The sequence below is a fragment of the Candidatus Limimorpha sp. genome, assembly GCF_056203535.1.
Genome location: NZ_JBADWU010000063.1, coordinates 1 through 47,930 on the forward strand (window position 1 = coordinate 1; position 47,930 = coordinate 47,930).

Here is a 47,930-nt window from a genome sequence, read left to right on the forward strand (position 1 = left end):
ATGATGCTGAAATCGATGGTGATGAATACCATATCAACATGGCCCAGTTCAACGCTGGCGTGTACATGGTCCGCATCGCTACTGAAAACGGCGTTAGCACACAGCGCGTTACTGTCGTTAAATAAATGAAATGATTTGGGACACGTGTAGAGACGTGACATGTCGCGTCTCTACCGCCCCAAACCAAATCATATACGGCAAAACGAAACGGAAGGGCGACCCTGAATAAGGGCCGCCCTTCTTGTTTTTTTCAAACACGAATTACCATCAAATTCCACGAATTATTCATTAATTATTCTTGCTTCCGACGTTCCTCGTTTTCTGGCCATTCACACCGCGAAGGCCGTCACTCCCGCGAAGGCGGGAGTCTCCTTCGCTTATCGGAACGTTCAAAAGAGGAGACCCGAACCGAAACCATTCCACAAAACATGCCTTTTGGTCGGATTTTTTGGAACGTAAAGACGCACGGCCGTGCGTCTCTACATGCCAACAGGTTGTGATAAGTAGGTGAGCAAAGTTAGTTTACATAAAAGGCACAATGCTTCGACCCTTCGACAAGCTCATGGAGCAAGGCTCAGTAAGCTTATTGTCCGCTCATTGAGCCTGTCGAAATGAGTGAATTAATTCCGACCACTTACTTATTAAACCGTGATCCCCAATTGTAGGAAAGGAAGAACGTGAGGAAAAAACGCCTGTCGCGTTGTGAGTCGATGATGGAAACGCCCATTGGATAGCATTCTGCCACTACACCGAAATTGATGGCTTGATACCGGGTGCGTGATGTGCCGATGTCGAAACTGAGTCCGCCTTTCACATGGATTCCGGGAGAAAGGCGTATTTCGTTGAATCCTTTGGTTATAGGAGCTTTCCCCACAATGTCAAGCCATTGGCTTTGATCGTCGAAAGTCCTTTCCTCGATGACTTCACTGTATTCGATGTTGGGATTGCCTTTGTAGACCAGAACATAGTAATAATAAGGCTTTTGCAAAGCCAACGACACGCCGCCTTCGTAAATCCACCGCAATTCGATGCCGCCCCAGTATGGTTTCCCGTAAATGCGTTTTTCTTGGCCGTAGCCGAAACGGAATCCAAACACGGTGTTTAGTTTGCCGTAAACGAATGGACGTGCCAATGTGCTTGCATAGCCCGAAAGCAGCCTGACTTCTTTCAGTGAATTGAGCGTAAAAAACTCTGTCTCCCAATTACTTGTTGTATAGATGTTCTTGATTTTTCCAATCTTGAACCCCAAACCGAAGCCTTGCGAATGAATGCCTATGTTGAAGGAATTCTGATGATTGTAAATGAGTTTCTCCTCTATGGGAGTGTCGTTTTGCGAATCAATGGCAATCTCCTGGCCATGCAATAAAATAGGGCACGCTGCCAGCAGCGCGAACAATAAAACTCTAAAAACCGGTTTTTTCATGGCATTATCGTTTTAGTGCCTCCGGCGAGCCTGATCAGTAGCGAGTCTCTTTTTGATATTTTTGAGATTCTCCGTAGGCAGGGCAGCCTGAATTCGATCTGCAAGCTGTCATAAGAATACCCGATACAAATGCTACTAATAAAGCTATGGCTATTTTTTTCTTCATGGAATTGAAATTTGATTTGCAAATTAACGACTTTTTATCGGAATTATTTCCATCTTTGCAGATTATTTTATCGGATAATTTGACAAATGGATGCTTTTGCGTTTTGAAATGTTCTTGGCATGATGGCTTGAAATGCTTTTGCTTTTTGAAACAAGAACTGAAAAAATAAAATGAATTGAGTTTATATATCACTAAATCAATATATTATGGAAATTCGAAAACCTGACATAGACGAAAGTTGGTACAAAGTGTTGCGTGAACAATTCGAAGCACCTTATTTCGCCGATTTGAAGTCGTTTCTGGTCGAGGAAAAACAGCATTATGCCGTTTATCCTCCCGGAAGACTGATTTTCAATGCTTTTAACCTGACGCCTTTCGATAAGGTGAAGGTCGTCATTTTGGGACAAGACCCTTATCATGGTCCGGGGCAGGCGCATGGACTTTCTTTCTCAGTGCCCGATGGCGTGCAGTTTCCGCCGAGTCTGCTGAACATTTTCAAGGAACTGAACAATGATTTGGGCATTCCGATGGCACATTCGGGGAATTTGGAAAAGTGGGCGAGGGAAGGTGTGCTGCTCCTGAACGCGTCTTTGACTGTCCGAGCCGGACAAGCGGCCTCACATTCGCGTCATGGCTGGGAGACTTTCACTGATGCTGCTATTCGTGCCTTGTCGGAAGAACGTGAGCATCTCGTGTTTATCCTTTGGGGAAATTATGCCATTGCAAAACGTGCATTGATAGACCCATTCAAGCATTTGATTCTTACTTCCGTGCATCCTTCGCCACTCTCGGCAAGCCGTGGTTTCTTTGGTTGCCACCATTTTTCGAAGACGAATAATTATTTGATAGAACATAACATAGAACCTATTGATTGGAAATTGGATTGATTTTTGGGCTGTCAGTTGTCGGTTATCAGTTGTCAGTAACTGAAAACCGTGAACCGATAACTGAAAGCCATTGATTCTTTAATTCGTCATTTCGACAAGCTCAATGAGCGGTGTGAATCTTTGAATCTTTAAATTTTTGAATCTTAAATCTTTAAATCTTAAATCTTTAAATCTTAAATCTTTAAATCTTTGAAATTAAATCTTTAAATTACTCCCTTATGCGCGAAATCGTATTTGCAACAAACAATAAGAACAAGCTGGCAGAAATGCGTCAGATAATGGATGGCCTTTACCATGTCATGAGCCTTGAGGAATTGGGCTGCCATGAAGAAATCATCGAAGATGCCGACACAATTCAAGGCAATGCCAAAATCAAGGCGGATTATATCACGAATAACTATCATGTGGATTGTTTCGCTGATGACACTGGCCTTGAAGTGGAAGCCTTGAATGGCGCTCCCGGCGTGTATTCGGCGCGTTATGCGGGCGAGCATTGCAGTTATCAGGACAATGTGAAAAAAATGTTGAATGCCATGAAAGGCTGCGAAAACCGAAAGGCTGCATTCCGCACGGTGATTGCCTTGAACCTGAATGGCGAGACTTATTATTTTGAAGGCCGTTGCGATGGCCAAATCACCAGGGAACAACGCGGTTCGGAAGGCTTCGGCTACGACCCGATTTTCCAGCCTGATGGCTTCGACAAGACTTTTGCCGAATTGGGTAGCGAAGTCAAGAATAGCATCAGTCATCGTGGACGGGCAACACGGAAATTGATTGAGTTTTTAAAAACACATGTTATTTCGGAAAAATGATTACTTTTGCAAAAAATATTAGAGATGAAATTAGGTCAGCAAATTAGAATTAGTCCTTATTTGACTCATTTGAGCAAGTGGATAGTTGGAGAAATCATTGAGATTGAAGATAATCCGTTTAGAGGAACGGTCGTGGCTGCAAAAGATGATCTTGGACGTATCTTTTGGGGCGAGGTAGATTATTTTGAACCCGTAAACGAAGAGTTATGTTTGCAATAGCATTCGATCTGGTGGTTGCCGAGTTGAACAAAAACTATGGAGAACCGTACAATAATGCTTATTATGAGATAAAGCAAGTGCTGGCTGAATACGATTTTGTCAACTTGCAGGGAAGTGTTTATTTAACCACGAATCCAAGTCTTGCAAATCTTTATAATGCTATACAGGCCTTGAGTAGCATAGATTGGTTCAGGGATTCAGTCCGTGACATTCGGGGTTTTAAAGTCGAAGATTGGTCTGATTTTACGGAATCGGTGAAACATCCTGAAAGAAATATTCCAAAACAAAGGAGAAGGAAGTGATTTGCCAATCGGATTTAAATCAGAAAAGCCGTGACTGCTCACGGCTTTTCTATTTGTAGAGACGCGATTTGTCGCGTCTCAATTCATAAAGGTGGAATTATATTTTCTCTCGAATCATCTGCATGGCTTTCGGCAGTCCGTCGGCATTGCGGCCACCTGCCACGCACAAGGTCTTCTGACCGCCACCACCGCCTTGGATTTCCTTGGCGACTTCGCGGATTGTTTTTGTAGCATCCAAGCCTTTGGCATCGGCAAAGGCTTCTGGTAACAGCAGGCACAGCGAAGGCTTGCCTTCGTTGATGGAACCGAGAATGGCAATGGTGTTCTCGTTCATTTGCTTCAGTATCAGGGCAATGTTGCGGAGCTGGTCGCCGGTGCAGTTCAGCGTGTCGATAATCAGTTTGCAGCCTTCGTAGTCGGTGGCTTTCGCCATCAGTTTTTCGGCCATGTTTTGAGCCTTTTCCTGCATCAGGTGTTCCACTTCTTTCTTCAAGGCTTGGTTCTGTTCGGCCAGCGATTCGACGGCTTTCACCACATCGTTGCCTTTCACGATTTCCTTGATGCGTCCCAATTGGTCGAGGTTATCATTCAGATATTGCTCGACGGCTTCGCCCGTGATGGCTTCGATACGGCGCACACCGGCAGCAATGGCGCTTTCAGCAACGGTTTTGAATGTGCCGATATTGCCCGTGGCCGAGGTGTGTGTGCCGCCGCAAAGTTCCATGGAGTAGTTCTTGTCAAACATCACGACGCGGACTTTGTCGCCGTATTTTTCACCGAATAATGCAGTTGCGCCCAAGGCTTTGGCTTCGTCAACCGGAATGTCAACGAGGGTCTCGTTTTTGATGTTTTCCCTGATTTTGCGGTTGACAATGTCTTCCACCTGACGGATTTCTTCAGGTGTCATCTTGGCAAAGTGACTGAAATCGAAGCGCAGACGCTGGTCATCGACCAAAGAGCCTTTTTGTTCGACGTGTGTGCCGAGGACTTGACGCAATGCAGCGTGCATTAAGTGCGTGGCACTGTGGTTGTTGGCAATGCGTTGGCGACGTTCTGTGTCAATTGTTGCCGTGAATTCCATTTCAGGATTCTGAGGCAGTTGCTCAGTGATATGAATAGCCAGATTGTTTTCCTTGATGGTGTTCAAGATCTTTATGGTCTCGTTTTCGGAAACCAAAACACCAGTGTCGCCGACTTGTCCGCCCATTTCGGCATAGAAAGGCGTGCGGTCGAGGACGATTTCGAAATGAGTCTTCTTCTTTTCCGTCACTTCGCGGAAACGGAGAATGTTGCAAGTAGCCGAAGTCTCGGTGTAACCGATGAATTGCGTTGGTTGTTCGGTTTCTTTCACCACGACCCAGTCGCCATTGGCTTTTTCGGCGGCCTTGCGTGAACGGTTCTTTTGTTCGTCGAGGTTGGCCTTGAAGCCTTCCATGTCGACTTCCAGACCTTTTTCCTGAGCCATGAGGTTGGTGAGGTCGATAGGGAATCCGTAGGTGTCGAACAACTCAAATGCAAATTTGCCGTCGATGTTTTGACCTTTGTTTTGTTCGCAATAGCCTTCAAAACGCTTGATGCCTTGTGCCAAAGTGCGGAGGAAAGAGGCTTCTTCTTCGCGGATGACCTTGGTGACAAGTTCCTGCTGTGTCTTGATTTCCGGGAAGTTATGCTCCATTTGGCCGACAAGGATAGGCAGAAGTTTGTAAACGAAAGGCTCGTCGAAGTTAAGGAAAGTGAAGCCGTAACGCACGGCACGGCGCAACACGCGGCGGATGACATAACCGGCGCCGTTGTTGGACGGCAGTTGTCCATCGGCGATGGCGAAGTTGACGGCACGCAAGTGGTCGGCGATGACACGCATGGCGACATCAATCTTCTCTTCCTTGCCGTAAGCGAAACCTGACATCTTAGCCAGTTCCTGAATGAGCGGCTGGAAAATGTCGGTGTCGTAGTTCGAGGTCTTGCCTTGCAGCACGCGGACCAGACGCTCGAAGCCCATGCCGGTATCGACATGTTTTGCTGGCAGTTCCACGAGCTGGCCGTTAGCCAAACGGTTGTATTGCATAAACACAAGGTTCCAGATTTCAATCACTTGCGGGTCGTCCATGTTGACGAGGTCGCGGCCAGGAACCTGAGCGCGGGCGGCATCGTCGCGGAGGTCGACGTGGATTTCGGAGCAAGGACCGCAAGGACCGGTTTCGCCCATTTCCCAGAAGTTATCGTGCTTGTTGCCGTAGATGATGCGGCTTTCATCGACATGTTCAAGCCAGTAGTTATAGGCTTCCATATCAGGGCCTTGGCCGTCTTTTTCATCGCCGCCAAAAACGGTGACATACAATTTGTCTTTGTCAATTTTCACGATTTCGGTCAGGTATTCCCAAGCGTAGGCAATGGCTTCCTTTTTGAAATAGTCGCCAAACGACCAGTTGCCGAGCATCTCGAACATGGTGTGGTGATAGGTGTCGTGGCCAACTTCTTCCAAATCATTATGTTTGCCTGAAACGCGAAGGCATTTCTGCGTATCGCTGGCACGCTTGAATTTGGCAGGTTGGTTGCCCAAAAAGATGTCCTTAAACTGGTTCATGCCAGCATTGGTGAACATCAGGGTTGGGTCGTTTTTCACTACGATAGGTGACGAAGGAACAATGGTATGTTCCTTGGAACGGAAAAATTCCAAAAAGCTGTTTCTGATTTCAAATGCGTTCATTTATGTAGGTATTATTATTTGTCATTAAAAAAGCGTGCAAATTTAGGTTAATTTTTTCTATTTTTGCACGCATGAAACGCCAGAAATACATATTCAATCATAAGACATTGAGTTTTGAGAAGTACAAATTGCCTGCAAAGGCAGTCATTGGGCGTGTTCTTTTGGCAGTGTTAATGTTTGGTGGCTTCGCTTTTCTGTTTGCGTTCCTTTTGTATACGTTCTTCAGTTCGCCGAAGGAAAAAATGCAGGCACGCGAATTGGAATACATGAAGCTGCAATACGAAATCCTGAACGACAAACTCAACAACATGGAGACTTTGCTGGCCGATATGGAAGACCGCGACGATAACGTGTATCGTGTTGTGCTTGAGGCAGAACCGATTCCGCGCTCGGTGCGTCGCGCAGGTTATGGCGGTCCTCATCGCTACGACCACCTTTATGGATATTCCAATTCCGATATTGTGGCGAGTGCCTCAAAAAAACTTGATATTATCGCAAGCCGCATGTTTGCCCAGTCGGAGTCGTATGACGAGGTTTTCGAAATGGCACGCAACAAGTCGGAAATGTTGAGCAGCATTCCGGCCATTATGCCCATGAAAACCAAGGACTTGAAGTATATTTCCTCATATTTTGGCTATCGTCCCGACCCGATTGACAACGTGGTCAAGTTTCACAGTGGCATCGATTTTTCTGCCAATGAAGGTGTCAGCGTTTATGCTTCGGGCAATGGCAAAGTCGTTGAAGTGGAAACGACGCGATGGGGCTATGGAAAAATGATAACTATCGATCATGGTTATGGCTACAAGACGCGATACGCGCATTTGAAGAATTTTGCAGTGCGTAAGGGACAGAAAGTGACGCGCGGACAAGTGATTGGCCGTGTGGGAAAAACAGGCAAGTCGACAGGCTCGCACCTGCATTACGAAGTGCTAAAAAATGATGCCCCAATTGACCCGATGCACTTCTTTTTCAACGACTTGACGCCTGACCAATACGAAAAGATTCTGGAACGGTCGACGATTCCGACAAAAACAATGGACTAATTATGGAAGAGAACAAATCAGGAAAATATTATTACAGCATCGGTGAAGTGGCCGATATGTTTGGTGTCAACACCTCGATGATTCGTTATTGGGAGAAGGAATTTGATGTGTTGCGTCCGCGCAAGAACAAGAAAGGCAACCGCCTTTTTACGGAACGCGATGTGCGCTATGTGCATGTCATTTACCATCTTACGAAGGTGAAAGGCTATACTTTGGCAGGTGCAAAACAAGCCTTGAAAGACAAATTCAGCGATTACGAAGAGCGCATGATTTTGCTTGAGACCCTTGACAAAACGCGCAATTTTCTCTTGTCGTTGGATAAAAGCCTTGCTGAAAAACAGAAGGAACTGAAACAACAGCTGTAATCGGATTTGCGATTTAGTTTTTCATTTCATTTTATTCCACCAAAATCTTCTTCACCGTTGTCTGTTTGCCTGAAACGAGACGGATGAAATAAAGCCCTTTGGTAAGGCCGTCAATTTCAATCTGCTGGCCGCCGATGGCACTTCCTGAATCAATCAGTTGTCCTAATCTGTTGAAAATGGCGTAGTTGAACGAAGCGCAGTTTGTCTTGACATTCAGCACTCCATGTGTCGGATTCGGATAAATGCTGAATTTGATTTCCATGTCATCGACGCAAAGCACCCCGACTTCAACGACAGCGTAACTCGGTTCGGAATAATGGCCTTGGTTGTCGGTGGCAATGACGCTGTAGGTATAAATGCCGTCGGCTAAGGTCTCGGTGAATTGAGTGTTGCTTTGACGCGTTATTTCGAATCCGTTGCGCTCAATGATATAGGTGTAGTTTGATGAAAGGGCGTCCCATGACAAGGAGACCGTGTTGCAGTTGACGGCAGTCATGAGGTTCTCAACGGGTGGCATGTTGTAAATGACCGAGGTGGGCGGGAATTGTATGTCGTCAACCCAAGCGCAGTCTTCGCCTTGTGCCGAGGAAGCGTCTTTCGAATAGACCCAGCGCAAGAGGTGAGTGCCGGCGGAAATAGGGAAGATGGCTTTTTTCCATTCATGGTCTTGATAACCTGACCACGCGCCCATTTCGGTATTGTCGATGTAGAAAAGCAGTTTGTCGCAGTTGGTTTCTGATGATGTCTTTTTCCAGAAACTGATTTCGCCTTCGTTGGCAACTTGCAGCGTCAGAATCATGTCGGATGTGTGGTTGTTGGTTGTGGCACCCGAACGTGCGGCGTAGCTCCCACTATGGACTTCATCACTGACGATTGTCCAAGCGTTGCCGCTGAACATCCAGTTGTATTTTTCAAAATCGCCGGTTTCAAAGTCTTCCTTGTCTGCACCAATGATGATTAAGGTGCTGCCATTCAGTGAATAAAGTCCTGTTGAAGCAACGAAATCAATTTCGTAGGCGGTGCCGTTGGTAGCGTTTCCACTAATGCTGAATGGCATTTCGATAGTGGCGAGGCCATTGGCCGGAATACTTGAAAAACTATAGGATGTGTGGTTGAAAACAATGTCGCTGGTGCTGCTGAAAGGAATCAAAACGCCATTTGGTGATGTGCTGCTGCCTTCATTTTTGATTTTGATGATTAAAGTTCCGTTTTGCCCAGGCGTGTTGCTGCCTGTGGTGGCGGCATCAGCCAAAGCCAATGATGGTGCGTGAAGAACGGCATTGAAACTGCTCGTCCACGAACCTTGCGCACAGGAACAGACCAAGGTGAAAGTGGCTGTCGTTTCGTCAATTATGTTGTTGGCGGTTTGCAGAGTGAACAAATTGTTGATGGCAAAATGTTCGCCGACGGCAAGTGTTGCAACGTGTGCCACACTGTCGATGACTTCCACGAAATCGGAATTTGAATATAATGTAACCGTGATGTCGCTTGCGTTTTCAACGCCAGCGTTTTTGATGGTGATGTTGAGTCCAGTGGTTTCATCAAAGTCGATTTGTCCGTTTTCATCGTTGACGGAATAAGTGTCGAGCATGACGAATGGTCCTTCCAATGGCACGATTTCCATGTCGTGCATGTAAGTCACTTTGTTGTAACCGATGATGGTCAATGTGGCTGTGCCGACGTTTTGCAATGAGTTGAAATTGAGTTCCGCAGCACCGTTTTGAATGTAGCTTGAGGCAAGCACTTCGCCATCGATGCTAAGCGTTGCAATGCCGAAATCGATATCAGCGGTGAGGTTGAGTTTGTCCAAACCGATCATCAGCACGTCGGGTGTGCAGGTCACGTTCATTTCGGTTGGATTGGTGGTGCGCAACAGCAGCGATGGGTCGCCGAAGAGCAGCCAAGTGTCGTGCGTGATGCCGTAGTCGCTGGGTGCGGCATCAAGGATGTACTCGTTGCCGTTGAGCATGGTTCCGCCCATGGTGTGGTTGTAAAGGTCGGCATCGCGCCATTCGGTGAGGATGGCGTTCATTTCGTCTTGGCCGTATTGCGGGGGTGCCCACGATTGATTGATGCAGGAGAAAATGCCGCCGATGGCACCGGTTGGTGCGCCCGTGGTGTTGTCTTTGGCACGCATCCAGGTCTCGGCAAAGCAAGGCTGATAATAGTTGAATTTACCATTCAGGCAAGCCACGGAAATGATGAAAGGCCATTTGTAATCGTTGGTCAGGTTATTGACACGGCTGTTGTTGTAACTGCAAACAAACCAACTGGTTTCGGAGCCGTGATTGCAGTAATTGCAGATGCCGACACCAGCGTTGAAATCCTGGTCTAATTGGGTGGCGGTCGGGTTGTTGTAACGGTCGTAGCGTTGCGAAATCTCGGTGTAGGTGTAGTGCATCAGGGTGTCGCGGATGAAATCAATGTGCTGCCAATCCAATTCTCCGTGGTGGCCCATGCCTTGACCGTCGGTTGAGCCGATGCCTACGCCTTTGTCCAGCCAATCCAAACCTGCCGGAATATCGCGCTCGTAATAAATCACTTTGTTGACATGGTTTTCGACATCGGCAACGCTTTCGACTGAAAATCTGCCCACAAACACCTCAATATAGTGGTCGTTGCCTTCCAGTTGGCCGAACCAGCTGTCTGTGTATCCCGTTGAAATCGGGGATGGCGTAATGTCGTTGTAATCGCCGACAAGCAGCACAAATTCGAGGTTGTCGTTCTGATATTTGTTTCTGATATAGGACTTTATGTTTTCGGCATTGTTGCCGCCAGCCTCGGTCACGCTGACCATTTCGGTTGGCCTGCCGGAAATGTTTTTCCATTCGACGAAAGGCTGCATGGCTTCCTGGTATTGCTCAGGACAAATGACCAGCATGGTGCCGCGGTCTTCAATGAAAGTGTATTTTTCGCCTGTCTTTCCGAAATTGATGAAGCGTCTTTGATAGTAATGCTGTATTTCGGCATCACTTTTTATGCTGTTTGATTTTCTTTCAATCTTCTGATTTTCACCATTATCGCTCACTTTTTCCATGACGATGGTCATTTTTGTGAAGACGCGCAAGATTTTTGTGATTGGATTATAGGCAAAAGGCGTGACCAAAATGTTTTGTCCACGGAAATCGCGGCTGATGTAGGGTGCATCGAGTATGGCGGTTTTTTCAGGATAGAAAGCATTTTGCTGATAGACTTCACCGTAGGTGTAAGGCACATCTTCAGGATTGACTTGACGGCTGAGGTTGCCTTTTGATGGAGCAATCTCAATATTTTCAAAATCAGTGTATTCGCAATTGGAAACCGAAACCTTCATCTCGGCTTTGTCGCCAATGATGACGGGAATAGGGTAGTGCGGCAAATCGGGGCAACCTGCTTCAAGGCGTGAAACCATTTCGGGCACTGAAACGATGTTTTGGACACCTTGCGGCGTTGCAACGTTTGTCGTGTGAAATCCGTCTAATTTGAATTGTATAATGATTTGCTTTTCACTGCTTGAAATCAATTCCGTTTTCGGGGCTGTGGCTTTTCCGCTGCCTGTATTGTGCCATTCTTGTGCAATGCAATTGATTGTCAATAAGATGGCTATGAGTGTTATAATGTGCTTTCTCATTTTTGCTAATGGTTTTTTTTGTTTTGGGTATTACTCAATTACACAATCTTCAATTCTGCATTGGTGCTCCTTGGTGTCGGGGTCGTAGTTTATTCCCACAAAAAGCAAATCGCCACGGTAGTGTTCCAAAAGGTCATCGTATTTCTTTTCCTTAATCTGATTAATGGCCGATTCGGCTGACTTGTTGTTTTTCAGCTCGATAATCATGGCAGGAATGTTCGGAACGTAAGGAATCAAAGCTAAATCTGCGTAACCCTTTCCCGTCGGCAGTTCCTTGATGACGGTGTATTTGAGGTTGGCGTAGAAATAGGCTAATCCGATGGCACTTTGGAATAAGGCTTCGTTGTTGTAAGTCAGCGGATTGGTGGCGCGGATGTGAGCCTCTGTCAAAGCTTCGGCTACAGCTTTTTCGTCCTTGTTAATCGTGGCTTCGAGAAGCCGTTTGGAGTCTTCCACAATCTTGATTATGGGTTTGTATTCTTGTTCGTATTGCACGGAAATTTTCCACTGCTTGCGGATTTCCTCATTCGGTATATAACAGAGCTGTGTTTCCCTGTCGTAGGCCAGATAGCCTAAATGTATCAGATAGGTGAATACATCGTCCTTTGAACGGAAATCCGTCATCGTGTTCAGATACGACTCCACTTCAACATGCACTTTCCCGCCGCCAATCATAGTGACGATATCGTCTTTCATGCCGTTGAAATTCATAAGGATGTAGAGCTTCAAGGCCTCGTAAGAACCTGTTTGTGTCCAGTAGCTGCCAAATTCATGGTTCATCATGGCACTCACCACCGAACGGGGACTGAAAACCTCCTTCACGGTCTTTAAATCATAGCCGTCATACCAGCGTTTACATTCTTCGTAGTCCATGCCGTATTGTTCACAAAGGCCTTTTGTCTCCTCAGCCGTGAAACCCACGAATTCGGCAAGATTCATTGGATTTGTCATTGAATACTCGTTGAAAAGATTGAGTTTCGATTGGATTTTGTCGCGGACAATAGGCAGAATGCCAGTTAGATAGGCAAGTGAAATGGCAGGGCTTAGTATCGAATTCTTGAAAAGTGAGTTAAGGAATCTAAGATATTCGTTAAATAGAGTGTCGGGCACTTTTTCGCGAACAAGAACATCGTATTCATCGATGATGATGACGAAAGACTCTCCTGTTTCTGAATATGTTTTCAGCAAGGCGCTGGCAAGTGAATCGTTGAGTGAAAACTGAAGTCCGAATTGTTTTTCCAGTTCCTTTTTCACAGATTCACTCATAGCGTCAATCAATAGTGAAGGATCTTTTAGCATCATGTATTCGGCATTCAAATCCAACTTAATCACATTCAGTTTGTTGAGATAGGTCTTGTAGCTTTCATCTTGTGCGATTTTCAAATCCTTGAAAAGCTCCCTTGAATCGCAACCCTTTGAATAATAGGCTGCAATCATGTTGCCCGCCATGCTTTTCCCAAAGCGGCGAGGACGGGAAACACACACGAATTTTTCTCTTGAATTGACAAGAGTGTTTAGATTCGCAATTATCATCGACTTATCAATGAAAACCTTTGCATTGCGGTCTTGCCGAAGCATTTCGTTGTTTGGATTTAAATATATGCCCATGACTTTCAAGTTTTTGAAACTGCAAAAATAGAAAAAGATGAAGAAAAAAGGAAGAAGGGACATGGAAAAAGATGATAAAACCAGAAAAGCCCGCCCGAAGGCAGGCTTTTCATTCAGTATGGAAAAACGTGTTATTCAACCACAATCTTTTCAACGCTGGTCTTTGAACCTGCGGTGAGGCGGATGAAGTAGATGCCCTTAGCCATGCCGCTGACGCTGATTTGCTGTGCGCCTTGAGCTGTTCCGTTGGCAACCTGCTGTCCCATGCCGTTATACATCACATAGCTGTATTTGGCATCGCCACCATTAATATTTAAGGTGTTGTTGACAGGGTTAGGATAGATGCTGAACTCGGCTTCGTTTTCATCGACATCCAAATCTACGGTAACCAAAATGTTTTCCGGCAGTGATTCTCCGTTGGAATAAATGGCCGTAACGCTGTAGTTGGTTTGCTCGTAAGGAATTTCATCGGTGAAGCTGGTGTCTTCGGTTTCGGCTATGACAATACCGCAGCGAGCAATGCGATATCTCTGGGAGGCAAAATTGCCATGCCATGTCAAAGTGACATTGGTGCCTTCAACAGAAGCTGCAAGATCTGTGACAGGGCTGAAAGGGTCGTTGGCCGAACCGGCGCAGTCAACGTCAAATTCATAGTTCTGCTGGTTGTCTTCCTGATGGATGATGCCTCCATTTTCATATTTGATGGTATATGAACATTCGTATGGCCATGTGTCTGGATGGAAATAGACGTTGACGTGAACGCCCTTGCCAATAGTGCGTACAAATGTCGCGGTGTAACCATTGACGATTGTCATGTATTCAGCTGGTGTTCCGTCGCTGTAGGTCACATGGAGTTTGTTGCCGTTCCAACCATCTCCGTATTGGTCGTAGAGGATGAATTCAACATTGCAGGCGTTCCTCACAGTGCAAGTGCCTCTGTCAAGGACATTGTTGTCGGATTCCATAATGAATGAGAATGGAAGCGGTTCAGTATCAGGGAAGTTGGGCTGGGTAGTCGCTGTGAAAACACCTGTTACTTCGCCTCCGACCTCAACGGTGCCTAAATCCACTTGAGCGTCTGCAATAAACGCATGTATGCTTTCCGAATAGGCCCATAAGCTGGCATTCGTTGCCTTGTAATGACCGACATTCTTGAATGTGGGAGCCAAAGTTATATTTGCGCCGGGAATGTATCCTTGTGGGTAAGAGCATCCAATTAATTCGAATGCGGCTTCACCGGCAGTGAAGGTGATTTCCCCATGCCAGGCCTTATCGCCACAGGTCATCTTGACTTTGACGGTCCATGCTTCGCTATCTTCAGCGTACTCCCAGGTTTTGACAGAGAATGCATTTTCGAGGGTGATGGTCTCGTTGGGCTGTATGACGCCCAAAGTGGCTGTGCTGTCGATGACTTCAAAAAAGTTCCAGCCACCATCTTGGAAGGAAAGGGTGATTTGGGTTTCGCCTTCCGTTGGATTGTAGCCAATATTCTTGAAACTTATGCTCACAGGGGTTAACTGATTGACACGAACGATTTCCGGTGTGTAGCCGACTACCTTAAGGAAAGGGCTTTCGGCAGGAGCGATTTCAACTTCCGCTTGGTAGGTCACCTTGTTGAAGCCGATGATGAGGAGTTCGGCGGTGCCGGTATGGGTCAATGGGTCGAAATGCATGACTCCGTTGCCGTCAATGATTTCTTGCGTAGCGATTATTTCTCCATCCATTGAGAGAATGGCGAGGGCGTAATTCTGATAAAAGTACCAATCGTCATCTTCAGTAATCGTGATTTCAAGTTCGTCCATGCCAATCATCGGTGAGCTTGGGTATAATGTCACGTTCATATCCTGAGGTATGGTGGTGCGGATCATCAGCGACGGATCACCGAACATAATCCAAGTGTTGTGGACTTCGCCATTGTCTTCAGGGCATGCATCGAGGATGTATTCATTACCATTGTGGAAACAGCTTCCCATGGTGTGGTTGAAGTGGTCCGATTCTCTGTATTCGCAGAGGATGTTATTCATCTCGTCCTGACCATATTGTGCAACATTCCATGACTGAAACAGCCATGGGAACATGCCGCCGATGGCACCGGTTGGAGCATTTGTGGTGCTGTTCGTGGCACGCATCCAGGTTTCGGCGAAGCAAGGCTCACCATAGCTAAAATTGCCGCTATAGTTGGAAACGGTGATAATCATAGGCCACATGTAGTCGTTGGTCAATGCGTTGACGCGTGCGTTGTTGAAGTCGCAAATGCCCCATCCGGTTTCAGAGCCCTTAGGGTTGCAGTAGTTGCAGATGCTGGCACCGTTGTTGAAGTCATTGGAGATGTCGTCAGCTGTCGGGTTGTCGTAATGCTCGTAGCGTTGTGAAACATTCCAGTAGGTGTAGTGCATGAGTGTATCGCGGATGTACTCGATGTGGCGCCAGTCGGATTCGCCGTAATGGCCGGTACCTTGGCCGTCGGTCGAGCCGATGCCAACACCATTTTCTAACCATTCCAAACCTGCAGGCATGTCGCGCTCGTAATAAAGCACCTTGTTGACGTGGGTTTCGACGTCAGCAACACTTTCAACCGAGAAACGGCCTACGAAAGCTTCAATGTAGTAGTCGTCGCCTTCCAATTGGCCAAACCAGTTGTCGGAATAATAATTGTAATCTATCATGTGAGGGGTAATGTCGTCGTAATCGCCAACGAGCAGGACAAACACAAGGTCCCTGTCATCATAATAGTTACGGATGTAAGCCTTGATGTTGTTGTCGTAGTTGCCACCGGCTTCATCAAGGCTGACCATTGTGGTGGGACGTCCCGACTTGTTTTTCCAATCAACGAATGGCTGCATGGCTTCCATATACTGTTCAGGGCAGATGACGAGCATTTCGCCTTGGTCTTCGATGAAAGAATACTTGGCTGTCTGCATCCCGAAGTTGATGAAACGGCGGTTGTAGGTGTTCTTCATTTCAGGATTGACCTTGATGGTGTTCGACTTGCGGGCGAGTTTCGGGTTATCGCCGTTGTCGCTCAGCTTGGTCATGGTGATGGTCATGCTGGTGAACACGCGTAAGGTCTTTGTCACAGGGTTGTAGGCGAAAGGCGTAACCATGATGTTCTGGCCACGGAAATCGCGGATGATGTAAGGAGCTTCCAAGTGAGCCTGCCCGGTTGGATAGAAAGCGTCCTGGCTGTACATTTCACCGAAGGTGTAAGGCACTTCGTCAGGGTTGACGTCACCTTTGATGATGCCTTTTGAAGGAGCGACTTCAATGTTGAAATCGGTGAATTGTGCATTGGATACCTTGACGCCCATTTCGGCCATGTCGCCGATGAGCACAGGGATAGGGAAGTGCGGCAGGTCGGGTTCTCCGGCAATCAGCGTGGAAGCCATCTTCGGAACGGAAATGATGTTTTGGGTTCCGTTAGGGGTCTCAACTCTTATGGTGTTGAAGCCTCCCAATGAGAAGTTGACAACAATCTGTTCCTCGCTGCTCGAAATCAGCTTGACTTGCGGCTGGACAGGCTTGTCGCTGCTCAGTGCAGTCCATTTTTGTCCGAATGTCACGAATGACATTACGGCAAGAATGAGTGTTAAGAAAGTTTTTTTCATTGTAAGATTAGTTTATAAAAAAACGGGAGACGACATGCGCCGTCTCCCGAATCGGTTATCATTCCTTATTCAACCACAACCTTTTCAACGCTGGTCTTTGAACCTGCGGTGAGGCGGATGAAGTAGATGCCCTTGGCCATGCCGCTGACGCTGATTTGCTGTGCGCCTTGTGCGGTGCCGTTGGCAACCTGCTGACCCATGCCGTTATACATCACATAGCTGTATTCGGCATTGCCACCATTAATATATAAGGTGTTGTTGACAGGGTTAGGATAGATGCTGAATTCGGCTTCGCTTTCTTCAACGCCGAGGTCGATGACAACCAAAACGCTTTCAGGCAGTGATTCGCCTTCGTCGTAAACGGCTGTAACACCATAGTTGTTTGTCATTTCAGCATCGACTTCGTCTTGGTATGTCGTTTCAGCGATTTCTTCAGCAATCATAATGCCGTTGCGATAGATGTTGTAGCTGATGGCATTTTCAGGAGCATCCCAAGTGAGGGTGACGACGTTGCCTTCAAGGTTTGCAACGAGGTTTTCGACAGGATTGAGGTCTTCGCCGATAGGGCCGCCGGCGCAGTTGACGTCAAATTCGTAGTCGTCTTGCTGACCATTGTGGATGATTGTGCCGTCTTCGTATTTGATGACGTATGAACATTCTTCTGACCAACTCCAACTTCCGCCGTCAATGAAAGTCACGTTGACGTGAACGCCATTGCCGATTTCTCGTTCAAATGTTACGGTAGAACCGCTGTTGAGTGTCATTTCTTCGTCTGGAGTTCCGTCGCTGTAGCGGACGCGGAGCTTGTTGCCGCTCCAGCCGTCGCCGTAGCTGTCGTTAAGGACGAAGAGTACCTTGCAGGCATTCTTCAAGGTGCCGGTGCCTTCAGCTGAAAGTTCGCCGTCGGCGGTCATATTGAATGTGAATGGAAGCTGCTCTGTTTCAGGGCAAGCAGCATCAACGGTGACATTGAAAACGCAGGTAGCAGTGCCGTCTGGTTCGATGGTGCCGACTTCAACGCTTTCATTTTCAAATGTCACGTATTCGCTTGTTGAAGCAATTGTGGCGAAAGCTGTGGTAGCCATGTAGTGACCGACATTCTTGAATGTGGCAGCCAAAGTGACGGTTTCGCCAGGAACAAAACCGGCAGGAGCAAAGAACTGACCGAATTCGAGAATGGCTTGAGCGGCAGTGATGATGGCTTTGCCGTTCCACACTTCGTTGCCACAAGTCATAGTGACATCGATGGTGAATCTGGTGCCGTCTTCAACGCCTTCGGCAACGATGAATGAGAAAGCGTTTTCGAGGTCGACGATTTCATTGCCTTGCATGACATCCAAAGTGGCCGTGCCGTTGATGATTTGCATACGTTCGTCATCGCAGGTGAGGACGACATCGGTGTTGCCTGTGGTCGGGTCGCTGCCGACATTCTTGAAGCTCATGCTCAGGCTGGTTTCATGATTGACAGCTGCGAAGGTTGGCATGTAGCTGCTAACGGTAACGAATGCGCCATCAGCAGGAATGATTTCGATTTCCTCATTGTAAGTCACCTTGTTGTAGCCGAGAATGACGAGGTTGGCATTGCCGACATTGGTCAATGGGGCAAAGGTAAGTGTTCCATTGCCACCAACGATTTTTGTCGAAGCAAGCACTTCACCATCCATTGAGAGGGTGGCAATAGCATAATCAGCGTCAACAGTGATGTCGAGTTCGCTCATGCCAATCAGCAGGGTGCTTGGGCTTAATGTCACATTCATTTCGGTCGGGTTGGTGGTGCGGACCATCATTGACGGATCGCCGAACAGAATCCAAGTGTTGTGCGTGTCGCCTTGGTCTTCAGGGCTTGCATCGAGGATGTATTCGTCGCCATTGAGGAAACAGCCGCCCATGGTGTGATTGTACAAATCGGCGCTGTGCCATTCGGTAAGGATGTCGATCATTTCGTCTTGACCGTATTGTGGAGGAATCCAAGGCTGTGAAATCCATGAGAACATACCGCCAACGGCACCAGTAGGAATGCTTTCGTCTTGATTGTTGGTAGCGCGGAGCCATGTCTCACCGAAGCAAGGCTGGTTGTGGTTGAACTTGCCGTTCAGACATGCTACTGAAATGACCATAGGCCACATGTAGTCGTTGGTCAAGGCATTGACGTGGCTGTTGCTGTAGTTGGCTACGCCCCAGCTTGTTTCCGAACCGTGGTTGCAGTAGTTGATGATGCTGACACCGTCGTTGACAGCGGCACTGATTGAGTTTGCACTGGCACCGGCACCTTGGTGAAGGTCGGTTACGTTTGTGTAGGTGTAGTGAAGCAGGGTGTCGCGGATGAGGTCGATGTGCTGGTAGTCGTCTTCGCCGAAGTGACCATAACCGGCGCCAATGGCACCGATGCCCAAGCCGTGATCGGCCCAAGTGACACTACTTGGCATGTCGCGCTCGTAGTAAAGCACCTTGTTGACGTGGGTTTCCACATCGTGGACGCTTTCAACCGAGAAACGGCCAACGAAGGCTTCAAGATAGTAGTCGTTGCCTTCAAGCATGGCAAACCAGTTGTCGGAACGGCCACCGTTCATGTTGTGAGGGGTGATGTCGGCGTAATCGCCAACGAAAAGGATGAATTCAAGATTCTTGTTTTCATAAAGATCCTGAATAAAAGCTTTGATGTTGTTTTCGTTGTTGCCACCGGCATCAGCGACGCTCACCATTGTGGTAGGACGGCCTGAGATGTTCTTCCAGTCTACGAATGGCTGCATGGCTTCCATGTACTGTTCAGGGCAAATGACGAGCATTTCGCCTTGGTCTTCGGTGAAAGTGTATTTGGCTGTCTGCATACCGAAGTTGATGAAACGGCGGCTGTAGGCATTCTTCATTTCAGGAGAGACCTTGATGGCGTTTGACTTGCGGGCGAGTTTCGGGTTTTCGCCGTTGTCGCTCAGCTTGGTCATGGTGATGGTCATGCTGGTGAATACACGCAAGGTTTTTGTCACAGGGTTGTAGGCGAAAGGCGTAACCATGATGTTCTGGCCACGGAAGTCGCGGATGATGTAAGGAGCTTCCAAGTAAGCCTGTTCGGCTGGATAGAAAGCGTTCTGACTGTACATTTCACCGTAGATGTAGGCGACGGTTTCAGGGTCAATCTGACGGCTGATGTTGCCTTTTGAAGGAGCGACTTCAATGTTGAAATCGGTGAATTGTGCATCAGTAACCTTGACACCCATTTCGGCCATGTCGCCGATGAGTGTAGGGATTGGGAAGTGCGGCAGGTCGGGTGCTCCGGCAATCAGCGTAGGAGCCATCTTCGGAACGGAAATGATGTTCTGGGTTCCATTAGGGGTTTCAACTCTTGTGGTGTTGAAGCCTCCCAATGAGAAGTTGACAACAATCTGTTCCTCGCTGCTCGAAATCAGTTTGACTTGCGGCTGGGCGGGCGTATTGCTGCTCAGTGCAGTCCATCTTTGTCCGAATGTCACGAATGACATTGCGGCAAGCATGAGAGTTAGGAAAGTTTTTTTCATTGTATAAACATTAAAAGAAAGGGAGGCAGTGTTTGCCGCCTCCCGAATCGGTTATTATTCGTTATTCAACCACAACCTTTTCAACGCTGGTCTTCGAACCTGCGGTGAGGCGGATGAAGTAGATGCCCTTGGCCATGCCGCTGACGTTGATTTGCTGTGCGCCTTGAGCGGTGCCGTTAGCAACCTGCTGACCCATGCCGTTGAACATCACATAGCTGTATTCGGCATTGCCGCCGTTGATGTAAAGCATGTTGTTGACAGGGTTAGGATAGATGCTGAATTCAGCTTCGTTTTCGTTGACATTCAGGTCGATGGTGACCATGATGGTTTCAGGAGCTGAAACACCGTCAGCATAGACAGCTGTAACGCTGTAGGTGTAGGTGAGTTCGCCAGGAATTTCATCAGTGAAGGTGGTTTCTGTTGTTTCACCGATGTTGATGCCATTACGAGCGATTGTATAGTTGGTAGCACCTTGTGGAGCAGTCCAGGTCAGGGTGACGTTGAGGCCTTCAACAGAAGCGTTGAGGTTGCTGACAGGGTTAAGTTCGCTGCTTGGACCTGAACCGGCGCAGTTGACGTCGAAGTCGCAGTTGCCGTGTCCGCCTTGGTAGATGATGGTGCCATCTTCATACTTGACGCTGTAGGAACATTCGGAGTCATATTGGCCGGAAACGAAAGTCACGGTGACATGAACGCCGTTGCCGATTTCGCGGGTATAGGTCTCGTTGTAGCCGCTGCTGACGGTCATGTCTTCGTCAGGTGTGTCGTCGCTGTAAACCACATGGAGTTTGGCATAATTCCAGCCATCACCCCAACTGTCGGCAAGTTCGAAGATGACAAAGCAAGCATTCTTCAAAACGCCAGTGCCTTCAGCTGTAAGACCACCGTCGGCAACCATGCTGAAGGTGAGAGGCAGTTGTTCGGTTTCAGGACAGTTGGCAGCCACATTGACATGGAACACGGCGGTAGCTGTGCCTGCTGGGTCGATTGTGCCGAGTTCTGTTGTAGGAACATCAATGGTGACATATTGGCTTGTCGAAGCAATCGAAGCGATAGCATTGGTAGCCATATAGTGACCGGTATTCTTAAAGTTGACAGAAACTGTAACATCTTCGCCAGGAACAAAACCGCCTGGATAGTTGTAATCAACGAAGTTCAAAACGGCTTCACCAGCAGTGATGGTCACTTTGCCTTCCCATGTGTTGGAACCGCAGGTAGCGGTGGTGTTGATGCGGAAGCTGGTGCCATCGGCAACGCCTTGGGCAATCTGATAACGGAAGCCAGTCAGTTCGGCAGTAGCTTCAGGAGCGAGAACGCCGAATGTAGCGGTGCCGTTGGTGATGGTGACGTTAGGATCGTCGCAGCTCAAGGTAACGGTCGTTGTGCCGGTTGTTGGGTCAGCACCGACGTTTTTGAAGGTGATGGCGAGGTTGCTTTCGTCACCGACGTGAGCATTGGCTGGAGTGTATTCTGCAACTGAAATGTAAGCGCCTTCCAAAGCGGCTGCCGGGATTTCTTCGACTGAAGGGATGAAACGAGGGCTGGTCACGCAGAGGATGCATTCGCCGCCAGAGGTGATAGGCTCGATTTCGAGTTCGAGTGTGCCGGTTTCACCAACCATGCCTGCGCCGTGGAGAACGCCATCCTTTGAGAGGGCAACGTATGAACCAGGTTCAGCACTGACTTCGTAAGTGCTCATGCCAATCGGAACGATGGCCATGTGTGAGATGTTGTTTTCGGTAGGTTGAACGCGGAAAGGCATGATGGAACCATCGCCGAGGGCGTGGTAGGCCTGCCAGCAGTAAAGGGTGCTGCAGTGCAAGGTGTTGCCGTTGGCATCAGCAGCATTGCTGGCCAAGTTGCCGATGAATGGGATAGCTGAAACGGTGTTGTAAGCGTTATCATCCCAAATGGCATCGTAGCAACCCATAGTGGTTTCTTCGTAGGTTGGCATGGTACCGTCGGCACGGCTTGTAGCACCAACTGCGAAGTAATAGTCGTTGAGCCAGTAGGTTGAAGGGCATGAACCGATGTAAGCGTAAGCGGCTTTCTTTTCGGCGCGGATCATGGCTTCACCGAAGCAAGCACCAGAGATACCCCAGTCGGCAGCTTCGCAGCAGTTACCCATGGCGAGGAAGTACTTGTGTTCGTTGGTCAAGTTGTTGACATCGCTGACGGTGAATTGTGGGCCAGCCCAGCTGGTGTTTGAACCGTGAGCGGTATAATTAGCGAAACCAACGCCGGTGTTCAGGTGGCTGTAGCAGCCGCTCCACTGGCCATGGCTGTATTCGTAAACGTTTTCAAAACCATGATCGGTGTTGTAGTAGTAGTTCGAAGCATACCAAATGGCAGGACGGCCTACGGTGATACCCCAACCATTGTCATCACCGGCGATGAGCAACACGTTGTTGAGGTAGCTTGGGTCTGGCATGGTGTACTGTTCGTATTCAAGAGACTTTTCGAGGACGGCTTCCAATTGAGCGACGGTCTCGACAGGCATACGGCTGTGGAACATTTCCGGGAATTCGTCGCCATCGGTGCTCATGTAGTAAAGGTCGGTCACACAGTGGGTCTCGCTACCGGTGGCACTGGCTGCAACTTGGTTCTTGTCGCCAATGATGACGAGGAAGGTAGGTGCTGTTTCAGCATATTTCTGCTGAATGAACGACTTGATGGCGGAGGCTGAAGTGCCGATTTCATCGGTGTAGTTCACATCCATGTAGAAACCTTTGATGGTCTTCCAAGCAACCCAATCTTCGATGGTCTTGTCGAATGTGCGCTCGGTGATGACCAGCATCTTGGCAGGTGACTGCCAGAGGTCTGGGTGCTGGTCGTAAATGTCATCGCGCCAGTTGAACATCTGACGGTAGATGTTGGCGAAGTATGGGCTGAAGGTTCTTTCGAATTCGCTGTAGGCAGCGGTTTCGTCGTAACGGCCATAGCTCACTTCAACTTCGATGTCGTTGTAAACCTTAATGGTGTTGTTGACAACATCGTAAGCCACAGGGTTGATGCTCAATGAACCGACCTGGATGCCACGCAAGGTGCCAAGGGTTCTGAAGTCAGCGATAGGAAGTTCCTGATAGCCACGGGTCTGGTAAGCCTTTTCGTCGTAGGCGAAAGGAATGTCTTCAGGCTTCTGGTCCTTGCGGAGGGCTGGCTGCTGAGGAACGAGGGTCTTGATGCCGTAGTCGGCAAGGTTGTAAACGGTTGTCGTGTAACTCTTCACTTCAACGGTGACATCGGTAGCGCCAAAAGGAATGGCAATCAGCTTGTTGGCTGCTGGCAATGAAGGTGTTCCGATGGAACCGCTTTGATAGGTGTTGTCCATCAAAATGCTTGAGAATTCGCCTTTGACGGTGTTGACGTTGATTGATTCAATGCTGCCGAATGAGAAGGTGGCAGAGAATCCTTGCTTGTCGTTGTTGACACAGGTTTGTGCCGACTTGGCTCCGTTCAAGTCGATGCGGCCTTGGGCCTTGGCTTGTGAGCCGAACAGCATTCCTACAGAGAGGATGACTGTCAAGATAAAGCTAACTTTTTTCATTGATTAAACGTTTAATGATTATTGTGTTTGTTTTGATATAATTTGCGATTGCTCTATAAAGTCCGCAAAGATAGGGATTTTTTCGGGCGCAGTGGAAGATTAATTGCATTAATTACCATATTTATACGAAAAATAAAAAACCGCCACCCATGAATGGCGGTTTTGCCCGTAGAGACGCGATATCGCGTCTTCAACAATTACGTTTTTGGCAGACGCGATGAGTCGCATATCCAATCGTCCGTTGGGTTTCGCCTTGCCGCATCTTAAAGCAAATCGGTGTTCACAGCAAGCCTGTCATGTAAGCAGGAACGCAAAGCGTCTCGCTGTCTTTCATTAGGTCTTTCGTGTAAATCAGATAGCGTGACGAAACGCGCGATGCGTATTTCTTGCAAAAGGCGTCTAACGAAACATGGGCGTTATATCCCGATGATTTCACTTCAATCGGGCAAATCTTGCTGCCCTTCGTAAGCAGGAAATCGACTTCGTAATTGTGTTTTTCGTCTTTCGGGAAAGTGTAGAAAAACAGTTCGTTTCCTGCTGCCTTAAGCATTTGGGCCACGAGATTTTCATACACATAACCCAAATTGGCCGGCAACTTGTCGCTCAATAGCTTTTCATAGATGATGTTTTCAGTAAACGATTTGTCCCAAAACGCCAAGGTGACAAACAGGCCGGTGTCGCTGAGAAACAGTTTGTAGCGCGACAAGTCCTTGGTCAACGACATGCCGACATTCGGGTCATCGGCATGATAAGCCACATTCACAACCTTGCTGTCTTCCAAGGCAAAAATCATTTCTCCAAGCCTTTCGGCATTGATGTTTCCGACAACCTTCGTGGGCTGAAAACGGGCAATGTTCTTGCTCAATTGCGATGGAATAGACATGAAAAGTTTGGCGATTTTTCCTGTCGGGTCGATTTTGACAAAGTCGTCGGCATAAAGTTTTACAATGCTACGTTTCACCAAATCGACTTCGCTCAAATTGTTCGTCTCAAGGTAGGAGCTGACGGCCTGAGGCATACCACCCACCAGCATGTACAAGCGAAGTTCGCGTTGCTTAAGCTGATGTGCGGCTTTCAGGCTCATTTTCTTTTCAAGGAAAGTCTTCAGCAAAGGCATGGTAACGGTGTCGCCCAACGCCCAGCGGAATTCTTCATAGTCCATAGGATACATCGGCAGACAGTATTCTTCGCTTGGAATGGTAATGTCTTGAACGTTTTTTCGGATGCTGATTAGCGAACCTGTCTCGATGTAATCATAGCGCCCATCAGCCACCAGATATTTTATGGCTTGGCGGGCTAAAGGACATTTCTGTACTTCGTCGAAGATGATAGCCGACTGGCGTTCATATAGTTTTACGCGATAATTCGATTGTAGGAAAAGGAAAATGAAATCCAAATCCTCCAAATCCTCAAACAAGTCCTTTACCTTTTGCGGCACTTTGTTGAAGTCAAGGAGAAGATAGGAACGGTATTCGTTTTTGGCAAATTGCTTGGCAATTGTCGACTTGCCGATTCGGCGTGCTCCTTCAATCAAAAGGGCTGATTTCCCTTGACTTTTCTCTTTCCACAAAAGCATCTGGTCGTATGCCTTGCGCTTGAAAACTATTTCTGTCATGTTAAATTATTGAAAATCCGCTGCAAAAATATGTAAAATACTTCTATCCCCAATATTTTTTATTCAAAATTATAGTCTATACCCGATTTGTTTTATTTGAAATAATAGTCTGTCCCCGATATTTTTTCTTTAAAAAAGTAGTCTATCCCCGATTTGTTGGTGTAGGATAAAGCCCTGTTTGATTTGAAAATCGTGACGTTTTTTTCGTAAAACCGTCACCCAAGCCATGCCTGAATGACGGTTTTTATGTAGAGACGCGATTCTTCGCGTCTTTATCAGTATTACCTGACGGCAATCTTTCGTGTCGTCACATTGCCATTGTTGTAAATCTTCATGATATACAGGCCTTTTGCCAAACTGCTGACATCAATTCTCTGTGAGCCTTTTGCCGAGCCGCAGGTGACTTGCTGGCCGATGCTGTTGAAAATGGAATAATTGAATTCGGCATTGCCGCCATTGATGTAAATCACGTCATCGGCAGGATTTGGATAAATGCTGAAATTGTTTTCCGTTTCATTGACGGCCCAGTCGAATTCGACCAACAGGTTTTCCGGCATGGATTCGCCGCCGGAATAGATGGCCGTGACGCTGTAGGTGTAAGTCATGTCGTCATGAAGTTGGTCGGTGTAATTCGTGGCACTTGTCTCGCCCAAAGTGATGCCGTTGCGGGCAATGCGGTAGCGGTAGGCACCCGCAGGAGCCGTCCATGAAAGGGTGACATCGTAGCCGTTGACCGAGATGTCGAGGTCTGAAACAGGATTGTAAGTCTCATCGTATCCGCAACTTACATCGAAACTTCCGCCTTGTGGGCCTTTGCTGAGAATGACGGTACCGTCTTCGTAACTGACGGTGTAGGAACATTCGCTGTCCCAGTTGCTGCCGCTCTGCCAGGTGAGGGTAACGTGCGAGCCGTGGTGGAGCCTGCGTTCGTAAGTGGCATAGGCTTGCTGGCTGCCCACATACATATCTTCGGCAGGTGTGCCGTCGCTGTAAACCACATGAAGCCTTGAGTTGTCCCAGCCATCGCTCCATTTGTCGGCGAGTTCGAAAATGACGAGGCAAGTGTTTTGCAGCGTGGCCGTGCCTTCGGCTATGGTGTTGCCATCGGCCATAAGGCTGAATGTGAGCGGAATCAGTTCCGATTCTGGGCAGTTTGAAGCAATGGTGACATCGAAAACGGCAGTGACGATACCGCTCGGCGCAATGCTGCCAACGGCAATGTTTTCTTCACCGAAGGTGACATATTGGCTTGTCGATGAAATGCTGATGTTTGCATTTGTGGCGACATGATGGCCTACGTTTTCAAATGAGGCTGCAATTTGCAGGGTTTCACCCGGTACAAATTCGCCAGGACATTGTGCCTCGGCAAATTCCATGACGGCTTTGTTGGCCGTGATGTTGACCACGCCTTCCCAAGTCTCAGAGCCACAAGTTGCAGTCGTCGTGAGATGGAAACGGGTTTCATCGGTCACATTTTCGTTGATGCGGTAACTGAAACCGTTCAGTTCTATTGTCGCGTTTTGTGCCAAGGCGTTGAAACTTGCCGAGCCATTGATGATGGTGATGTTCGGGTCGTCGCAAGTCAATGAAACCGTTGTAGTTCCGTTGGTTGCTGTCGTTCCGTTGTTTTTGAAGGTGATGGCCAAAGCGTTTTCTGCGCCGATGTGTGCTTCGCTTGGCGTGTAGCTTTCGATGGTGACGAAAGGACCGTTGATTTGGGCGGCAGGAATCTCTTCAAGATAAGGGACACGCTGCGGGTGTGTCACGCAAAGGGTAATGTTGCCGCTTGTGGTGACAGGCTCGATGTCGAAGACAAGCGTGCCGGTTTCGTCAACCAGACCTGTGCCTAAAATGGTGCCTTCTTTTGTGAGTGCAACATACGAACCTGGGTCGGCACTGACTTCGTAGGTGGTGGCTCCAATCGGGACAATAGCCGCATGAAAGACTTGATTCTCAGCAGGTCTCACATGATAAGGCATGATGGAACCGTCGCCGAGGGTGTGGTAGCATTGCCAGTAATAGAGTGGGGAGGAGTTTGAAGATACGGTATAACCGCTGTTGACGTGTGCGTATGTGACGGCCAGGTTGCCCAAAAACACCATCGACTGAACGGTGTTGTAGCTGTCATCCATCCAAACGCCATCGTAAACGCCAGTGGTAGTTTCGGCTTTGGCTGGCATTTTGTAGAAGACATTCGTCGCACCTACACCAAAGTAATAGTCTTCGTACCAATAGGTTGAAGGACAGCTTCCTATGTAGGCAAAGGCGCCTTTGCGTGGAGCGCGGACCATGGCTTCACCGAAGCAGGTTCCTGAGATGCCCCAGTCGGCGGCTAGGCAGCAGTTGCCCATGGCAAGGAAATACTTATCGGTATTCGTCAGGTTGTTGACATCGTTGACTTCGAAAAGCGGATCTTCCCAATGGTCGTTGGCGCCGTGGGCGGTGTAGTTGACAAAGCCGACGCCGGTGTTCAAATTGTTGTAGCAGCCGGCATAATCGTTTGGATTGTAATAATCGTAGACATTGGCGAAACCGTGTTCGGCATTGTAATAATTGTTGACGGCATATTGTATGGTCGGAACGCCAGCCTTCGGATTCCAGGCTTCGTCCCATCCGGCAATGAGCAGGACGTTGTCCAAATAACTTGGGTCGGGCATGGTGAACTGTTCGTATTGCAGGCTCTTTTCCAAGAGGTTGTTGAGTTGCTCGACGTTTTCGACTGGCATACGGCTGTGGAGCATGTCGGGGTAATAGTCGTTGTCGATAACTTGATAATAAAGGTCTGTTACGCAACTTGTTGCGCTGCCAATGGCACTGGCAGGAATCTGGTCCTTGTCGCCAATGATGACAAGGAAAGTTGGTGCGGTTTGGTAATATTTCGTTTGAATGAACGACTTGATGGCTGAGTTTGTTGTGCCGATTTGGTCGGTGTAGTTCACATCCATATAGAATCCTTTCTTGATTTTCCAGTCCACCCAATCCTGAATGGCGTTTTCAAACATGCGGTCGGCGATGACCAGCATCTTGACAGGTGCCTGCCAAAGGTCGGGATGCTGCTCATACACATCGTTGCGCCAGTTGAACATCTGACGGTAAATCGGCGCGAAATACACGCTTGCCGTCCGTGCAAATTCATCGTAGGCAGCCGCTTGGTCGTATTCGCCGTAATTGACTTCAACTTCAATATCGTTGAAGACCTTCAATGAATTGCTGACGGCATCGTATTGCACGGGATTGATGACCAGCGAAGCGACTTGAATGCCGCGCAGCGTGCCTTGCAGTTCGATTTCGGCCAAAGGTCGCTCGGCAAAACCTCTTGTGGCGTAGGCCTCGGCATTATAATGGAAAGGCACTTCCTTCTGGTCTTTCCTGACCGAAAGCTGCTGCGGTGCGATGACCTTGATGCCGTAATCGGATAATTTGTAAATGGTTGTACTGTAATTCTTCACTTCAACGCTGACATTCTTTGCGCCAAAAGGAACGGCGACAAGCTGATGCACAGCAGGCAAAGACGGCTCGCCCGTCTTGCCGTAGTTGAAGGTGTTGCTCATGGTGATTTCCGAAAAAACGCCTTTTTCGGTATTGACAGCGTTGGCTTCGATGCTGCCGAAAGAGAAAGTGGCGGTGAAACCTTTTTCGGTCGCGTTATCGCATTGCTGCACGGATTTGGCACCATTCAGATTGATGCGGTTTTGCGCCTGTGCGCTGAATAACATTCCTAATGAGAGGATTAGGCTGAGGATGATGCTTGTCTTTTTCATAAAATAAATGTTAGCGGGTTATGATTGATTTTAAAGTTGACAAAAGTAGGAAATATTTGGGAAAGGGACGCGATTTTTGAAATTTACATTATTTCCCAAAAAGGAAACCGCCACCCAAGCCAATGCCTGAATGACGGTTTTTTTTGTTGTAGAGACGCGATGAATCGCGTCTCAAACCCATCGAAATTTAGACGCGATGAATCGCGTCTCTACAGAGATTATCTAATCACAGTCTTCTTCACCGTGACATTGCCGTTAGCATCATTCATTCTAACGATGTAAAGGCCTTTGGTCATGCCGCTGATATTGATTTCGGTAGCGTTGCCGTTGGCTTCCACGGTCTTGATGCTTTGTCCGATGATGCTGATGATTTCCACTTGGCTGAGGTTATCAGCGTTCACGATGAGGCTGTTGCCGTTTTGGAAGATGCTGGCCGACATTGCGTTTTCATTAACTGCGGTGACGGTAACGGTAATGTGGTCGGCACCATCGGGCGTGAGGGCGTATTCGGATTCGCAATCTTCGTAGACGGCGGTCAGGCGGTAGGTGTGGTCGCCCATAGGCACTTCATCGAAATAACTTGTCAAGTTTCCGTCGATATTGATGACGGCCTCGTCTTCGATTCTGTAAAGATTGTAGGAGAGAGGTTGTGTTTCAGGAGTTTCCCACGAAATCATGGTGCCGAAAGCTCCGTTTTCCTCGTTCCAGAAATATTCGCCTTCAAGGTTAGTGGGAGGGTAGCAGGTTGCAGGTGCGATAGGTCCCAAGGTACCTTTTGTGTCGATGTTCTGACCGTAAATATTGCCATCATCCTGATTGGTCCAGACAAGGATGTTCTGTCCGTTGTGGAAACCGCTGCTGTTTTCGGCGCCGGTCTTTGCATCTTGGATGGTGTTGATATGTGTGCGCCAAGCCTGGTTGCCGTCCATGTCGAAACCGAGGGCTTCAATTGGTGTGCCGCCGTATGGGCCGTTCATGTAGGAAACCATGAAACCGCTGCCATCAGGATAAGCATCGATTTTTGCGTCAGTGTATTCATAGCCGTTGTCGTCGGCAATGAGAATGCCTTCGCCCCAAAGCACTTCGCCCGTCGGGGTGATGCGGTTCATGTAAAGTCTTGATTCGGATTGTGCATAAGAATCGGTTTGGCGGTAAACCAGAATGATGTCGTGCGACACTGGATCGACCGTAGCGTAAGGATTACCGTAGAAGTTGGCTGGGTCGGTGGTGTGAACCATGGCGCCATTCGGGTTGCTGATGGTCGAAACACCGTTGGCGTCGAAGTGGAAGACGTAGGTGTTGAACGCTTCGGCGATGCCTGAGTGGAAGATGTAGGCATAACCGCCGCCCATTCCATCGGAGATTTCATAGTGAATGTAGGTGGAACCGAAAACTTGTGAAGCCATGAGTTGGGCTGGAGGTGTGGCGAGGCCGCCATCAGTAGCGTAGCCGGCTACCCAGATTTGTTTGTCAACATACCACATTCCCGAACCTATTTTTTCGTAGGTTACGAAGACGACACCGTCGGGACCAGGGGTCAGGAGAGCAAACAGGCATCTCACGCCTGAGTCAGAGATGGTGGCGGTGGGGTTGAGTGTGCCATCGGCATTGATGTAGCGCAAGTATAAGTCTTGGGTGTCGGAGACCAAGACCCAAACGCCGCCATCGTTGCCGGCTTGGAGTTCCACTCTCGAGCAGCCGTAGCTTCCGGCAGGAAAATCGATGACCGAAATGCCTTGCTCGCCCCAAACGGCGTTGCCGTCTTTGTCGAATTTCATGGCAATGCATTCGCCTTCATAGTTGGCAAAGCAAGTCACCACGCCATTGTCGGATGTGGCATCCATGGCATAGCCTTCCGAATAAGAGGAAAACTGGTGGCTGCCGACGTGAAGGCCAGCGTCGCCCCATTGCGGGACGCCGTTCACATCGAAGCGCTGCAGATTGACACCCCAACCGTTGGAGGCCATGTCGCTCCATTGGATATAGGTGTTGCCTGAAGCCTCGTGGGTGGCAATGTAAATTTCGCCGGCATCGTCGGATGCAGTGGCTAATCTGGTGTTGGCTGTAGGGTCGTCGACCCATTGTGCCTGCATTGCACTGAAAGCAAATGCGCAAATCAGAAAGAGTATGGATTTTTTCATTTTTGTAAGGATTTAGTTTGTAATGATTTGGAGGCAAAAATAATGATTTTTGAAATCCAAAAGCCAAATAAAGAGTTTGTTGCTGTTTTTTTTAGACTTGTTTTAGCAAAAATGCCATGTAAAGAGGTAGTGTCAGCACAGCACCTTCGCGGCCTATGTTGTAGTTGCCGAGCTTGATAACTGAATCAACGTGATATTTTTCGGGATGTGCCAGAATGGTTTTGGCGCTTTTTGTGTTGCCTGTGCTGGCTTTCACTTCCAAAAGCGTACATTTGCCTTTGTAGCGCATGACGAAATCAATTTCAAGACCGGAATCCTTGTGATAATAGTAAAGTTTTCGTCCCATTTTGTTGAAAATGTCGGCAATGAGATTCTCGAAGATGGCTCCTTTGTAGCCAAACAAGTTGCCTTGCAGGATGTCAAATTGTGTTCCGTCTTCCAGCATCGAGACGAAAAGTCCTGTGTCGGCCATATAGATTTTGAAGATGTCTTTTATTGCGTTTCCATCTAATGGTAATTCCGTGATTGATAGGTTGTAGCAGCGAGCAATGATACCGGCATCCTCAATCCATTGCAGCGAACCTGCATATTTTGCCGCCGTTGAACCTTTCTTGATGAGTGAATATTGGAATTTCTTGTTTTCCTTTGCCAATTGTGCGGGAATGCTTTCAAAACACTCGCGGATACAAGGTTTGTCGGAGTCGGAAGCGTACTTCACCATATCATCCTGATATTCGTCGACAATGTTTTTCTGGATTTTTTTCACGGTTTCCATGTTGTGCGTCTCAATGAATGCATTGACGGCTTCGGGCATTCCGCCAACGATGACATACTGCAGCAACAATTCGTGCAAACGGTTATGAATGGCCAAAGGAACAGGAACTTCATCTTCCATACATTTACTGATTTTGTCAATGACAGGTTGCGTTATGCCGTTGGCCCACAAAAATTCTTCATAATCAAGCGGATACATTTCGATAATGTGTTCGTATCCTACGGGTACGGAGCGCGGCACTTCTTTTTCGCCGTTTGCTTTCTTTATGCCATAACCTTTTACGCCAAGCAGCGAACCGGTGCTGATGACATCGAAACGGCCATCCATTTTGAAGAATTTCAAGGAGGTTCTTGCTTGCGGGCAGTCCTGAATTTCGTCAAAAATAAGGCAAGTCTTATTGGGTTCGAAAACAGCTCCTTTCACTAAAGTTGTCAAGTTGATGATGATGTCGTCCACATCCAAGGAGTTTTCAAATGCAGTTGACAAGGTCGGCTTTTTTGCAAAATTCAGGTATACGACATGCTTGTAATGCTCTTTCGCAAACTTCTGGACAATGTAGGTTTTGCCACATTGTCTGACTCCTTTAATTACCAGCGGCATCTTGTTTTTACTTTCTTTCCATTCAAGTAACTGATATTCAATCTTTCTATTTAACATTTCTAAACTTTTTCAAACGACTTTCCGCTGCAAAGATAAACTTTTTCAAGGGACTTTTTGCATGTTTGCACAACTTTTTCAAGGTACTTTTTATGCAAGTTCGCAACTTTTTCAAGGGACTTTTTTGTAAAATTATGGAAATCAAATGATTGTGTATGATGAATAAATAACACATAGAGACGCATAATCATACGTCTCTATGTGTTAAAATGCAATAAATCAAAATGTTATCTCTAATTTAAATGGCTTTTGGCGATTGGTATCAGGCTCACAACCCATTAGGGAAAAGTGATTAATCGTTGCTTGATGATTTGATAAGCCACTGGCTAAAAGCTAATAGCCAAAAGCAAAAACTTACTTCAAAATCCGCTTATATTCCTTCTCGTTCGACAAAACCTCAATGGCTTTCTGAATGCCGTTGTCTTCGGCAAGCATCACTTCGTAGTATTGCTGCATTTCGTAGACATTGCGGGCGATGAGAGCCTTCACTTGCAGTCGGATGAACTTTTCGGAGCGTGCAAATTCCTCTTCGTTCCATTCCACCTTGTTGTCTTCGCCTGCTTTTTTCAGTCCGGCAATAAGGTCGTCGCCAACGGTGAATTCCTTGTTGAATTGGGCGAAATCGGCGTATTTCTTCAGCATTTCGTCTCTGTGCTGCAGTGCGTAATCGGTCGTGAAGCGGTTGAGTGCGCCTTTTCTGACTAAGTTTGTATAAAGCTTACTATTAAAAGAGGTGTCTATCGGAATGAAAATGTCAGGCATGATGCCGCCACCGCCGTAAACGATGCGTCCGCCGTCGGTCTTATATTTCAGTGAATCAGGAAAATGAATGCTGTCGGCATGGAAATATTCGCCGTTTTCAAGGCGTTTGGTCATTTCTTTATAATAGTCTTCAACTCCTTTTTCGTATGGACGCTGGATGCAACGGCCAGTCGGTGTGTGGTAACGTGCTGTCGTCAAACGGATTACGGCACCGTCGGGCAGATTGAAAGGTCTTTGCACCAAACCTTTGCCGAATGAACGCCGGCCAACGACAACGCCGCGGTCGTGGTCCTGAATGGCGCCCGAAAGGATTTCGCTGGCCGAAGCCGAACCTTCGTCGATGAGGACAACCAGTTTGCCTTGGGTGTAAAGTCCGTCTTTGGTGCTTTGCCATTCCTGGCGTGGCTGGTGAAGGCCTTCCTGGAAGACGATGAGTTTGTTTTCGGTCAGGAATTGGTCGACCAATTCGATGGCGGTGTTCAGATAACCTCCCGTGTTGCCGCGCAAGTCGAAAATCAACGATTTCATGCCTTGCTCGTTGAGCTTGGCGAAAGCTTTCTTGAATTCGTCGGTCGATTCCTGGGCAAAGCGGTCGAGTTTGATGTAACCGATTTCATCGTTGATCATGAACGAGGCGTTGATGCTGTTCAACGGAATCTTGTCGCGGATGATTTCAAAATCCATGAGTTCGGGGTCGTTGCCGCGCTTTACGCTGAGAACGACTTTGGTGCCTTTCTTGCCGCGCAAATGCTTCTGAACGTATTCGTTATCAACCTTTTTCCCGAAGGCATCTTCGCCGTCAATCTTGATGAACTGGTCGCCAGGCATGATGCCTACTTTTTCGGAAGGCCCGCCAGCCGTCGGGCTGATGACGGTGATGGTGTCGCGGATGAGTTGGAAGGTGACGCCGATGCCTTCGAAACTGCCCACCAAAGGCTCGTTGGCTTTCTCGACATCTTTCTTTGAAATGTAGGCCGAATGTGGGTCTAACTCCTTGAGCGTCGCGATGATGGCATCTTCAACGACCTTGTCGGAATTGGTCGTGTCGACGTAATAATTCTCGATGAGATACATCGTGGTGGCGAATTTCTGTGCATTCAGCTGTGCCTTGCTTGGCTTTTGGTTTTGTGCTGTGGAAAACAATGATGCCAGAAGCAAAATGCTGATAAATAAAGTCTTGATATTCATTTTGTTTAGTTTTTATTATCTTTGATATTCCATGTCTTTTGTGAAAGTACCGTCGTAGAAAATCTCAAAATTGATGGTATATACGCCGTCGAGTCCTTTCCATTTTATGGTTCCTTTCCCGACGTATAAAAGCGGTGCAGCATCGGGGCTTGGGTCGATGCCGTTTCCTGTTGCAAGGCAATAGGCTAACAGAGCTTTGGCTTCTTTTTTGCCGCCAATTGCAGCTTGGGTCAGATAGTTGATGGCTTGTGTATAGACGTTCAAGTCGCCATAGTTTCCGAACATGAGCTTGAAACCTTCCTGATAAAGCTGGTCGGCTTCTGTCTTTATTTCATCGGCTTTCATTGGCTCTATACGGATGTTTTTTTTGCTTTTTTCCTGTTTCTGCAAGTCTGGAGATAAGGCTAAAATGAATTTGTCGTATTGGTTTTGATTGGGGACGACGGCTTGGGCATACATCTCCTTGGATTTGTCTTTGTTTTCATCAACGACAATGCCTTTGTCGTAAATATATGCCATTTCCATCTGAGCATTGGCATAACCTTGTTCTGCGGCTTTTTTCACCCAAAGGACATATTGGTTTTGGTCGCGTTTCACAAGGTCGCCGTCGCGATAGAGCAGCCCCAAGTTGTATTGTGCAATGGGCAATCCGTAATTGGCGGCTTCGCGAAGATAATGCAACGATTTTTCGATATCTTGCCCAACGCCTTCACCTTTGTAATATAGATAGCTTAACTGGTATTGTGCCATAGGTATGTTTTGCTCCGCTGCCTTTTCGTACCAATAGATTGCCTTCGCCATGTCTTTATCTACATGTTTTCCGTTTTCATAGCAGGCACCTATTTCAATTTGGGCATTGGCATAACCTTGTTCCGCTGCTTTCAGTTGATAGAAAAAGGCACTGTCTTCGTTGAAGACCACGCCAGAACCATTGTAAAAGGCTAAGGCCATATTGAATTGGGCTTCGGCATCCCCTTGATTGGCTGCTTTCCTGTACCATTTTGTCGCTTCGATGAAGTATCCTTTTTCGGCATAAAACTGTCCCAACTCGTTTTGAGCTTTCACATCGCCGGAATCGGCTTTTTGCATGAGTCTTTCATCGGCTTTCAAGGCGGTGCTTTCTTGCAACGGCTCAACATTGACGTTGAGGCAGGAAACCATGAAAAGAAGTCCCAATGCCGATAGGGTAAGAAGTCTGATGGTATGGTTTGTCGTTTTATGCATGTTTATCTTCTGATAATGTCGAAAGTGTTGTCTTTGTTCAATTTGATGATGGTTGAACTTTTGGGTTTGCCGAAAACATCGTGATAGAGTTGCACGGTGTAATCGACGGATTGCTTCACTTCTTCGGTTATGTCGTTGAATGTCAATGCTGACGGCTGACCCGAAAGGTTGGCCGATGTCGAGGTGATGGGCTTGCCCAACTGACGGATGACTTCCTTGCAAAAGTCGTTTTCGACCACGCGGATGCATACAGATTTGTCTGCCGAGACGTTTTTCGCAAGGTTTTTGCCTTCATCGTAAATGATGCTCAACGGACTGGTGGAGTGCTCAATTAAATCGTAGGCTATGGCTGGCACATCAACGACATAATCCTTGAGCCGGTCGGCACTGTCAACTAGAATGATAAGACTTTTGTTGGCGGGTCTTTTCTTGGCTTCATACACTTTGTCGCAAGCCTTGCTGTTGGTGGCATCGCAACCTATGCCCCAAATGGTGTCGGTAGGGTAGAGGATGGTTTTCCCTGCTTGCAGGGCTTCGACGGTTCTTTTTACTTCTTCTTCAAATGGTGTCATGCTCATGGTGATAGTGTTTTTGATTGATGTTAGGATAAGGATAAATATATGTCCATCAATGATTTGGCTATTGTTGCATCGGAGAATTTCTTGACGTGTTCCTTGCCTTTGCCAATCATTTGCAGTTGCAGGGCTTGGTTGCGGAGTATTTCATCAATGGCGTTGGCAAGGTCGGTTTCGTCGTTCAGCGATACATAGCGGCTTCCGGCTCCTCCGCTTTCTCTCAGGCAGGTCTCATTGGAAGTGATGACAGGCACGTTGCTGTGCAGGGCTTCGATGATGGGAATGCCGAATCCTTCGGAAAGCGATGGATAAATGAACAAGGATGAGCTTTGGTAAATTGTCGGAAAATCCAGGAAATCAACATTATGGAGCATCAGCACTTTTTCTTCCAAATGGTTGGTCTTGATGAAATCGTGCAAGGTTTTGGCATATTCCGTTTCTTTCCCGATGATAACCAAAGGAATGTCTATGTTGTTGGCTTTCATTGCCTTGAGAATCAATATTTGATTCTTCCTTCTTTCAACGGCACCTACATTCAGCATGAAATTTTCGGGCAGATTGTATTTTTGCCTGACATGCTGTTTCCTTTCTTCGGTGCATTTGTGCTGGAAAATCGGGCTGCAACCTTGGTAAATGACCTGGATTTTCGATTCGTTGATGTTGGCAAACTCAACCAAATCCTGTTTCGTCTGCTCGCTAATGGCGATGACTTTGTCGGCAATCTTGCAGCTGTGGAAATACTTGAGTTTGTACATTTTCCTGTCGAAAGCTGGATAAAGTTCAGGCTGCTTGATGAAAATCAGGTCGTGCATGGTGACTATGCTCCGCGCCTTGGTCTTTTCGATGCCCCAAGGCAATTCGTGGCTCAGTCCGTGAAAAACGTCGATGTTTTCTTTTTTGATTTCCGAAACCATTCCGAAACTGCGCCATAAGGCACTCAGGCTTCTGTCGATTTTATTGCTCGGAAGAATGATTTGGGCATTGACGGGACAATCGAAAGAAATGCTTTTGTCGATTTTCGGCGTGTATAGAAAATGCTGGTTTTCAGGGAACGACGACGACATGATGCGGATGGTGTCGCGGCTGTAGTTGCCCAATCCGCGATGGTTGTTGAAAGCCCGTTTTGCATCAAACCCGATTCTCATTTTCCTGTTATGCAGTGTTTTATTATTTTGAATTTTTCAATGAAAACTTGCCATTTGGTAAGTTCGTAGTCATTTAACGGCAAAATTGCAGGCTCGCCGATTTTCAGGAATTGATGCATGAAAATGTTGGCAGAAAAGCCCCATTTCATAGTAAATGTGTGACGGCCTCTGTTTTGCTTCACCCGTTTTGTCGATTTGCATCCGAAATGATAAACCAGACTGTTTCCTACGCCAATGAAATTGCGAACTCCAGCATTCCAAAGTTTCAGGGAAAGGTCAGGGTCGGAATACATGCCCGGACTGAACTCGATGCTCATTCCGCCCACTTTGTCCCATAAATCAAGGCTGACGAGGACTGGCGGCCATGTGCTTCCTGACCAGTCGGTATGTTTGAGATTCTGGTATTGTGAAAGCAAATCGTTTTCGCGAAATGTCTGTAAATCATCGCCAAAATCGGCTATGATGCAGCATGGGTTATTGCCGTGAGGCTCAATCATCGTGGCGGATATCATGCATGTTTTGCCATCCATGCTTTGCAGTTTTTTGTCCATGAAAAAATCCCATTTCGGAAGGAAATACATGTCATCGTTGGCATAAAGAATGTGTGTTGTCCGAACCAAATCGCGGCAAGCGTTCAGTCCGTAGCAAATTCCAATGTTGGTTTCGGAATACACATAATCAATGTCGCTTTGGCTTTCGACCCATTCTTTTGTTCCATCAACACCTTCATTGATCATTACGATGATCTGATGTCGGTATGTCGAGTTTTTCCTCAGACTTCCGATGCATAACTGTAAATAAGGCAAATTGTTCCACGTCGGTATGACAATGGAATATTTGGCATCGGTTTGTGTTGCGCGAAGGCTTTTGAGAGTGTTCAATTCCATGTTTATGATCTTTTTGCAATGAGTTTGCGCTTCAAAAATACGCTTTTTGCGTTGATTTGGCTGATTCTTAATCCAGTTTTTCCGTCAAGGAAACCTGCCTTGAAAACGTAATCGTGCACGAAACGCCAAAAACAATGAACGCAAGCTCCAAAAATTGTGCCTTTTTTGCCTCTGGCGATGGCATCTTCAGCCGACAGATGGGCGAATTTTTCGGTTTGACGGCGAAATTCAGCCTCGCTGTAATAGGAATAATGGTATAAGTCGCCATCGATGCGGACAGTCTCGTGATCGGCAGGAATGGCTAATGTTTCGTGGACTTGACCGCCCGTCCAACTGACAAACCTGCGGTCGAAAATCCTGATTTTGTACTCAGGATACCAGCCGCCATGACGAATCCATTTGCCGCAATAATTCATCAGCCGGTTCATTGAAAACACTTTTTTCTCCGCGTTTAATTCTTTGATTTTCTGAATGGATTGCGCCAATTCAGGTGAAACAGCTTCATCGGCATCGATGGAAAAAATCATGTCGTTTGAGGCCAATGCGTTGGCATATTGCTTTTGTTTCACATAGCCTTCCCATTGGTGTTTCACGAACTTCACGCCCAACGATTTGCAGATGGATTCGGTGGCATCGTTGGAAAACGAGTCGACCACAATGATTTCGTCGGCAATGCCTTGCAGCGATTGCACACAACGGCCAATGTTTCTCTCCTCGTTGAGGGTTATTATGACGGCTGAAAGAGTGTTCATGCTTCTAAAATTTGGCAAAGATAGTTGTTTTTGGGCATAAATTTGTCATAAATCTTGCATTAATCTTTTTTGCCTTCAGCAGCGGACAATAAATGCGAAGTAAGTTTTAAAGCGGTTTTTCTTGCCTCCACGTATCGCACGTATCTTTTTATCAAATTATCGTCAGCCCATCTGTCAATTTATGCGCAAGGCGCATTTATAATTTCTGTGCAATCTGTAATATCTGTAGTTTGTTGAAAATCAGTGTAATCTGCAAAATCTGCGGTTTAAAAAATCATGTTCCGCCAAGGCGGGAGAGAGTAAATGTGGAGTAAATTACGGAGTAAATTAGGAGTAAATTTTTTTCATGCGTCAGCTAATCTGTGAAAATTCATGCGCTTGCGCATATAAAATTTTCTGTATAATCTGTAAAATCTGTAGTTAATTGAAAATCAGTGTAATCTGCAAAATCTGCGGTTTAAAAAAATCATGTTCCGCCAAGGCGGGAGAGAGTAAATGCGGAGTAAATTACAGAGTAAATTAGGAGTAAATTTTTTTTCATGCGTCAGCTAATCTGTGAAAATTCATGCGCTTGCGCATATAAAATTTTCTGTATAATCTGTAAAATCTGTAGTTAATTGAAAATCAGCGAAATCAGCGAAATCTGCGGTTCAAAAACACTCTGCATAAATCAGCGTTATCTGCGGGAGAAAAAAACGTGTCAATTCATGCTCTTTGTTCCCTGAGCCTGTCGAAGGGTGAATTTAATAATATCTGTATAATTTGTAAAATCTGTAGTTAATTGAAAATCAGTGTAATCTACGAAATCTGCGGTTCAAAAACTCTCTGCATAAATCAGCGTTATCTGCGGGAGAAAAAATCAGTACAAATCATGCTCTTTGTTCCCTGAGCCTGTCGAAGGGTGAATTTAATAATATCTGTATAATCTGTAAAATCTGTAGTTAATTGAAAATCAGTGTAATCTGCGAAATCTGCGGTTCAAAAGCTCTCTGCATAAATCAGCGTTATCTGCGGGAGAAACGGAAATTTACTTATTTTTGCATCTTTAAACTGATTAAAAATGGAATTACTCAAAGGAAAAGTCGCTCTCATTACGGGTGCTGCCCGCGGCATTGGAAAGGCAATCGCCTTGCGTTTTGCTTCCGAAGGTTGCGATATTGCTTTCACTGATTTGGTTATCAATGAATTGGCTGAAGAAACAAAGAAAGAAATTGAAGCTCACGGTGTGCAGGTAAAAGCCTACGCTTCGGATGCTTCCAATTTTGAAGATACGCAAAATGTTGTCAAACAGGTGAATGACGATTTCGGTCATATTGATATTTTGGTCAACAATGCGGGCATCACGAAAGATGTTGCCTTGAAACGCATGACCGAAGACCAGTGGGATGCTGTCATCAATGTCAATCTGAAATCGGTGTTTAATTTTACGAAGGCTATTCAGCCGATTATGTGGAAACAAGGCGGCGGAAGTGTCATCAACATGAGTTCGGTGGTCGGTTTGGGCGGCAATGCCAACCAGTGCAATTATGCTGCATCGAAGGCTGGCATCATTGGCTTCACGAAGTCGGCGGCCAAGGAAATGGGTGTGCGCAACATCCGTCACAATGCCATTGCTCCGGGCTTCATCCTGACCGAAATGACCAAGGCTTTGCCTGAGGAAATCCTAAAAAAATGGGAGGAATCGATTCCGTTGCATCGCGGCGGAACGCCTGAAGACATTGCCAACGTGGCGGTCTTTTTGGCTTCCGATTTGTCGAGTTATGTCACGGGCCAGGTGATTCATGTCTGCGGCGGCATGGCGATGTAAGGCTTGATTTAAAGATTTAAATATTTAAAATTCAAAGATTTAGTAGAATAAAAAAATAGCAAACGCGCCCGCCCTGAAAGGGCAGTTTGTAGTAGCAAAGGACAGAGCGAGCCGGCGAGCGGCACCCTTTGCGAAGATTTGGATTTTTTTGAAAAATGAATGTTGGTTTGCCGATATGGATGTTGTTGGTCGCCTTGCTTGTAGGCGTGGCGGTTGCGGGATTTTTGTATTTCCGAAATAAGAAGCAACATTATGGCAAAGCCTTGACAATCATTTTGTTTGCACTCCGCACTTTGATGACGGCACTTGCCGTTTTGCTTCTTTTCAATCCTTATATCCGGCAGAAAATCACATCGGTTGAGCAGCCGGTTTTGGTTTTGGCGCACGACAATTCGGCTTCCATCGCTTTGGGCAAGGATTCCGCATATTACAAGACGGAATATCTTTCTCAATTGGAGCAATTCAAATCGGAATTGGCTGATGCCTATCAGGTTGATTCATACGAATTTGGACAAGAAATCCGCGATTTCGACCACCTTGATTTCAGTGACCAGTTGACCGATATTTCAAGCCTTTTGCAGACTTTGGGCCGTCGTTATTACAAGCGCAATGTGGGTGCCGTGGTGCTTTTCTCCGATGGCGTTTACAACCGCGGTTTTGAGCCTGAATTGCTGGCCCAGAAGTTTCCATTTCCGATACATACTGTGGTTTTGAGCGACACGGTTTCCTATCCCGATTTGTCAATCAAGAATGTGCATTACAATAAGGTGGTTTCGCTTGGCGCGACTTATCCCGTGCGCGTGACGGTCGGTGCCCGTGATTTGGCCAATAAAAAGGTGACGATTACCCTTTCGGAAGATGGAAAACTGATTGATAAGCAGGAAATAACGATTCCTTCGAATCGTTTTTCAAAGGAAATCGACTTTATGCTTGAAGCCACTTCAAAAGGTGTGAAACAGATTGATATTGAGGTAGGTGGCATTGAAGATGAAGAACAAATGCTGAACAATGTGAAGCACATTTTCGTTGAAGTGCTCGACCAAAAATATAAGGTGCTTTGTTTGGCCAATGCGCCACATCCCGATTTGTCGGCAATACGCAGCGTCTTGAACGAAAATTATGAGGTCGATTTCGCTTTTGCAAAGGAGCAAATTCCTGATTTTGCGAATTATAACCTTGTCGTTTTGCATCAGGTGCCGTCCGAAAAAACTGATTTCAATGCCTTGAAATCGCAGTTGGAAAAGAATAGGAAAATGCCTTTGCTTTTTGTTGTCGGACCGTCTTCCGATTTGAAATATCTGAATGAAATCCAGAAGGTTTATGCAATAAATAATGGTGCGACGAATGCGGTTTTGGATGTCAAGGCGCATGGAAATGCTTCATTTTCAACCTTTACGATGGAAAGTAAGGATTTGGAATTTGTCAACAGGTTCCCGCCTTTGGCTTTGCCGCACATCGAAATCACGCCATTGGCTGCACACGACGATTTGCTTTTGCAGGATGTGATGGGCGTGAAATCCGGTTTGCCGTTGCTGAGTTTCGCTCAGGATGGCCGTAAAATGGCGTTTTTGTTCGGGACGAATGTGTGGCGTTGGCGTTTGTTTGAATACTATGAATCTGAAAATCATGCTGTTTTTGACGAGATATTTACTAAGTCTTTGAAATATTTGCTGTTGGCTGCCGATGATGGTTCTGCCATTTATTGCAAGGAGGAATATTACAGCAACGAGCCGATTGTCATTCGTGCTGAATTGCGCAATGCAAGCAATGAACTGATTACTGATCCTGATGTGAATATTCAGATTGTCAATAAGTTGACGGGCGATACATACGATTATGCCTTTGCCAAACGTGAGCATGATTATGAATTGAACGCTGGAATTTTGCCTGAAGGCATTTATACTTATAAGGTGCAATCGCAGATTGGCGATAAGATTCTGACGGTGAACGGTTCGTTTTCGGTGGTTGCCATTGGCATTGAGGCGCAACAGTTGACGGCAGATTGGGAAAGAATGTGTAATTTAGCGGCATCAACGAACGGGAAGTGTTACATGGCAGATGATATGCAGCAGTTGTTCGCTGATTTGCAGAACGATACGAGAATAACATCGGTTGAGCATCAGGAGACGCGTTTCGAGGACTTGATTCACTCAAAATGGTTGTTCTTCGTGCTGATTGGATTGGCGGCAGTGGAGTGGGTGTTGCGCAAAATGTTTGGGAGCTATTAGGGTTGAATTGTTTGTTGTTTATTTGTTGAATTGTTTATTTGTAGAGACGCGATTTATCGCGTCTGAAAAATAAAATATCAGTTTAGATGAATCTTTAAATTTTAAATATTAAATTTTAAATCAAATAGTTACATGAAAATTCAAGATCAAACCGTCGTGACAATGACATACGTCTTGCGCGAAAACGATGAAAATGGTACTGTCCTTCAGGAGACCACAAAAGAGAATCCATTTGTCTGCATTTTTGGCATGCATCAGTTGCTTCCAAAGTTTGAAGAGAATCTGATGGGCAAGGAACCAGGCGACAAATACGCTTTCCATTTGACCCCAGCTGAAGCCTACGGCGAACGCGATGAGGCTTACATTATGGATTTGGACAAGGAAATGTTCTGCCAGAATGGTGTCCTCATGGATCTCGTTAAAGTCGGCGCTCAGTTGATGATGCAGACTGCCGATGGTCGCCCGATTGCCGGTATCGTCCGTGAAATCGGTGACAAGACCGTCAAGATGGACTTCAACCACGATATGGCTGGCAAGCACCTCCATTTCTCAGGCGAAATCATCGATGTCCGTGAAACAACGGATGAAGATTTCAACGATAATTGTGGCTGCGGCTGCGACGACTGCAACTGTGAAAGTTGCGGTGAAGGTTGCGAAGGCTGCCATTGATTTGTTCATCCGCCGCATCGCTGGCTCTGCGTCGTAGACCCGACGTGCCGCTTCGCTTGCGACGGGTTCAATGTAGGCTGCCCTTTCAGGGCGTTAGACCATCCGATTCGGTCGCCCTGAAAGGGCAGTTTAGTTTCAGCAATAGGCAAGTGAGCTTGCGAACGACACCTATTGCTGATAAAATGAAAATGCAGATAATTAGAATGATATGACACAATCATTGTCCAAATTGTATATCCACGCGACATTTCATGTGAAGTATAATAGTGTGTTGTTGCGGAAGCAGGATTATGCTGATTTGTATGCCTACATCGGTCAAGTGCTGAAAACGCAGGGTTGCACGCCAATACAGATTGGTGGTGTAGAGAATCATATTCACATCTTGTGCATCATGTCGAAAAACATCGCTTTGACAAAGTTGATGGAGGAGGTGAAGCGCAATAGCAGTCGCTGGATTAAGACCAAAGACGATTATTACAAGGATTTTGCGTGGCAAGGCGGTTATGGTTGTTTTTCTGTCAGTCAGTCGGTGGTAGATAGGACGAGAAGATACATTCAGAATCAGGAACAGCATCATCATGGGACGACTTTCGAGGAGGAGTATTTGGCGTTTCTGAAGGAGTATGATGTTGATTATGATGAGGCTTATTTGTTCTCGGATTAGTTCATGTTCATCCGCCGCATCGCTGGCTCTGTGTCGTAGACCCGATGTGCCGCTGCGCTTGCGACGGGTTCAAGAAAGGCTGCCCTTTCAGGGCGTTAGACCGTCCGGTTCGGTCGCCCTGAAAGGACTGCTTGTTTTCAGCAATAGGCAAGTGAGCAATGCGAACGACACCTATTGCTGAACAAACGCCCTGAAAGGACAGATTATTAGGACTAAACACGTCACAATTATTGTCCGTTATGAAAAACAAAAAAGCCCAGCCATTAGGCTGGGCTTTTGAATTGTTGTAGTGAATGGTTAGGAATTATTTCTTGTTCTTCTTAGCCATTGCGTAGGCTGCACCCATGCCGATGAGCAGCAAGGCACCGCCGCCGAGCGGAGCATCCTGGTCGCCGTCCTGGTTGTGTATGGGGAGCAGAGGCAGCAGGCCGGTATTTCTGTCGTAGCCGCCAGCGCCATAGAAATATTCATCGCTTACGGCACCATAGCCAAACAGACCGCCACCTTGCCGCGGACCGTTGTTTTTGCCGTTATCGAAATACTGTGCCGAAGCACCGAATGTCAGGCCAAGAACGATTGCAATTGTCAATACTAACTTTTTCATTTTATTTCGTATTTATTTGTTCAACTTAATTCATTTGGTTTCCGAGGCTGCGAGGTCTCGAGGTCTCGTGACCCCGAAACCTTGCGTCTCGTATTCCATTTATTTAACAACAATTTTCTGTGTCATACCGTTGAGGTTGATGATATACAAGCCAGCCTTCAGGTTGAGGGCCTTGTTGTAGCTGCCGCTGACGGTTTCGGTGCTGATGATGCGACCGATTTCATCGACGATTTGCAAGGTTGCTTCGCCTTCGATGTTGTCGATGACCAAGTTGCCGTCGCTCATGTAAGCGAAGTCTACTGAGCTTGTCGAAGCGTTTTCTTCAACGCCGGTCATGCTGAATACGAGTTTGAAACGTGAAGCATAGTCTGAAGCCTTGGCCTCGAAGGTGTAGCTTGCTGAGCCTGTCGAAGCAAGCAGGTCGACATCCATGCCGGTCTTATTATCAATAAGGTGTAAGTATTCGGCATCGACGTTCTCGGTGTTCACCGTGATGGTGTAGCTGCCGTTCTTTTCAGCCTTGAAGTTCACTGGGAGTTCGCCTTGGGCTTGAGCAGCGACCACGGCAAAGTCGTCTCCATTCTGAGAGATATAGAGGCAGCTGTTTTCGTTGAAGAAGAACTTGCTCAGTTGGCTGTCACCGCTGAAGTTGATGCGGGCACGGTCCATTGTGTTGGCATTGCGGGTGGCTTTGGCAATGGTGATGTCCATCGCATTGATGTCTCTCGTTGTTTCTTCTCCCTTAACGAAGGTGACGCTTTCTCCTGTAGCATTAGCTTTCACCATGATGCCGGTGCAAGGAGCAATGGTGCTGTTTTCGGCCAAGGTGATGCTTTCACCATCGCAGATGTAGAAGTCCTGTATGCCGATGTTGGCGTTACAGGCAAATGGGTTGCCGATGAGGTTGAAGCCAGCGAGACGGACGTCTTCATAGGCCAAGGTCTTGCTGCCGTCAGTTGCATTCAGTGTGCCGACAAATTCTATGGTCGTGTTGGCTGCATTGGCATAGAGGTAGCCTTCCTTGTTGGTGATGCTGAAAGCTGTGCTTTCATAGTTTTTCCATTCTATATCGGCTGTCTGCTCAAACTTGTAGAGGTCGAAAGTGCCGTTGTTGAGGTTATGGCTTGTGAGGGTGGCCATAGGTGAGGCTACGAAATGCCAGCCATCGTTTACACCTTCTGTGGTTGAATAAGCTGCAACTTCCTTACGCATGGTGGCCTGTACGCCATCATTGCTGTGGATGAGTTGTGCGCCGTCTTCGATGATGAGGTTGGCAGGGTTTTCGTTGCTCATTGTGCCTGTAACGGTGAGGGTCTTGCCACTCAGGATGATGGAAGGGCCGGCAACGGTTAATGAAGCAAGTTCGGTGTCTACATCGTAAACGCGGGTGTAGTAGTGGGGGGTGCCTGGGATGCCTTCGTCTTTCTTGTAAAGGTAAACAGGACTTTGACCACCGTCTTTATAATAACGGAAGTATCCAGCAGTATTATAACGGAAAACGGCTCCAACAGCATTTCCTCCTAATGCTAAGTTGATTTCGTCTTCTGATACGAAATTGATAGTTATTGGGTATTGTGCTGCAGTTTCTCTGTTGGTTGTAGAGGCTAATCCGTTTGAATTAGATGATTGGTAGTTATATTTCCCATCTTGTGTTTCTAGCAGATATGTGTTGCTGCCTTCAATCTTTTCTAAAGTTACGTGATATGTGTCGCCCCATTGTGCAGAAACCGTATTTTCGTCTTCGCTAAGATTACTTTCAGGGTTAGCTTTTTGATTTGGTTTTCCTAAGCCATCTGTGCCACCTGTACTGCCATCGGCAAATATTTCTGAGGAGTATGCAATCAGGTATTCTCCGCTCCAGTCGGTTAATGCGGATGTTACCTTTTCATAATTGCCGGAACCAGCAATGCCGCCTTCTTCTCTTGAGAACACGGCGAAAAGGGTTACAACGCTGGTAGGTGTGTAAGGATTGGCAACGAACTGGATTTCGCTTTCGCTTTCAGTCCAACCGGCGAATGTGAATCCTGTAGGAATGTTTGTCGGATCCGAAAGAGTAATTGAACCCTGAACTGGTTGTGGTTCGCCGACAACGCCATTCGAACTCATTGTTAGGGTGTAAGGAGCACCATTTTGCGTGACGGTAACATCCTTGTCGTCGGCACCGTCGTATGAGAGGGTGATGGTAGCAGTGCGTTCAGCATGAGTCGTGTTGGCTGTTGTGGAGAAAATGACGCTTTCATCGCCAACTTGGATATTGGATATCCAATCCGCTTCTGTGCTTGCCGCCAAGGTCTTTCCGGTAACGGGATTTGAAATTGCGTAAGCGATTTCACCTGAGGTGGCATCGTAGGTCAAATTTACTTCATCATCTGCATTGATTACTGGGTCGGGGGAAGGAGTGCTTTCTTTATAAAGCGCCTTAATTCCGCACACCTATAATAGATTAAAAGGAATAAAATCCTGAGCAACAAAAAGTTGCCCAGGACATTGCCATGTCAGGAATTTCACCTATCTTAGTGGTGGAAAAACAAAAACAAGCAAAAGACTGACAGACATGGCAAAGATAGAGATTAAATCCGACAGGATCACGCCATTCGGCGGAATTTTTCCCGTGATGGAGCAGTTTGACTCCATGCTTTCCCGGACGATAGACACCACGCTCGGCCTCAG

General features: G+C 46.9%; 31 protein-coding genes. 11 read left to right on the plus strand and 20 right to left on the minus strand.

Going from position 1 to position 47,930, the window contains the following annotated elements:
* Positions 1 to 32: 32 nt before the first annotated feature.
* Positions 33 to 125: a T9SS type A sorting domain-containing protein gene (locus tag AC06MN_RS07585; RefSeq protein WP_475671786.1), complete on the plus strand. Its 93-nt coding sequence runs from the start codon at positions 33 to 35 to the stop codon at positions 123 to 125.
* 509 nt (positions 126 to 634) lie between these two features.
* Here AC06MN_RS07585 and AC06MN_RS07590 read toward each other — a convergent pair.
* Both AC06MN_RS07590 and AC06MN_RS07595 read right to left on the minus strand, forming a co-directional pair.
* The gene (locus AC06MN_RS07590; protein WP_475671756.1) at positions 635 to 1,423 is read right to left on the minus strand and encodes a hypothetical protein; all 789 of its coding nucleotides are present in this window, start codon (positions 1,421 to 1,423) and stop codon (positions 635 to 637) included.
* 34 nt (positions 1,424 to 1,457) lie between these two features.
* Positions 1,458 to 1,589 (minus strand): hypothetical protein, encoded by a 132-nt coding sequence (locus AC06MN_RS07595; RefSeq protein WP_475671757.1) that lies wholly within the window; start codon positions 1,587 to 1,589, stop codon positions 1,458 to 1,460.
* 206 nt (positions 1,590 to 1,795) lie between these two features.
* Here AC06MN_RS07595 and ung point away from each other — a divergent pair, with 206 nt between their 5' ends.
* The 4 genes from ung to AC06MN_RS07615 all read left to right on the plus strand — a co-directional run bounded on the left by ung (position 1,796) and on the right by AC06MN_RS07615 (position 3,809).
* Positions 1,796 to 2,476 carry a uracil-DNA glycosylase gene (ung, locus tag AC06MN_RS07600; protein WP_475671758.1) on the plus strand — a complete coding sequence of 227 codons (681 nt, stop codon included), beginning with the start codon at positions 1,796 to 1,798 and terminating at the stop codon, positions 2,474 to 2,476.
* A 218-nt stretch (positions 2,477 to 2,694) separates the two neighbouring features.
* On the plus strand, positions 2,695 to 3,288 hold the full coding sequence (locus AC06MN_RS07605; RefSeq protein ID WP_475671759.1) for a non-canonical purine NTP diphosphatase: 594 nt from the start codon (positions 2,695 to 2,697) through the stop codon (positions 3,286 to 3,288).
* 24 nt (positions 3,289 to 3,312) lie between these two features.
* The gene (locus tag AC06MN_RS07610; RefSeq protein WP_475671760.1) at positions 3,313 to 3,507 is read left to right on the plus strand and encodes a hypothetical protein; all 195 of its coding nucleotides are present in this window, start codon (positions 3,313 to 3,315) and stop codon (positions 3,505 to 3,507) included.
* Entirely contained in the window at positions 3,495 to 3,809 is a 315-nt protein-coding gene (locus tag AC06MN_RS07615; RefSeq protein ID WP_475671761.1) for a virulence protein, read from the plus strand. Before AC06MN_RS07610 ends, AC06MN_RS07615 begins: the two co-directional genes overlap by 13 nt.
* Before the next feature lie 97 nt (positions 3,810 to 3,906).
* On the opposite strand, the gene alaS is transcribed toward AC06MN_RS07615, so the two are convergent.
* A complete protein-coding gene (alaS, locus tag AC06MN_RS07620) occupies positions 3,907 to 6,516 on the minus strand; it encodes an alanine--tRNA ligase (RefSeq protein WP_475671762.1) in 2,610 nt (869 codons plus the stop codon).
* A gap of 71 nt (positions 6,517 to 6,587) precedes the next feature.
* On the opposite strand from alaS, the gene AC06MN_RS07625 reads away from it, so the two are divergent.
* Both AC06MN_RS07625 and AC06MN_RS07630 read left to right on the plus strand, forming a co-directional pair.
* Complete coding sequence (locus AC06MN_RS07625; RefSeq protein WP_475671763.1) at positions 6,588 to 7,559, plus strand: M23 family metallopeptidase; 972 nt, start codon at positions 6,588 to 6,590, stop codon at positions 7,557 to 7,559.
* A 2-nt stretch (positions 7,560 to 7,561) separates the two neighbouring features.
* The gene (locus tag AC06MN_RS07630) at positions 7,562 to 7,924 is read left to right on the plus strand and encodes a MerR family transcriptional regulator (RefSeq protein WP_475671764.1); all 363 of its coding nucleotides are present in this window, start codon (positions 7,562 to 7,564) and stop codon (positions 7,922 to 7,924) included.
* Between the two features lie 31 nt (positions 7,925 to 7,955).
* Here AC06MN_RS07630 and AC06MN_RS07635 read toward each other — a convergent pair whose 3' ends face one another.
* The 15 genes from AC06MN_RS07635 to AC06MN_RS07705 form a co-directional block, all read right to left on the minus strand.
* Positions 7,956 to 11,534, minus strand: a complete 3,579-nt coding sequence (locus AC06MN_RS07635; RefSeq protein WP_475671765.1) for a C25 family cysteine peptidase — start codon at positions 11,532 to 11,534, stop codon at positions 7,956 to 7,958.
* 30 nt (positions 11,535 to 11,564) lie between these two features.
* Entirely contained in the window at positions 11,565 to 13,142 is a 1,578-nt protein-coding gene (locus AC06MN_RS07640) for an AAA family ATPase (protein WP_475671766.1), read from the minus strand.
* Positions 13,143 to 13,273: 131 nt separating this feature from the next.
* On the minus strand, positions 13,274 to 16,747 hold the full coding sequence (locus AC06MN_RS07645; RefSeq protein WP_475671767.1) for a C25 family cysteine peptidase: 3,474 nt from the start codon (positions 16,745 to 16,747) through the stop codon (positions 13,274 to 13,276).
* Between the two features lie 65 nt (positions 16,748 to 16,812).
* Entirely contained in the window at positions 16,813 to 20,259 is a 3,447-nt protein-coding gene (locus AC06MN_RS07650) for a C25 family cysteine peptidase (protein ID WP_475671768.1), read from the minus strand.
* 61 nt (positions 20,260 to 20,320) lie between these two features.
* Positions 20,321 to 23,806 carry a C25 family cysteine peptidase gene (locus AC06MN_RS07655; protein WP_475671769.1) on the minus strand — a complete coding sequence of 1,162 codons (3,486 nt, stop codon included), beginning with the start codon at positions 23,804 to 23,806 and terminating at the stop codon, positions 20,321 to 20,323.
* A 280-nt stretch (positions 23,807 to 24,086) separates the two neighbouring features.
* A complete protein-coding gene (locus AC06MN_RS07660; protein WP_475671770.1) occupies positions 24,087 to 25,421 on the minus strand; it encodes an ATP-binding protein in 1,335 nt (444 codons plus the stop codon).
* 281 nt (positions 25,422 to 25,702) lie between these two features.
* Positions 25,703 to 29,182, minus strand: a complete 3,480-nt coding sequence (locus AC06MN_RS07665) for a C25 family cysteine peptidase (RefSeq protein WP_475671771.1) — start codon at positions 29,180 to 29,182, stop codon at positions 25,703 to 25,705.
* A gap of 218 nt (positions 29,183 to 29,400) precedes the next feature.
* Positions 29,401 to 31,323 (minus strand): T9SS type A sorting domain-containing protein, encoded by a 1,923-nt coding sequence (locus AC06MN_RS07670; protein WP_475671772.1) that lies wholly within the window; start codon positions 31,321 to 31,323, stop codon positions 29,401 to 29,403.
* Between the two features lie 91 nt (positions 31,324 to 31,414).
* Positions 31,415 to 32,755 carry an ATP-binding protein gene (locus AC06MN_RS07675; protein ID WP_475671773.1) on the minus strand — a complete coding sequence of 447 codons (1,341 nt, stop codon included), beginning with the start codon at positions 32,753 to 32,755 and terminating at the stop codon, positions 31,415 to 31,417.
* Between the two features lie 354 nt (positions 32,756 to 33,109).
* Positions 33,110 to 34,705 carry a S41 family peptidase gene (locus AC06MN_RS07680; RefSeq protein ID WP_475671774.1) on the minus strand — a complete coding sequence of 532 codons (1,596 nt, stop codon included), beginning with the start codon at positions 34,703 to 34,705 and terminating at the stop codon, positions 33,110 to 33,112.
* Between the two features lie 15 nt (positions 34,706 to 34,720).
* Positions 34,721 to 35,929 (minus strand): tetratricopeptide repeat protein, encoded by a 1,209-nt coding sequence (locus tag AC06MN_RS07685; RefSeq protein ID WP_475671775.1) that lies wholly within the window; start codon positions 35,927 to 35,929, stop codon positions 34,721 to 34,723.
* A gap of 2 nt (positions 35,930 to 35,931) precedes the next feature.
* Complete coding sequence (locus AC06MN_RS07690) at positions 35,932 to 36,507, minus strand: L-threonylcarbamoyladenylate synthase (protein ID WP_475671776.1); 576 nt, start codon at positions 36,505 to 36,507, stop codon at positions 35,932 to 35,934.
* A gap of 23 nt (positions 36,508 to 36,530) precedes the next feature.
* Positions 36,531 to 37,649, minus strand: coding sequence for a glycosyltransferase family 4 protein (locus tag AC06MN_RS07695; RefSeq protein WP_475671777.1), 1,119 nt, complete (start codon positions 37,647 to 37,649; stop codon positions 36,531 to 36,533).
* Entirely contained in the window at positions 37,646 to 38,536 is an 891-nt protein-coding gene (locus AC06MN_RS07700; protein ID WP_475671778.1) for a glycosyltransferase family 2 protein, read from the minus strand. Before AC06MN_RS07700 ends, AC06MN_RS07695 begins: the two co-directional genes overlap by 4 nt.
* A gap of 2 nt (positions 38,537 to 38,538) precedes the next feature.
* Positions 38,539 to 39,288: a glycosyltransferase family 2 protein gene (locus AC06MN_RS07705; protein ID WP_475671779.1), complete on the minus strand. Its 750-nt coding sequence runs from the start codon at positions 39,286 to 39,288 to the stop codon at positions 38,539 to 38,541.
* Between the two features lie 1,060 nt (positions 39,289 to 40,348).
* Between AC06MN_RS07705 and fabG the strand changes: the two genes are divergently transcribed.
* From fabG to AC06MN_RS07725, 4 genes are all read left to right on the plus strand, one after another.
* Positions 40,349 to 41,095 carry a 3-oxoacyl-[acyl-carrier-protein] reductase gene (fabG, locus tag AC06MN_RS07710; protein ID WP_475671780.1) on the plus strand — a complete coding sequence of 249 codons (747 nt, stop codon included), beginning with the start codon at positions 40,349 to 40,351 and terminating at the stop codon, positions 41,093 to 41,095.
* Positions 41,096 to 41,250: 155 nt separating this feature from the next.
* Positions 41,251 to 43,323 (plus strand): hypothetical protein, encoded by a 2,073-nt coding sequence (locus tag AC06MN_RS07715; protein ID WP_475671781.1) that lies wholly within the window; start codon positions 41,251 to 41,253, stop codon positions 43,321 to 43,323.
* A gap of 132 nt (positions 43,324 to 43,455) precedes the next feature.
* Positions 43,456 to 43,992 (plus strand): FKBP-type peptidyl-prolyl cis-trans isomerase, encoded by a 537-nt coding sequence (locus AC06MN_RS07720; protein WP_475671782.1) that lies wholly within the window; start codon positions 43,456 to 43,458, stop codon positions 43,990 to 43,992.
* Positions 43,993 to 44,200: 208 nt separating this feature from the next.
* Entirely contained in the window at positions 44,201 to 44,656 is a 456-nt protein-coding gene (locus AC06MN_RS07725; protein ID WP_475671783.1) for a transposase, read from the plus strand.
* Positions 44,657 to 44,960: 304 nt separating this feature from the next.
* Here the strand turns inward: AC06MN_RS07725 and AC06MN_RS07730 are convergent, their stop codons facing one another.
* Positions 44,961 to 45,260, minus strand: a complete 300-nt coding sequence (locus tag AC06MN_RS07730; RefSeq protein WP_475671784.1) for a hypothetical protein — start codon at positions 45,258 to 45,260, stop codon at positions 44,961 to 44,963.
* A gap of 99 nt (positions 45,261 to 45,359) precedes the next feature.
* On the minus strand, positions 45,360 to 47,693 hold the full coding sequence (locus AC06MN_RS07735; protein WP_475671785.1) for a BACON domain-containing protein: 2,334 nt from the start codon (positions 47,691 to 47,693) through the stop codon (positions 45,360 to 45,362).
* Positions 47,694 to 47,930: the final 237 nt, after the last annotated feature.

What these genes read in the sequence shown, in the direction of transcription:
- AC06MN_RS07590 (WP_475671756.1), bottom strand. Translation starts at nt 1,423, where the DNA reads ATGAAAAAACCGGTTTTTAGAGTTTTATTGTTCGCGCTGCTGGCAGCG.
- AC06MN_RS07595 (WP_475671757.1), bottom strand. Translation starts at nt 1,589, where the DNA reads ATGAAGAAAAAAATAGCCATAGCTTTATTAGTAGCATTTGTATCGGGT.
- ung (WP_475671758.1), top strand. Translation starts at nt 1,796, where the DNA reads ATGGAAATTCGAAAACCTGACATAGACGAAAGTTGGTACAAAGTGTTG.
- AC06MN_RS07605 (WP_475671759.1), top strand. Translation starts at nt 2,695, where the DNA reads ATGCGCGAAATCGTATTTGCAACAAACAATAAGAACAAGCTGGCAGAA.
- AC06MN_RS07610 (WP_475671760.1), top strand. Translation starts at nt 3,313, where the DNA reads ATGAAATTAGGTCAGCAAATTAGAATTAGTCCTTATTTGACTCATTTG.
- AC06MN_RS07615 (WP_475671761.1), top strand. Translation starts at nt 3,495, where the DNA reads ATGTTTGCAATAGCATTCGATCTGGTGGTTGCCGAGTTGAACAAAAAC.
- alaS (WP_475671762.1), bottom strand. Translation starts at nt 6,516, where the DNA reads ATGAACGCATTTGAAATCAGAAACAGCTTTTTGGAATTTTTCCGTTCC.
- AC06MN_RS07625 (WP_475671763.1), top strand. Translation starts at nt 6,588, where the DNA reads ATGAAACGCCAGAAATACATATTCAATCATAAGACATTGAGTTTTGAG.
- AC06MN_RS07630 (WP_475671764.1), top strand. Translation starts at nt 7,562, where the DNA reads ATGGAAGAGAACAAATCAGGAAAATATTATTACAGCATCGGTGAAGTG.
- AC06MN_RS07635 (WP_475671765.1), bottom strand. Translation starts at nt 11,534, where the DNA reads ATGAGAAAGCACATTATAACACTCATAGCCATCTTATTGACAATCAAT.
- AC06MN_RS07640 (WP_475671766.1), bottom strand. Translation starts at nt 13,142, where the DNA reads ATGGGCATATATTTAAATCCAAACAACGAAATGCTTCGGCAAGACCGC.
- AC06MN_RS07645 (WP_475671767.1), bottom strand. Translation starts at nt 16,747, where the DNA reads ATGAAAAAAACTTTCTTAACACTCATTCTTGCCGTAATGTCATTCGTG.
- AC06MN_RS07650 (WP_475671768.1), bottom strand. Translation starts at nt 20,259, where the DNA reads ATGAAAAAAACTTTCCTAACTCTCATGCTTGCCGCAATGTCATTCGTG.
- AC06MN_RS07655 (WP_475671769.1), bottom strand. Translation starts at nt 23,806, where the DNA reads ATGAAAAAAGTTAGCTTTATCTTGACAGTCATCCTCTCTGTAGGAATG.
- AC06MN_RS07660 (WP_475671770.1), bottom strand. Translation starts at nt 25,421, where the DNA reads ATGACAGAAATAGTTTTCAAGCGCAAGGCATACGACCAGATGCTTTTG.
- AC06MN_RS07665 (WP_475671771.1), bottom strand. Translation starts at nt 29,182, where the DNA reads ATGAAAAAGACAAGCATCATCCTCAGCCTAATCCTCTCATTAGGAATG.
- AC06MN_RS07670 (WP_475671772.1), bottom strand. Translation starts at nt 31,323, where the DNA reads ATGAAAAAATCCATACTCTTTCTGATTTGCGCATTTGCTTTCAGTGCA.
- AC06MN_RS07675 (WP_475671773.1), bottom strand. Translation starts at nt 32,755, where the DNA reads ATGTTAAATAGAAAGATTGAATATCAGTTACTTGAATGGAAAGAAAGT.
- AC06MN_RS07680 (WP_475671774.1), bottom strand. Translation starts at nt 34,705, where the DNA reads ATGAATATCAAGACTTTATTTATCAGCATTTTGCTTCTGGCATCATTG.
- AC06MN_RS07685 (WP_475671775.1), bottom strand. Translation starts at nt 35,929, where the DNA reads ATGCATAAAACGACAAACCATACCATCAGACTTCTTACCCTATCGGCA.
- AC06MN_RS07690 (WP_475671776.1), bottom strand. Translation starts at nt 36,507, where the DNA reads ATGAGCATGACACCATTTGAAGAAGAAGTAAAAAGAACCGTCGAAGCC.
- AC06MN_RS07695 (WP_475671777.1), bottom strand. Translation starts at nt 37,649, where the DNA reads ATGAGAATCGGGTTTGATGCAAAACGGGCTTTCAACAACCATCGCGGA.
- AC06MN_RS07700 (WP_475671778.1), bottom strand. Translation starts at nt 38,536, where the DNA reads ATGGAATTGAACACTCTCAAAAGCCTTCGCGCAACACAAACCGATGCC.
- AC06MN_RS07705 (WP_475671779.1), bottom strand. Translation starts at nt 39,288, where the DNA reads ATGAACACTCTTTCAGCCGTCATAATAACCCTCAACGAGGAGAGAAAC.
- fabG (WP_475671780.1), top strand. Translation starts at nt 40,349, where the DNA reads ATGGAATTACTCAAAGGAAAAGTCGCTCTCATTACGGGTGCTGCCCGC.
- AC06MN_RS07715 (WP_475671781.1), top strand. Translation starts at nt 41,251, where the DNA reads ATGAATGTTGGTTTGCCGATATGGATGTTGTTGGTCGCCTTGCTTGTA.
- AC06MN_RS07720 (WP_475671782.1), top strand. Translation starts at nt 43,456, where the DNA reads ATGAAAATTCAAGATCAAACCGTCGTGACAATGACATACGTCTTGCGC.
- AC06MN_RS07725 (WP_475671783.1), top strand. Translation starts at nt 44,201, where the DNA reads ATGACACAATCATTGTCCAAATTGTATATCCACGCGACATTTCATGTG.
- AC06MN_RS07730 (WP_475671784.1), bottom strand. Translation starts at nt 45,260, where the DNA reads ATGAAAAAGTTAGTATTGACAATTGCAATCGTTCTTGGCCTGACATTC.